This window comes from Flavobacterium sp. C3NV (assembly GCF_046825355.2).
In the GTDB taxonomy this organism is placed as follows: domain Bacteria; phylum Bacteroidota; class Bacteroidia; order Flavobacteriales; family Flavobacteriaceae; genus Flavobacterium.
Genome location: NZ_JBKQBJ020000019.1, coordinates 57,672 through 113,899 on the forward strand (window position 1 = coordinate 57,672; position 56,228 = coordinate 113,899).

The 56,228-nt window shown below is 33.8% G+C and carries 47 protein-coding genes and 1 pseudogene (1 of these 48 only partly in view); 36 read left to right on the top strand and 12 right to left on the bottom strand.

The genetic code is table 11. The features are described from left to right. Both ACIDC4_RS21925 and ACIDC4_RS21930 read left to right on the top strand, forming a co-directional pair. Window positions 1-60: the final stretch of a zinc ribbon domain-containing protein gene (locus tag ACIDC4_RS21925; protein WP_412044967.1), read on the top strand. Its footprint begins 552 nt before the window's first position; only the last 60 of its 612 coding nucleotides appear in the window; the start codon falls outside the window, past its left edge; its stop codon occupies window positions 58-60. Between the two features lie 73 nt (window positions 61-133). Further along, window positions 134-712, top strand: a complete 579-nt coding sequence (locus ACIDC4_RS21930; protein WP_412044966.1) for a PhnA domain-containing protein — start codon at window positions 134-136, stop codon at window positions 710-712. A 122-nt stretch (window positions 713-834) separates the two neighbouring features. Here the strand turns inward: ACIDC4_RS21930 and ACIDC4_RS21935 are convergent, their stop codons facing one another. Continuing rightward, window positions 835-1,281 carry a hypothetical protein gene (locus tag ACIDC4_RS21935; RefSeq protein ID WP_230037186.1) on the bottom strand — a complete coding sequence of 149 codons (447 nt, stop codon included), beginning with the start codon at window positions 1,279-1,281 and terminating at the stop codon, window positions 835-837. Window positions 1,282-1,626: 345 nt separating this feature from the next. Then, window positions 1,627-2,976 carry a DEAD/DEAH box helicase gene (locus tag ACIDC4_RS21940; RefSeq protein WP_230037184.1) on the bottom strand — a complete coding sequence of 450 codons (1,350 nt, stop codon included), beginning with the start codon at window positions 2,974-2,976 and terminating at the stop codon, window positions 1,627-1,629. Between the two features lie 290 nt (window positions 2,977-3,266). On the opposite strand from ACIDC4_RS21940, the gene ACIDC4_RS21945 reads away from it, so the two are divergent. From ACIDC4_RS21945 to ACIDC4_RS21965, 5 genes are all read left to right on the top strand, one after another. Further along, entirely contained in the window at window positions 3,267-4,994 is a 1,728-nt protein-coding gene (locus ACIDC4_RS21945; protein WP_412044965.1) for a M14 family zinc carboxypeptidase, read from the top strand. A 241-nt stretch (window positions 4,995-5,235) separates the two neighbouring features. Then, complete coding sequence (locus tag ACIDC4_RS21950; protein WP_412044964.1) at window positions 5,236-5,577, top strand: hypothetical protein; 342 nt, start codon at window positions 5,236-5,238, stop codon at window positions 5,575-5,577. A 749-nt stretch (window positions 5,578-6,326) separates the two neighbouring features. Further along, the gene (locus tag ACIDC4_RS21955; RefSeq protein ID WP_412044963.1) at window positions 6,327-6,557 is read left to right on the top strand and encodes a DUF4287 domain-containing protein; all 231 of its coding nucleotides are present in this window, start codon (window positions 6,327-6,329) and stop codon (window positions 6,555-6,557) included. A gap of 46 nt (window positions 6,558-6,603) precedes the next feature. Beyond that, window positions 6,604-7,053: a GNAT family N-acetyltransferase gene (locus ACIDC4_RS21960; protein WP_412044962.1), complete on the top strand. Its 450-nt coding sequence runs from the start codon at window positions 6,604-6,606 to the stop codon at window positions 7,051-7,053. Between the two features lie 63 nt (window positions 7,054-7,116). Next, window positions 7,117-7,857: a DUF6882 domain-containing protein gene (locus tag ACIDC4_RS21965; protein ID WP_412044961.1), complete on the top strand. Its 741-nt coding sequence runs from the start codon at window positions 7,117-7,119 to the stop codon at window positions 7,855-7,857. Between the two features lie 295 nt (window positions 7,858-8,152). Here ACIDC4_RS21965 and ACIDC4_RS21970 read toward each other — a convergent pair whose 3' ends face one another. Together ACIDC4_RS21970 and ACIDC4_RS21975 are read right to left on the bottom strand one after the other, a co-directional pair. Further along, on the bottom strand, window positions 8,153-8,749 hold the full coding sequence (locus ACIDC4_RS21970; RefSeq protein ID WP_412044960.1) for a methyltransferase domain-containing protein: 597 nt from the start codon (window positions 8,747-8,749) through the stop codon (window positions 8,153-8,155). A gap of 239 nt (window positions 8,750-8,988) precedes the next feature. After that, complete coding sequence (locus ACIDC4_RS21975) at window positions 8,989-9,591, bottom strand: NUDIX hydrolase (RefSeq protein ID WP_230037171.1); 603 nt, start codon at window positions 9,589-9,591, stop codon at window positions 8,989-8,991. Window positions 9,592-9,598: 7 nt separating this feature from the next. Between ACIDC4_RS21975 and pyrE the strand changes: the two genes are divergently transcribed. The 3 genes from pyrE to ACIDC4_RS21990 all read left to right on the top strand — a co-directional run bounded on the left by pyrE (window position 9,599) and on the right by ACIDC4_RS21990 (window position 12,104). Beyond that, window positions 9,599-10,249: an orotate phosphoribosyltransferase gene (gene pyrE, locus ACIDC4_RS21980; RefSeq protein WP_065447470.1), complete on the top strand. Its 651-nt coding sequence runs from the start codon at window positions 9,599-9,601 to the stop codon at window positions 10,247-10,249. 281 nt (window positions 10,250-10,530) lie between these two features. After that, window positions 10,531-10,923, top strand: a complete 393-nt coding sequence (locus tag ACIDC4_RS21985) for an SRPBCC family protein (RefSeq protein WP_208681495.1) — start codon at window positions 10,531-10,533, stop codon at window positions 10,921-10,923. A 521-nt stretch (window positions 10,924-11,444) separates the two neighbouring features. After that, window positions 11,445-12,104 (top strand): hypothetical protein, encoded by a 660-nt coding sequence (locus tag ACIDC4_RS21990; RefSeq protein ID WP_412044959.1) that lies wholly within the window; start codon window positions 11,445-11,447, stop codon window positions 12,102-12,104. Window positions 12,105-12,217: 113 nt separating this feature from the next. Here the strand turns inward: ACIDC4_RS21990 and ACIDC4_RS21995 are convergent, their stop codons facing one another. Further along, the gene (locus ACIDC4_RS21995; protein ID WP_412044958.1) at window positions 12,218-12,958 is read right to left on the bottom strand and encodes a biotin--[acetyl-CoA-carboxylase] ligase; all 741 of its coding nucleotides are present in this window, start codon (window positions 12,956-12,958) and stop codon (window positions 12,218-12,220) included. 93 nt (window positions 12,959-13,051) lie between these two features. Here ACIDC4_RS21995 and rsfS point away from each other — a divergent pair, with 93 nt between their 5' ends. From rsfS to ACIDC4_RS22035, 8 genes are all read left to right on the top strand, one after another. Next, window positions 13,052-13,423, top strand: a complete 372-nt coding sequence (gene rsfS / locus ACIDC4_RS22000; RefSeq protein WP_065447466.1) for a ribosome silencing factor — start codon at window positions 13,052-13,054, stop codon at window positions 13,421-13,423. Between the two features lie 15 nt (window positions 13,424-13,438). Beyond that, the gene (gene ftsH / locus ACIDC4_RS22005; RefSeq protein WP_412044957.1) at window positions 13,439-15,364 is read left to right on the top strand and encodes an ATP-dependent zinc metalloprotease FtsH; all 1,926 of its coding nucleotides are present in this window, start codon (window positions 13,439-13,441) and stop codon (window positions 15,362-15,364) included. 113 nt (window positions 15,365-15,477) lie between these two features. After that, window positions 15,478-16,083 carry a lactate utilization protein B/C gene (locus ACIDC4_RS22010; protein WP_412044956.1) on the top strand — a complete coding sequence of 202 codons (606 nt, stop codon included), beginning with the start codon at window positions 15,478-15,480 and terminating at the stop codon, window positions 16,081-16,083. A gap of 1 nt (window position 16,084) precedes the next feature. Beyond that, window positions 16,085-16,975 carry a phosphatidate cytidylyltransferase gene (locus ACIDC4_RS22015; RefSeq protein ID WP_412044955.1) on the top strand — a complete coding sequence of 297 codons (891 nt, stop codon included), beginning with the start codon at window positions 16,085-16,087 and terminating at the stop codon, window positions 16,973-16,975. Further along, window positions 16,965-17,618, top strand: coding sequence for a phosphatidylserine decarboxylase family protein (locus ACIDC4_RS22020; RefSeq protein ID WP_412044954.1), 654 nt, complete (start codon window positions 16,965-16,967; stop codon window positions 17,616-17,618). The genes ACIDC4_RS22015 and ACIDC4_RS22020 overlap by 11 nt, the downstream gene beginning before the upstream one ends. After that, window positions 17,618-17,887: an acyl-CoA-binding protein gene (locus ACIDC4_RS22025; protein WP_412044953.1), complete on the top strand. Its 270-nt coding sequence runs from the start codon at window positions 17,618-17,620 to the stop codon at window positions 17,885-17,887. Before ACIDC4_RS22020 ends, ACIDC4_RS22025 begins: the two co-directional genes overlap by 1 nt. An 8-nt stretch (window positions 17,888-17,895) precedes the next feature. Continuing rightward, a complete protein-coding gene (locus ACIDC4_RS22030; protein ID WP_412044952.1) occupies window positions 17,896-18,678 on the top strand; it encodes a superoxide dismutase in 783 nt (260 codons plus the stop codon). Between the two features lie 212 nt (window positions 18,679-18,890). After that, entirely contained in the window at window positions 18,891-19,949 is a 1,059-nt protein-coding gene (locus ACIDC4_RS22035) for a glycoside hydrolase family 130 protein (protein WP_412044951.1), read from the top strand. Between the two features lie 81 nt (window positions 19,950-20,030). Here ACIDC4_RS22035 and ACIDC4_RS22040 read toward each other — a convergent pair whose 3' ends face one another. Beyond that, a complete protein-coding gene (locus tag ACIDC4_RS22040) occupies window positions 20,031-21,902 on the bottom strand; it encodes an alpha-amylase family glycosyl hydrolase (protein WP_412044950.1) in 1,872 nt (623 codons plus the stop codon). Between the two features lie 437 nt (window positions 21,903-22,339). Here ACIDC4_RS22040 and ACIDC4_RS22045 point away from each other — a divergent pair, with 437 nt between their 5' ends. The 7 genes from ACIDC4_RS22045 to ACIDC4_RS22075 all read left to right on the top strand — a co-directional run bounded on the left by ACIDC4_RS22045 (window position 22,340) and on the right by ACIDC4_RS22075 (window position 31,752). Then, the gene (locus ACIDC4_RS22045) at window positions 22,340-24,019 is read left to right on the top strand and encodes an OstA-like protein (protein ID WP_412044949.1); all 1,680 of its coding nucleotides are present in this window, start codon (window positions 22,340-22,342) and stop codon (window positions 24,017-24,019) included. Between the two features lie 214 nt (window positions 24,020-24,233). Beyond that, window positions 24,234-25,430 (top strand): aspartate aminotransferase family protein, encoded by a 1,197-nt coding sequence (locus tag ACIDC4_RS22050; protein WP_412044948.1) that lies wholly within the window; start codon window positions 24,234-24,236, stop codon window positions 25,428-25,430. A 278-nt stretch (window positions 25,431-25,708) separates the two neighbouring features. Further along, on the top strand, window positions 25,709-27,106 hold the full coding sequence (locus ACIDC4_RS22055) for a tetratricopeptide repeat protein (protein WP_065447960.1): 1,398 nt from the start codon (window positions 25,709-25,711) through the stop codon (window positions 27,104-27,106). Then, window positions 27,106-27,855 carry a shikimate dehydrogenase family protein gene (locus ACIDC4_RS22060; RefSeq protein WP_412044947.1) on the top strand — a complete coding sequence of 250 codons (750 nt, stop codon included), beginning with the start codon at window positions 27,106-27,108 and terminating at the stop codon, window positions 27,853-27,855. The genes ACIDC4_RS22055 and ACIDC4_RS22060 overlap by 1 nt, the downstream gene beginning before the upstream one ends. Before the next feature lie 69 nt (window positions 27,856-27,924). Continuing rightward, window positions 27,925-28,674, top strand: a complete 750-nt coding sequence (locus ACIDC4_RS22065; RefSeq protein WP_412044946.1) for a lipid A phosphoethanolamine transferase — start codon at window positions 27,925-27,927, stop codon at window positions 28,672-28,674. Between the two features lie 248 nt (window positions 28,675-28,922). Beyond that, window positions 28,923-30,914, top strand: coding sequence for a DUF349 domain-containing protein (locus ACIDC4_RS22070; RefSeq protein ID WP_412044945.1), 1,992 nt, complete (start codon window positions 28,923-28,925; stop codon window positions 30,912-30,914). A 418-nt stretch (window positions 30,915-31,332) separates the two neighbouring features. Beyond that, window positions 31,333-31,752, top strand: a complete 420-nt coding sequence (locus ACIDC4_RS22075) for an OsmC family protein (RefSeq protein WP_412044944.1) — start codon at window positions 31,333-31,335, stop codon at window positions 31,750-31,752. Between the two features lie 93 nt (window positions 31,753-31,845). Here ACIDC4_RS22075 and ACIDC4_RS22080 read toward each other — a convergent pair whose 3' ends face one another. Then, complete coding sequence (locus ACIDC4_RS22080; protein ID WP_412044943.1) at window positions 31,846-33,114, bottom strand: tetratricopeptide repeat protein; 1,269 nt, start codon at window positions 33,112-33,114, stop codon at window positions 31,846-31,848. Window positions 33,115-33,154: 40 nt separating this feature from the next. Further along, window positions 33,155-35,797: a DNA gyrase subunit A gene (gene gyrA, locus ACIDC4_RS22085; RefSeq protein ID WP_230037124.1), complete on the bottom strand. Its 2,643-nt coding sequence runs from the start codon at window positions 35,795-35,797 to the stop codon at window positions 33,155-33,157. 258 nt (window positions 35,798-36,055) lie between these two features. Between gyrA and ACIDC4_RS22090 the strand changes: the two genes are divergently transcribed. The 6 genes from ACIDC4_RS22090 to ACIDC4_RS22115 all read left to right on the top strand — a co-directional run bounded on the left by ACIDC4_RS22090 (window position 36,056) and on the right by ACIDC4_RS22115 (window position 43,097). Continuing rightward, the gene (locus tag ACIDC4_RS22090) at window positions 36,056-38,602 is read left to right on the top strand and encodes an ATP-dependent Clp protease ATP-binding subunit (protein WP_230037122.1); all 2,547 of its coding nucleotides are present in this window, start codon (window positions 36,056-36,058) and stop codon (window positions 38,600-38,602) included. 144 nt (window positions 38,603-38,746) lie between these two features. Continuing rightward, complete coding sequence (gene rimK, locus ACIDC4_RS22095) at window positions 38,747-40,120, top strand: 30S ribosomal protein S6--L-glutamate ligase (protein WP_230037120.1); 1,374 nt, start codon at window positions 38,747-38,749, stop codon at window positions 40,118-40,120. A 96-nt stretch (window positions 40,121-40,216) separates the two neighbouring features. Next, window positions 40,217-40,732, top strand: coding sequence for a DUF421 domain-containing protein (locus ACIDC4_RS22100; RefSeq protein WP_412045014.1), 516 nt, complete (start codon window positions 40,217-40,219; stop codon window positions 40,730-40,732). A gap of 105 nt (window positions 40,733-40,837) precedes the next feature. Continuing rightward, window positions 40,838-41,173 (top strand): PadR family transcriptional regulator, encoded by a 336-nt coding sequence (locus tag ACIDC4_RS22105; RefSeq protein WP_065447952.1) that lies wholly within the window; start codon window positions 40,838-40,840, stop codon window positions 41,171-41,173. Beyond that, complete coding sequence (locus ACIDC4_RS22110) at window positions 41,170-41,787, top strand: DUF1700 domain-containing protein (protein ID WP_412044942.1); 618 nt, start codon at window positions 41,170-41,172, stop codon at window positions 41,785-41,787. The genes ACIDC4_RS22105 and ACIDC4_RS22110 overlap by 4 nt, the downstream gene beginning before the upstream one ends. Further along, window positions 41,784-43,097: a serine hydrolase domain-containing protein gene (locus tag ACIDC4_RS22115; protein ID WP_412044941.1), complete on the top strand. Its 1,314-nt coding sequence runs from the start codon at window positions 41,784-41,786 to the stop codon at window positions 43,095-43,097. Before ACIDC4_RS22110 ends, ACIDC4_RS22115 begins: the two co-directional genes overlap by 4 nt. A 103-nt stretch (window positions 43,098-43,200) precedes the next feature. Here ACIDC4_RS22115 and ACIDC4_RS22120 read toward each other — a convergent pair whose 3' ends face one another. The 4 genes from ACIDC4_RS22120 to hutH form a co-directional block, all read right to left on the bottom strand. After that, on the bottom strand, window positions 43,201-44,571 hold the full coding sequence (locus ACIDC4_RS22120; RefSeq protein ID WP_412044940.1) for an SMI1/KNR4 family protein: 1,371 nt from the start codon (window positions 44,569-44,571) through the stop codon (window positions 43,201-43,203). Window positions 44,572-44,724: 153 nt separating this feature from the next. Then, window positions 44,725-46,068 carry an inorganic phosphate transporter gene (locus tag ACIDC4_RS22125; RefSeq protein ID WP_230037112.1) on the bottom strand — a complete coding sequence of 448 codons (1,344 nt, stop codon included), beginning with the start codon at window positions 46,066-46,068 and terminating at the stop codon, window positions 44,725-44,727. Window positions 46,069-46,100: 32 nt separating this feature from the next. Next, window positions 46,101-46,745: a DUF47 domain-containing protein gene (locus tag ACIDC4_RS22130; protein ID WP_056250900.1), complete on the bottom strand. Its 645-nt coding sequence runs from the start codon at window positions 46,743-46,745 to the stop codon at window positions 46,101-46,103. A 48-nt stretch (window positions 46,746-46,793) separates the two neighbouring features. Beyond that, on the bottom strand, window positions 46,794-48,308 hold the full coding sequence (gene hutH / locus ACIDC4_RS22135) for a histidine ammonia-lyase (RefSeq protein WP_412044939.1): 1,515 nt from the start codon (window positions 48,306-48,308) through the stop codon (window positions 46,794-46,796). 722 nt (window positions 48,309-49,030) lie between these two features. Here hutH and thrA point away from each other — a divergent pair. The 5 genes and pseudogenes from thrA to ACIDC4_RS22160 all read left to right on the top strand — a co-directional run. After that, window positions 49,031-51,478 (top strand): bifunctional aspartate kinase/homoserine dehydrogenase I, encoded by a 2,448-nt coding sequence (thrA, locus tag ACIDC4_RS22140; RefSeq protein ID WP_412044938.1) that lies wholly within the window; start codon window positions 49,031-49,033, stop codon window positions 51,476-51,478. Window positions 51,479-51,633: 155 nt separating this feature from the next. Then, window positions 51,634-52,566 (top strand): homoserine kinase, encoded by a 933-nt coding sequence (locus ACIDC4_RS22145; protein ID WP_412044937.1) that lies wholly within the window; start codon window positions 51,634-51,636, stop codon window positions 52,564-52,566. A 441-nt stretch (window positions 52,567-53,007) separates the two neighbouring features. Then, the gene (thrC, locus tag ACIDC4_RS22150; RefSeq protein ID WP_412044936.1) at window positions 53,008-54,297 is read left to right on the top strand and encodes a threonine synthase; all 1,290 of its coding nucleotides are present in this window, start codon (window positions 53,008-53,010) and stop codon (window positions 54,295-54,297) included. Window positions 54,298-54,591: 294 nt separating this feature from the next. Next, the gene (locus tag ACIDC4_RS22155; protein ID WP_412044935.1) at window positions 54,592-55,851 is read left to right on the top strand and encodes a DUF6161 domain-containing protein; all 1,260 of its coding nucleotides are present in this window, start codon (window positions 54,592-54,594) and stop codon (window positions 55,849-55,851) included. Window positions 55,852-56,123: 272 nt separating this feature from the next. Then, window positions 56,124-56,228, top strand: a pseudogene (locus ACIDC4_RS22160) (type IX secretion system ring subunit PorN/GldN); the annotation flags it as partial.

A 56,228-nucleotide genomic window follows, 5' to 3' on the forward strand; every position in this document is an offset into this window, starting at 1 on the left:
AAAAAAGATATGTTGAAACTTTATAATGAAAAGAAAATTTATGAAATTAAACGCGATTAGTATTTAATCTTCAAGCTAACTTGCGAAATGTAGTATTTAACTGTACTTTCGCCAAAAAAAATAAACAGAAATAATGAGTATCGAAAGAGAATTAAACAAACGTAGCGGATCTAAATGTGAACTTTGTGGCGCCGAAGAAAACCTAAAAGTATACGAAGTATTACCAACTAAAAAAGGCGGTCTTGACGAAAGTATTTTAGCGTGCAGTACGTGTATTGACCAAATTGAAAACCCGGATAATGTAGATTTAAATCACTGGAGATGTCTTAATGACAGCATGTGGAATGAAAACGTTGCGGTACAAGTGGTAGCCTGGAGAATGTTAAGTCGTTTGCGTGCTGCAGGATGGCCACAGGAATTACTTGACATGATGTATTTAGACGAAGATACGCTGGAATGGGCAAAAGCAACAGGAGAAGGCGAAGACGACGAGAATAAAATCATTCACCGTGACAGCAATGGTGTAATTTTAGAACACGGAGATTCTGTTGTTTTAATCAAAGATCTAAAAGTAAAAGGATCGAGCATGGTGGCCAAACAAGGAACAGCTGTTCGTAACATCCGTTTAGACCACGAAAACGCCGAGTATATCGAAGGAAAAGTAGATGGTCAGCAGATTGTGATTATTACACAATACGTGAAGAAAATATAAGTATTCAGTCACAGTTGCAGTTTTCAGTCATTTGCTAACTTAATACTGCGACCGAAAATTGTAAACTAAAAAGGGCGATTCATATATTGAATCGCCCTTTTTTATGCTGTATTTAAAGTAAATTATTTTTGAAATAATTTATTGATCTGATCTTTCAATAATGGCTCAGAAACACTGCTTGTTGCAGAAGAAGCATCTTTAGAAGAAACCATAAACTGAACTGTCGCTTTTTCAGGAATAACACTTCCTGTGTAGTGTAACCAGATATAGTTGTTAGGTAACTCTAATTTGATATCATATAAAGGTGTTGCAGTAAAACCGTTTACAATGATACTGTAAAGACTGTTGTAATCATTATTTACATTTTTGAATGTAAATTTTCTCAAACTTGATGATTCATCATCGTTCTGGATACTTGTATAATAAACAGTATACTCATCTCCAATTTTTTGAATATAATTGTTATTTACTTTTCCTAATCTTTCAACTGGTACAGTTTCAAGAACCTTAATTTGTGCAAAAGAGACAAAACTAAACATCAAAATGGCAATCGTAATAATTCTTTTCATAATTAATTTGGGGTTTATTATTTACGGGCACAAGAAACGCAGAAAATATGATAAATTAAAGCCTTATCCGTTAATTTATTAACAATAAATTAAGATTGTTGTTTAAAATCAATCAAAACTCGTAATTTAACAAAGTAAAATATTGAAATTCAATATTTTAACACATACCTAATACCCCAAAATATATTAAAAACCCACCAAATGCAGTGATCGCCAAGGATCAAAACATGTCGCAATTATAAAAATTATACTACAATAAGCACTTCTTGATTTTAATAAAGTTCTTTCATTAAAACAAGATCTGATCCAAAACAAACCTGAAGCTTAAAACCTGCAACAAAAAAATTACTTCTCCTCCTCTTTCTTTACGACTTTACGGGCAACTTCGATTTTAAATTTCTTGCCTTTCATTTTCTCGTCTTTAATATTATGCAGTAAGTCTTTTACCTTATTGAATTTTACAGCCGCAAACGAAATAAAATCTTTTACCTCTATTAAGCCTAAATCACCTTTCTCCAATTTCCCTTTTTGGGAAAAGAAACCAACGATATCAATTTTATTTAGTTTTGTTTTCTTTCCGCCACTAATATAAATGGTTTGATATTCTGGTGGTTTAGGTAAAGTTGTGGAGTTTTCGACCTTTAAAACTTCCATTCCATAGTCAATATAATCCAGTTGTTTTTCACTTTCGTGAATGATAATATAAGCCGTTCCCGAAGCCTGCATACGGGCAGTACGACCATTACGATGTGTAAACTCGTCTTCTTTAAGCGGTAAATGATAATGAATTACGTGTTTCATCTCCGGAATATCCAATCCACGAGCCGCTAAATCGGTTGTGATGAGGTAACTCATACTTCCGTTTCTAAACTGAATCAAAGCACGTTCGCGCTCATCCTGATCCATTCCGCCATGATAATAGGTAGCGTAAATTCCTTTTTCGTTTAACGTATCACTAATACGTTCCGCCGCATCACGATGATTACAGAAAATAATAGCCGATTGTGATTTCAGTGAGCAAATCAAATTGAACAAACTTCCTAATTTGTCTTTGGAAGGAGAAACAACCATTTTCATCGAAAGATTCGTTTTCTCTTCCTGCTCCGGAATAAAATCCAGAATTGTAGGATTTACCACTCTCGTATATCTTGGAATTTCAATATCTGAAGTTGCCGAAACCAAAACACGTTTGTTCAGTTTTGTCAACTTCCCAATAATATATGACATTTGCTCATGGAAACCCAATTGCAATGATTTATCAAATTCATCCAGAATTAAAGTCTGAATTTTATCTGTGCGGAAAGTATCTCTGTCAATATGATCTGCGATTCTTCCAGGAGTTCCTATCAAAACTGCCGGAGGATTGCTTAAATTTTTGATTTCAGTGTCAATTGAGTGACCTCCGTAACAAATATTTACTTTGTATTGTGTACCCATTTTTTTCCAAACCTGCTCAATCTGCAAACCTAATTCGCGCGAAGGCACCAAAATCAAACATTGAACCGAAAGAATTTCCGGCTGCAATAATTCTAGAACCGGAAGTAAAAATGCTAATGTTTTTCCTGATCCTGTTGGCGAAAGTAATAATACGTTGTTATCGTTTAAAATTGCGTCTTGAGCAACTTCCTGCATTTCGTTTAGGGTTTCAATTCCTAAGTTCGAAAGTATGTTGTTGGAATGGTGATTTTTATTCATTTTGCAAAAGTAGGCAAAAAAAGTTGTTTCAGGTTTGAGGTTTGAAATACTAATAAAAATTTAACCGCAAAGAGCGCAAAGGTTTTTATATAGACTATGTTTAGATTATGTTGACAAACGCAAAGTTCGCAAAGCTTTGCGAACTTTGCGTTTTTATAAAACCTTCCTGATTAAAAAAACTTTGCGCCTTTGCGGTAAAAATCTCAAAGTGGTTTTACTCTCATTTCAACTTGAAACTTTAAACCTGAAACAAATTAATTATATTTGATTCTCGCTTTAAAACCAAAACCATGAAACTTTTTACCATTCCTTTTTTGCTTTTCACAATTGCAATTTTCGCTCAAAACAATAAAAAATACGATACTTTTTTTGAAAAAGGAAACGGAAATCAATCGGCTTCTTATGAAGAAACTATTGCTTATTTCAAACTTTTGGCAAAAGATTTCCCGACGATTCAGATGACAACAATGGGATTGACAGATTCCGGAGAACCTTTGCATATGGTGGTTTATAATCCTGATAAAGAATTTGATTTTGATAAAATACAGAAAAACAAAGCAGTTCTCTTTATCAATAACGGAATCCACGCCGGAGAACCTGACGGAATCGATGCGACGATGCAATTCTACCGAGATTTAGCCATTGGTAAACTAAAAGCGCCAAAAAACACTGTTTTGGTCACTATTCCGGTTTATAATATTGGCGGAGCTTTAAATAGAAATTCAACTACAAGAGCCAATCAGGATGGTCCGGAAATTTATGGTTTTAGAGGAAATGCCAGAAACTATGATCTGAATCGGGATTTAATGAAATCTGATACCCGAAACACCAAGAGTTTTGTAGAAATTTTCCAGAAAATAAATGCTGATGTTTTTATTGATAATCACGTGAGTAACGGATCTGATTATCAATACAAACTGACTTACATTATGACACAACACAACAAGCTAGGAACTGTATTGGGTGATTTTTTGAATGATGAAATGATGCCAGCTTTAGTAAAAGATTTACAACAAAAGAAAATTGAAACTACGCCGTATGTAGATTCTTTTAAAGATACACCAGATAAAGGTTTTGGTCAGTTTGTAGATAGTCCGCGTTATACAACGGGTTATACTTCGTTATTCAATACAATTGGTTTTGTGGTCGAAACTCATATGCTAAAAAAATATGCCGAACGTGTAAAAATGACATACGAATACACCAAATCGACTTTGGATTTTACGGATGCCAATTACCAAAAAATAAAAGCGCTTCGAGTGAAGAATCTGGAACAATATCAGTCCAAAAAACGGTATACTTTAAAATGGGAATTAGACAGTACAAAAGCGACCACATTTTCGTTTTTAGGATATGAAGCGAGTTACAAAAAAAGCGATGCTACAACCGGCAATCGTTTGTATTATGACCGAAGCAAACCTTATAAAAAAGACGTTCCGTACATCAAAGAATTTAAATCGGTTCAAGAAGTGGTGATTCCGACAGCTTATGTTATTCCGCGTGGTTATTGGAATATTATTGATTTGTTGAAGAATAACAATATCAACTATTCTCAACTTAAAAACGATACGATTATTGAGGTTGAAAGTTATAAAATTGCCGATTTTAAAACGGTTCCTAATGCGTACGAAGGACATTATTTGTATTACAATACCTCCCTAACTTCTAAAGTTGTAAAAATGGCTTTCGCCAAAGGGGACTACCTGGTTCCAACCAACCAAAAAGGTGTAAAATATTTAGTAGAAGCTTTTGAACCGGAAGGCGTTGATTCGTTCTTCAACTGGAATTTCTTCGATCCTATTTTACAACAAAAAGAACATTATTCAGAATATATTTTTGAAGATACGGCTTCGAAACTGCTAAAAGAGAATCCGCAACTAAAAGCCGAATTAGAGACTAAAAAACAAAACGATCGCGAATTTGCCAAGAATTCTGACGCACAATTAAACTGGATTTATAAAAATTCTGTGCATTACGAAAAGGCGCATATGCAATATCCTGTTTATCGTGTTTTGTAGATTTTTTTTGGTGCGCTTTTTTTTACCGCAAAGTTCGCTAAGGCTTTTTTATTTTACTTTGAATGCTTTGTGTACAAGTTAAGTTCGCAAAGCTGTTCGTGGAAATCTTTGTCAAAGTTTTGAACTTTGACAAAGATAAAATTACTTCAATTGATATTACGGATTGCCATAATACTATAGCGTTTTAAGCTTCTATATTTGAAAGTATAATAACAATAATAGAACTTAGACGAATTTAATTATGAGAAAATTTTTATGGATAATATTAATAGTAATTGGTTTCTTTTGGATTGTTGGAAAATGCAGCGAAGAAAACAATACTATAATTTCCGACAAGAGAACTTATGAATCAAGTTGGAGACAAGCAACAAATGAAGAGCTCTTTAAAATTAGTAAACTAATGGTAAAAAACAGTATTACAGGTTGTGGTGAGTATCACATAAAAGAGATAGAAAATGGAGAATATATAATTGCTTGCACAAGGGATGGAAAGAATTGGAAATATTATGTCGCTTGGCCAAATATTGATAAAATATACTTAGCAAGTGTAGATATGGAAAAAAAATTAAAAACGCCATATTAACCGTGAAATGCAGATTTTCAAATATTCCGTAGGAATATCTCATCGGTAGAAAAAAAATAATATTGTTTTGCGTTGTGCCCTGTAAGGACACCTGTTTTTACGGAAATAACACATCTAATCCAGTAATCAAACGTTCGTCAGGAACGTAAAACCGTAATTTAAATTTAATTCTACCTAGCAGACATTCCTACGGGATGAGTTATTCTTTTCATATTTTATAATAAATATAGAATCCGATAACACCCGATAACAATATTAATATACCCGATAGGGCGGATTTGTAATTATTAAGTGTTCAAAACCTGTTGCTCTGAAAGAGCCATAGCAATAGCATGGTGCGAAGCACTATGAATAAAAAACGATTATATTTTTAAGCCCTGTAAGGGCGGAAGCCTACTTTCAAAAAGTACGTTTACCCTATTTTACATGATGTTCTCTTAGAAAACTCCTTTTTCTTTGAATCTTTATCCTCAATTTTCTTTTGCCCTTTCAGGGCAATTTCCTCTTTTGATTAATTCATAGTGCGTTGCACTACGCTATTGCTTTTTAGGGCTTTCAGCCTATTTTAAAAGTTTCGAATACTTATGATTGCAAAACCCAATAGCGCGGATTTGCAATCTGTTGCATTAAACTTTGTCAAAGTTTAAAACTTTGACAAAGTTGGACCAAAAGAAATAAAAACCTGAAAACCAATTATATTTTAATTTGTATTTTAGTACTTCATAAACTAACCCACTAACCACTATTTTATGTCATTTCAAGGATATTTAAAAACAATTAAAGAAAAAACAGGAAATGGTCCGGCTGAGTTTAGAACGCTGGCGGAACAAAAGGGATTTACAATAGAAGGAAAACTCAAACCTGAGGTAAAAGCAGGAGATATTGTAAACTGGCTTAAAAATGATTTTGACTTGGGTCAGGGACATTCAATGGCAATTTATGCGCTGCTTAAGGGCATAAAAAATGAAGATAGCGAATAAAAAGTGTGACTATTAAAACTTTTACACGATAATTTTAAAACAAAAAATGAGAATAATTTCAGTTAGGGAAAACCCTGAATATAAAGAGAGAGCCATTCAATATTTTCAAAATAGCTGGTCTGAAATAGCACCAATTATTTATGAGGATTGTATTAGCCATAGTGTAAATGCCAAAAATTCGTTGCCACAATGGTACGTGTTAGAAAATAACAATGAAATTATTGGCTGTGCCGGACTTATTACAAATGATTTCATTAGTCGAATGGATTTATATCCGTGGGTTTGCGCCATTTTTATAGATGAAAAGCACAGAGGCAACAATTACAGTAATTTACTTATTGAAAAAGCCAAAGAAGACTCTAAAAAGGCAGGATTTCAAAACTTATATCTCTGCACGGATCATATTGGATTTTATGAGAAACTAGGTTTTAACTACATCGGACAAGGATATCATCCCTGGGAGGAAGAATCCAGAATTTATCAAATCGATTTGTAAGCTTATTTCAGGAAGACAAAACATAAAACAACAATTTTATATTAACTTAAAAACCATAACGGAATGGGAATTTTCAATAACATTTTTAAAAAGAAAGAAGAGAATACAGAAGCAATTATCAATCAACTGAGCGATAATAAACACTTTGTATCTGAAAATGATTTTTTGGAAAAATTTGGAGCGATTGCTTTAGAAAAACAGAGAAATCTTTTTAGTGTGACCGGCGGACTTTCCTGGAATGTTGATATAGGTAAAGAAGAAATTACTTTTGGAGACGATCTTACTTTTCCAATGCAGGTTTTGGGATCTTTTTCTCATTCTTCAGAAACATGGCTTTGGATTTGGGAGAATAAAGCTGGTGGATATGCGGAATCTGTTATGAAACAGGCTCTTTTACTTAAGCAATATGGAGAGGAAAATAATATTGATTTATTGACTGTTGGAAAATTTGACGCTTTAGACAACGATTTGCATCTAATAGGAATGATTGCTGTTGAGATGTTTAATTTAAGCGGTTATTATCTGGGAAATTATGGTCAGGGTACAATGGTGGTTACCATTAAATCTGATGTAATAGACAACTCTGAAAGTGAGGAATTGTCCCGAATTTTAACTGTTTTTCCAGAACTAATTTCAACATTTGAAATTCAAAACCACAAAAATGCTTTTACAAATTATTTATCTCAAAAAGGTTATAAACTGACTGTAAATGGAAATGAAATTAAAGCAGAAAAAAATGAAAATATAATTAATGCTGTTTTTAATGAAAATAATCTTTTGGTACAATTAAATGGTAATTCGTAAGCTTTCCTGTCTACCTTAAAAACAACGAAAGAACCAAAAACGTGTTTTAACCGATTGCCCGCGTGAGGGATAGAAGTTCCGCTACCGAAGTAGCACGGATAGCCCGACAGTATTTATAAAAAGACCCAATGAACGCAAAGTTGATTGGGTCTTTTTATAAATACTGGCACGCCCAACTTAAGATGCTAAGTTACTAAGCTGCTGAGATACTAGTTTTTTGATTTTAAATACGTTGAAAAACTTTATATTTTTTTTAAACTGCCTTAAACCTTTGACAAAGGTGGCGATTAAAAATTCATGACTTCTTTTTCCAAAAATTTAATACTCCGTCACAGGCAGAATATTCTAAATCAAAGCTTTCGGGTATTTCTTCCCACGTGCTCCAATAGGTTACAAGTCTTGTATTTTTGGGCGTTTTATGGAGTTGATCTCTTACGTAATTTGAATACGAGAGAAACAGTTCGTTTTTGGGAACTATATTTTTATCTATGGGACAGGATGTATCTATGTTTTCGAAAAAAGAATTGTAGAAATAAAATGCATCGTAATCTGAAAAAGAAATGTCGGTGATGTTGGAATGAATAAATTCGACGTTTTCTACCTGATGTTTTTCGGCTATTTTTTTTGACAGCTTTATAAGTGACGCTCTTTGCTCGACTCCATAAAAAATACCTTTTGTAGAAGCTGCACCAACCAAACAAAATTTACCGGCACCGGCACCAATATCTAATACTTTTTTATTGGGTTTATCGACAAGATAATCTGCTGCTGCCTGAGCAATGGCAACGGGTGTCCAATGTCGCTCAGAAAGTCTTCGAATGCGTGTAGAGTATAGCATATTGAAAGTGCTGTCTTCTATTTCTTTATTTTTTTTTAAGGCCTTAAAAATCATTTTGCGCGTTGTTTGTATTCTTAACTGTACGTTTAAATTAAGTTAATCAAGAATTAAAAACCAAAAATACAGTATATTCTCTCAAAAAAAAGTATTGATTGCGATAATTTCACAATCAAAATTAATTCAGGTAGTACAATTAAAAAACCAGCCCAATGAGCATTGCGTTCATTGGGCTGGTTTTTAATATCAAAATCAATTGGAATTTGGAATTTTAAAAAATTTGGAATTTAATAGTGTCATTGCAGTTTATTCTCTTCTTCAAACAATAATTTTATGTTTTCGTAAGAGTTTTTTAGCGCATCTTTGATTTGCTCCGGATTTAGCCATGCTACTTTTTCGATACCTTCTTCGGCCTGGCCTTGTGGGATTCCGTCGAAATCTGATTGCATTTCGAACCAATGGGTCACTTTGAGCTTGTATTTTCCGTTGCGTTTAAAAACGTGATAGGTTTTTTCGAGTTTATTGGTAATGCGTAGTTTGCCTACTCCGGTTTCTTCTTCGACTTCGCGCATGGCAGTGTCTTCAATTTCTTCCCCTTTTTCGATTCCGCCTTTTGGTAAGTCCCATTTTCCATTTCTGAAAATAAATAAAACTTCGCCTTTTTTATTGTACACAAGCCCTCCTCCTGCTTTATTTACGGGAATTTTAGCTTTTAGCGTCTTCATAATTTCCTTTTCGTCAGGATGATACAAATAAGCTTTTTGAATTTTATTTTGAAACATTTTGACTATAAGATGCTCGATATCAATACTCTCTAACAAGAACAATTGAAAATCAGTCTCTTTCGAGATCTCATTTGTCAAAAAAAGTGGTTTGTCGTTCACAAAAACTTTATACATTTGTATTATGATTTTTAATAAAGATACTGCCGAAAAAACAGCCGAATTGCTTTTGCAAATAAATGCAATTAAATTGAATCCCGAAAATCCTTTTACATGGGCTTCTGGTTGGAAATCTCCTATTTATTGCGATAATAGGTTAATTCTTTCATTTCCGAGCATCCGAAACTACGTTCGTGATGAGTTTGCGAAAAATATTGAGAAACAATTTGGGAAACCAGATGTTATTGCCGGTGTTGCCACTGGAGCCATTGGAGTGGGGATTCTTGTTGCTGAAAGCCTTGGATTGCCATTTGTATATGTGCGCCCGGAAGCAAAAAAACACGGTCGACAAAATCAGGTGGAAGGTTTTTTACAAAAAGGCCAAAATGTGGTTGTTGTTGAAGATTTAATTAGTACAGGAAACAGCAGTTTGATGGCTGTTGAAGCTTTACGTAACGAAGGAGCCAACATAAAAGGTATGGCAGCGATTTTTACGTATGGTTTTAATGTTGCCGAAGAGAACTTTAAAAATGCTAATATCGATCTGTATACGTTAAGTAATTACGAAAACTTATTAGACTTAGCGGTTCAGAAACAATATATTACCGAAGACCAACAATCGACTTTACTGGAATGGAACGAAAGTCCATCGACGTGGGGGAAAGAGGAAATTTAGATTTAGATTTTAGATTTTAGATTTTAGATTTTAGATTTTAGATTTTAGATTTTAGATTTTAGATTTTAGATTTTAGATTTTAGATTTTAGATTTTACCAAAAAATCGCTTCGCTCTTTTTTGGAATTTGGGATTTAAAAAAATTGGAATTTTATTAGAATCCTGCTTTGCGAACTTTTATTCATAAAGATTTACAATCAAAATAAAAAAAAGACTTGCGCTCTTTGCGGTAAAAATAATTGCGGTTAAAAATAAATTTAGATATTATAAAAAAATATAAATATGAACTTAGAAAGTCCAAAAGTTACTGTTCAGAAATCAGCTCAAGATTTATTTGATTTATTGACTGATGTTAAGAATTTTGAAAAATTAATGCCGGATAATATCGCTAAATTTGAAGTGATTGGCGAAGATGCTTTTATTTTTGGATTGAAAGGTATGCCGGAAATAAAACTAAAAATGAAAGAGAAAACAGCACCAAACAAAATCGTTTTGGGAGCTGCAAGTGATAAACTTCCGTTTACTCTGGTTTCGAATATTGATAGTGTTTCAGCTACCGAAAGTGCTGTACAATTGCAATTTGAAGGTGAATTTAACCCAATGATGGCGATGATGATCAAAGGGCCAATTAGCAAATTCATTGAAACTTTAGCTACTAATATGACGAAGCTTTAATTTTTTAATTATCAATAGTGAATTGTTAATTATTAATTCCTGAAGTACATAAATTATAAGGTCCGACTAAGTCGGACCTTTTTTTTGTTGCTACAAAGGCGCTAAGACCAATGTCATTAAGCTAAGGAGAAATCTACAAAATTACTTAACAGTTTAATCAGGAAAGTAATTAGAAAATCCGTTTTTATCAGCGTTTTCGCTTTAGCGAATCAGTAAAATCAGCGTCTAATTTTGACGCGGATAAAACAGATTTACTTCGTAAAAACGCAGATAAAAACAGATTTTATTTTCTAAAAGCTTAACTTAATGACATTGCGATAAGACACAAAGAAAATCAAAACTTTGCGCCTCTGCATCTTTGCGAGATTATTCAAAAAAAAAAAAAAAAAAAACTTTGTGCCTTAGTGCCTTCGTGGCAAAACCAACAATTCATCCTTAAAAAATAACAGTTCGGAATTATAAATTATTACACCCAAAATTATTCATCGAAGTTTGATCCATCAAAACTAAACAAAACCAAAATGGAACAAACTATTAAGATTTTAATTTACATTCACGCATTTTTTGGCGGAATCGGGTTACTTACGGGAATTGGAAGTATTCTTGTCAAAAAAGGAGGTTTACTACACAAAAGAATGGGGAAATTATTCTCTATCGGAATGATCATGAGCTCTCTTATTTCCATCCCTATTTGCTGGATGCCCCAACACCAGAATATCTTTTTGTTTTTAATTGGCTTATTTACTATTTATCTGGTGATTGCAGGAAACAGGGTTTTGACTTTTAAAACCAAAACAAAAGCTGACATGACCGATTTTATGATTTCAGGAAGTATGTTATTCTTTTCAATTATAATGGTTTCACTGGGTATTTATTGTCAGTTGATAAATATTGAAAACGGAATACTTTTTACTTTCTTCGGCGGTTTTGGACTTTATATGACAATTAAAGATTTCCTATTCTATAAAAATGTTTCGGATATGAAAAAACAATGGCTCTCCAAGCACATTGGCAAAATGATTGGAGCCTTAATCGCATCAATAACCGCTTTTATTGTCGCCGGAATTGGCATAGGAAATATAATCGCCTGGATGACTCCTTCTATTCTTGGAACGATTTACATCATGTATTGGAACAGAAAAATAGCACCAAAAAAACAATCTTTACAAAGTGTAAACTAATGTGGCGCACGGATTTTACGGATGTAACGGATTTGCACGGATTTTTTTATGTCACCTAAAGCAAAATCAAAAAAAAACTTAGAATCTTAGTAGCTTAGAATCTTAGCAATTTTTCAATACAACATCTGAATTTCCTTGATTTCGAATTCTGAAACCGAATCGTCTTCTAATAAAATCTGTATTTTACCAACAGGAGAAACTCCCTTTATGATTCCCATAAAGTTTTGTCCGGAATCTTTGGTACTGAGTTTTTTAAATGGCATTGGTATTCCCTGACGGAATAAGGAATTAAAATATTCTTTCCATAAATCAGCCGAACTATTTTCCCAGGAATCAATCTTTTGCTGTATTTTTTCCAATATGAGTAGCACTAAAGAATTTTTATCAAATTCCCTTTTACAAATCACACCTAATGAAGAAGCATTAGGCAAATGATCAAAATTGGTTTGATTAACATTTAACCCTATCCCGACGACTGACACGATCCTGCCATCGCTTTTGATGGTATTTTCGATAAGTATGCCACCAACCTTTTTGTTGTATGACATAATGTCGTTAGGCCATTTTATACATAAATCAGGAATATTTAATGATTTTAAGGCATCGATTACGGCTAATGAAACTATAACGCTGAGGTTAAAAACTTGTTCATTACCATAAAGAAAATCCTTTACCAAGACACTCATAATTAAGTTTTTACCTGATTCTGATTGCCACTTAGAGCCCATCTGCCCTTTTCCTTTTGTCTGATTTTCAGCGGTTACTACGGTAAAATTATCGAGTTCATCCTGACTTGCCAATGATTTAAGGAAGTCATTTGTTGAATCTATGGCATCGAGTTTGATTAGTTTCATTAAACGAATTTAATTAACTTAATTTAATATTTTGTTAAGGTTCAAAAATAATCACAAATTTTGGTAACTTTACAAAATCATATAAAATAATTCATGGCGAAAAAGACTATTAATAATGATGTTCTATTGGCGAACATAATCAAAGGGATTGAAGAAGTAAAAGGAAATGATATCGATATTCTTGACTTAAGAGATATAGACACTGCTGTTTGTGACTATTTTGTCATTTGCAACGGAAATTCAAACACCCAAGTTAACGCCATTGTTAGCTCAATTCAAAAAACAGTATCTAAAGACTTAAAAGATAAACCGTGGCACGTAGAAGGAACCGATAACGCAGAATGGGTTCTTATGGATTATGTGCACATTGTTGTACACGTTTTCCAGAAACATATTCGCGAATACTATAATATCGAGAGCCTTTGGGGTGACGCCAAAATAACTACAATCGAAAACAAATACTAAAAGAAACTTTCTCTAATGGCTAAAGATAATAATCCAAATCCGAGTAAATTTAAAATAAGTCCTTGGTTAATATATACCGCAATACTTCTAGTTTTTTTATTTATTAGTTTTGCAACCGGAGGATCAAACTTAAGCGAACCTGCTCAATTAACCTCTTCTAAATTCAATGTTTTATTAGAAAAAGGTCAGATTGAAAAAGTTATTGTATTCAATAAAGCAGAAGCTGAAGTTTACTTAAATACTGCTGCTCTTAAAGATCCGGCAAATAAAAAAGTAGCTAATGATATTTTTGAAAGACCTAACAAAGGCCCTCACTATACATTAGAAATTGGTAACGACCAGATTTTTCAAACTAAATTAGAAAAAGCAGTAGCCGAAGGCAAACTGAAAGATTTTAATTTCTTGCAGAAAAACAACTGGAGCGATATTTTAATCAGCTTACTTCCTATCATCATTATTATTGGTGTTTGGATTTTCATTATGCGTAAAATGTCAGGTGGCGCAGGTGGCGGTGGCGGACAAATCTTTAACATTGGAAAATCGAAAGCTAAATTGTTTGATGAAAAAACAGACATTAAAACTACTTTTAAAGATGTTGCTGGTTTAGAAGGTGCTAAAGAAGAAATACAAGAAATTGTAGAATTCCTTAAAAACCCTGAAAAATACACGAATCTTGGAGGTAAAATTCCTAAGGGAGCTTTACTTGTAGGACCTCCGGGAACTGGTAAAACCTTATTGGCAAAAGCAGTTGCGGGAGAAGCTCAGGTACCTTTCTTCTCGTTATCAGGATCTGATTTCGTAGAGATGTTTGTAGGTGTTGGTGCTTCACGTGTTCGTGACTTATTCAAACAAGCTAAAGAAAAATCTCCTGCTATTATCTTCATCGACGAGATCGATGCTGTGGGTAGAGCAAGAGGAAAAAGCAATATGTCAGGCGGAAACGACGAAAGAGAAAATACTTTGAATCAATTACTGACAGAAATGGATGGTTTTGGTACAAACTCTAACGTAATCGTTCTGGCAGCGACAAACAGAGCAGATGTTCTTGATAAAGCTTTAATGCGTGCCGGACGTTTCGACAGACAAATTTTTGTTGACTTACCAGACATTCGCGAAAGAGCTGAAATCTTCAAAGTTCACTTAGCTCCTATTAAAAAAGTAGAAGGTCTTGATCTTGATTTCTTAGCAAAACAAACTCCGGGGTTCTCTGGTGCTGATATTGCAAATGTTTGTAACGAAGCTGCATTAATTGCTGCACGTAACAACAAAACTGCAGTAGACAGACAAGATTTCCTTGATGCTGTTGACAGAATCATTGGCGGTCTTGAAAAGAAAAATAAAATTATTACTCCAGAAGAGAAAAGAGCAATTGCTATTCACGAAGCTGGTCACGCGACTGTAAGCTGGATGTTAGAGCACGCTGCACCGCTTATTAAAGTAACTATTGTTCCCCGCGGACAAAGTTTAGGAGCGGCTTGGTACCTTCCGGAAGAAAGACAAATCGTGAGAACAGACCAAATGCTGGACGAAATGTGTGCTACTATGGGCGGAAGAGCTGCTGAAAAGGTAACTTTTGACAGAATTTCGACTGGTGCATTAAGCGATTTAGAAAAAGTTACACGTCAGGCTCGTGCTATGGTAACGATTTACGGTTTGAATGATAAAATCGGAAATGTTACTTATTACGATTCAAGTGGTCAAAGCGAATACAACTTCTCTAAACCATATTCTGACGAAACTGCCAAAGTAATTGACAAAGAAATTTCAGAATTAATTGAAGGTCAATACCAAAGAGCGATTCAAATTCTTGAAGAAAACAAAGACAAGCTAAATCAGTTAGCTGATATATTAATTGAAAAAGAAGTTATTTTTAAAGATGACTTAGAAACTATTTTCGGAAAACGTACTTTTGATAAAAATTTAGAAGAAGTGGTTTCGTAAATATTCAGTAAATATGTAATATTTTTTAAAATCTTAATTCAAAATAGCCTTTTGAATTAAGATTTTTTTATCTTTGAACGTTTTCAATTAACATGTAAAGTATTTCATATAAAATGAATTTTTTCAAAAAAATATTTGGGTCTAGCGATGCCGCTTCTGATGAAGAAAATGAAAGCGAGTATGGAGTAAATCATACTCCTGATAGTCATTTATCTATCGACGAAAGATTCATTTTTAATTTCAAAAAAAATGGAGGTAAATTCTTGTATTGCGAAAACAAGCAGGAAGTTGCTGAACAATTTGAAAACATACTAGAAGAAAACGATTGGTTCGAAAGCGAAGTTTTATGTTATGAACCAGGGCTTTTTCATTTATTAGAAGAAAATAAATTACTTTATATTTCTCCTAAAAACCCTAAATTCTTATTGGCTACCTGCGAAAATTTAATTGCTGATGAAGGTTCTATCTTATTTTCATCAAAACAAATAAGGCAGGACAAACCAAACGAATTACCTGCAAATATTGTAATTATTGCTACTACAAGTCAGCTACAGCTTATTAAAAGTGATGGATTAAGTGCTATCAAAAGAAAATACGAAAGAGACTATCCTACTAATATTACCACAATAAAATATTTCGAAAAAGCTAAGGAAGAAGATTTTACACAATACGGAAGTGTTGCAAAAAATCTATATTTATTGCTCCTAGAAGATCTTTAAGATGAACGAAACACTCAAGAGAACCATTTCTGGTGCTGTTTATATCGCTTTACTCCTAACTTCTATTCTGTTTTCTACCGAAAGCTTTATTATCCTTTTTGGCATTTTTCTAATTATTACTATATATGAGTTTTGCAATTTAGCAAACCTTAATAAAGTGTTTTCAATTCTGTTTGGAGTTATATTATACTCTGCCACTTTATTGATTAGTCATTACAATAAGCAAACTACGGCATTTTTAAATAAAACATTTAATACAGAGTTAAATTTAAATGTCAATATTCAGGAATTAGACTTAATACTGCTTGCTGTAACTATTGTTGTATCGATAAAATGTATCTTATTTTTGTTTTATGATTCTGTTCAAAAAATAAGTACTTCTTCAAAATACCTGTATCTGTTAGGATATATTACGCTTCCATTTATATTTATCGTTAAAATTTCTTTTGGAACAAATAATTACAATCCAAAGATCATTTTGGGGTTGTTTATTCTAATCTGGACCAATGATACTTTTGCCTATTTGGTTGGAAAATCAATTGGAAAACATAAATTATTTGAACGCGTTTCTCCTAAAAAAACTATTGAAGGATTTTTGGGTGGTGCTGTTTTTGCGGCTTTTGCAGGCTTTTTGATTTCTAAATTTTACATACAGCCTAATCCTGAATTTAGCAGCAAATCAATCTTGATCTGGACAATAATTGCTTTAATTGTAAGCGTTTTTGGTACAATTGGAGATTTGATTGAATCAAAATTTAAAAGAATTGCCGGCGTAAAAGACAGTGGTTCAATAATGCCCGGCCACGGAGGTATCCTAGATCGATTAGATAGTGTTATATTTGTAGCACCAATTATATTTTTATTTTATCAAATTTTATACTATGTTTCATAAAGAAGGAGGACCATCCATTTTATTAGGTACTGCATTTGCAGTAGCTGTACTTTTAATTGCTGACAAATTCATTGATATTACCTGGCTAAGAATGCTTGTGCAAATTGCTGGTGTAATAGTTTTGATTATTATTTTACAATTCTTTAGAAATCCTAAAAGAGTTGCAATTAGAAACAGCGATCAGATTCTTGCTCCGGTTGATGGAAAAGTTGTGGTTATAGAAGAAGTTTATGAAGGCGAATATTTTAAAGATAAGCGTTTACAGGTTTCTATCTTTATGTCACCAATAAACGTACACGTTACTCGCTACGCAATGGATGGAATCATCAAATTCAGCAAATACCACCCTGGAAAATTTTTAGTTGCATGGCATCCAAAAGCAAGCGAAGAAAACGAAAGAACTACGGTTGTAATCGAAAATGAAACTTTTGGACAGATATTATACAGACAAATTGCAGGCGCTCTTGCAAGAAGAATTGTAAATTATGCTCAGGAAGGTATGCAAGTAGTACAAGGTACTGATGCTGGATTTATAAAATTTGGTTCAAGAGTAGATTTATTTTTACCTTTAGATACTCCTATTAATGTTGTATTAAACCAAAAAGCAATTGGTGGTAAAACTATTATTGCTACAAAAGCTTAATGAGCAAAAAAGATTTAGATACTCGTTTTACTGAGGCGGTCGAAACTGCTTTAAAAATGACTCAGGCCTCACTGCCGCAAGATGTGCAGCTACGCCTTTATGCCTATTACAAACAGGCAACTTTTGGAACTGCGGTCTACAATCAATCTGAGAATTTTGATTTAAGAGATGCTTTCAAAACAAATGCCTGGATGCAAATTAGCCATATATCTATTGATGAGGCAAAAGAATGCTACATTGAAATCATTAATTCACTAACATCAAAATAACTAACATTATGAAGAAATACATTGTTCATTTCAGCATTTTAGCTTCATTTTTTCTCTTATTTTCATGTAATGATAAAAATAAGCTAACCGAAGTTGTAGAAGTTCCTTTACCAACAAAAGAGGAAAAAATAACAATAGGATCGCCTAATGACGTAAAAGCAGATCCGGGTTCTTTTGAGATGACAAAATTATCTTATTCGTATGATGGACTCGCTCCTGCAATACGAACGCTTACTTTAGAAACACATTATTCTAAACATTATTTAACGTACACGAATAATTTTAATAAAGAAATTGCCAATACCGAATTTGAAAATATGCCACTTGAAGATATCCTGAAAAAAATGGATCTCAACAATGCAAAACTTCGTCAAAATGCAGGTGGTTATTACAATCATACTCTTTATTTCAATATTTTAACTCCTAAAGAGCAGACTCCTAAAGATACTCTTGCGGGTTCGATTAATAAAGAATTTGGTTCTTTTGCCAATCTTACCAATCAGTTTAAAGGTCAGGCTACAAAGCAATTTGGTTCTGGCTGGGTTTGGCTGTTAGTGGACAGATACGGAAAACTGCAAGTCACTACAACTGACAATCAGGATAATCCTTTAATGAAAAATGCTTTAATTCCCGGAACGCCTATTTTAGGAATCGATTTATGGGAACACGCTTATTATCTGGATTACCAAAACAGAAAAGGAAGTTATATCGATGCTTTTTACGAGCACATTAACTGGGAAAAAGTAAACGAATATTATATCGAAGCCCTCAAAAAGGTCAAGAAAGTATAAAACAAAAAAGCTGATACAATTGAGTATCAGCTTTTTTTTGCTCACAACTTTTATAATTTCTGCTTTTTTTAGCCTAACCTTTAAAGTTTTTTAACACCAAAACTCAGACACAGAAACTTTAACACAAAATCACATATACTAAACATTCATTTAAAAATATCCTTACTAACTTTAAGTTACTCTTTAATTACAATAAAACAGCATCTAAAACTATGAAAGATATAGCAAAACGCTTTACAGACAACCCGTTATTATCACCTACAGATATTTCTGCAAGCAGAGAAGGATTAGAAATTACATGCTTATTAAATCCAGGCGTATTTCAGTTCGAAAACAAAACCTGGTTAGTGGTTCGTGTAGCCGAAAGACCAAAACAAAAAGATGGTATCATTTCTTTTCCTATACTTACAGAAACGGGCGCTATTAAAATAATTGAAATCCCAAAACATGATCCAGAATTAATAGCAACAGATGCAAGAGTTATTAATTATAAAGGCGTAGATTATCTAACAACACTTTCTCACCTGCGTCTATTGTGCAGCGAAGACGGACATAACTTTTATGAACCTGAAAATTATCCTTCTCTGGTTGGAGAAGGCATGCTGGAAACATTTGGAATTGAAGATTGTCGTGTTGCTTTAATCGAAGGAATATTTTATTTAACCTTTACGTCTGTATCAGATAATGGTGTTGGTGTTGGTTTGCGAACTACTACTAATTGGAAAGAATTTACCACACATGGTATGATATTACCTGCTCATAATAAAGATTGCGCCATTTTCGAAGAAAAAATAAATGGATTATTTTATGCTTTACATCGCCCAAGTAGTGTAGATATTGGCGGAAATTACATTTGGCTGGCTTCGTCTCCCGACGGTATTCATTGGGGAAATCACCATTGTATTATTAAAACCAGAAAAGGATTTTGGGACAGCAAAAGAGTCGGTGCCGGAGCTGCACCTATAAAAACAGATAAAGGCTGGCTGGAAATTTATCATGGAGCCAATGAAAATCATCAATATTGTTTAGGTGCTTTTTTAATGGATTTAAAAGATCCTTCGAAAGTAATTGCACGAACCGAAGAGCCGATAATGGTTCCTACTACGGAATACGAACTAAGCGGATTTTTTGGAAACGTGGTATTTACCAACGGCCATATTATAGAACCTGACGGAGATACAGTTATCATTTATTATGGAGCTTCAGATGAATTTGTTTGTGGTGCTCGATTTTCGATTAAAGAGATTCTTTTGCTTTTAAAAAGTAACTAATCTCAAAAAAAACAGGTTTAGAAATTAGATTTCCGAACCTGTTTTTTTTTACAATTCTTTATTATTCTATTACAAAAGAATCTATTTCACTTCATAAATAAACGATTCCGAAGGCGCAATTTTTATTCTTGCAATTCCTTCTCCATTCTTTACCGTAAAATACGTTTTACTTTGCAAATACAATTGATCTAAAAGTATATACGAACCATCTTTCAAATTCCATTTAGAAATAACATCAGCAGGAATTTTCAATTCAAACTCACTTGTTTTTTCTGAAGAGAAATTCGCTACAACAATCAATTTTTGATTTTCAGACCAACGAACATAAGAGTAAATTAATTCGTCATAACCAGAATTATTCTGACGGTTTACAGACTGAATTTCCTGAAAATTGCCCATTAAAGCAGGACTCTTAATAGAGAAATTCAGCAATCGTTTATAAAAATCACGAAGGTTTTTTTCTGATTCAGAAAGTTGTCCGCCATCAAATTTTCCGTCATTCATCCAGCGCTGATGATTAGGAACGCCAATATAATCAAAAATAGAAGTTCTTGTAGGTTTTCCGAAACCGGCATCCTCATTTCCGGCCTCTCCTACTTCCTGCCCAAAATAAACCATTGTTGGCGAAGTGCTAATCGTTGTAGAAACCACCATTAAGGGTTTTCCGCGTTCCGGAGTTCCTGCGAATTCAGAACTTGCCAGACGTTGTTCGTCATGATTGTCTAAGAAATGAAGCATATTGTGTTCGATATCTGCCATTCCTTTCTGAATATCCGATAATCCGTCGGGAGAAGATTTTCCGCGAATAACATCTTTCAGTTTATCATAAGTTTCTACTTTATCATATAAATAATCCATTTTTCCTAAACGAATATAATTGCGATATTCATTTGGGTTATACACTTCTGCCAATAAAAAAGCATTTGGATTTTTCATTTTGATAGCCGAGTTCATATAACTCCAAAACTCATACGGAACCATTTCGGCCATATCATAACGAAAACCGTCAACACCTTTTGCTGTCCAGTACAAAGCGATAGATTTAAACTTTTTCCAGGAATCCGGCACATCTTTATCCTGCCAGAAAGCAAAATGCTCCTGATACGATTTTTGATCGAATCCGGCTGGAAGTTCAGGAAAATCTTTAGAACCATCAGGACGAATTCCGTAATTTACTTTTACCGTCTCGTACCAGTCATTTTGATCCGGTTTTACTTTACGAGAACCATTTCCGGTCCATTTTGCAGGATTTTCATCAAATACACCATCAACAAGCGGATTCTTTTCTCCGTTTAACGGAACATCATTGTCCGGAATTTCAAAATGTTGATTGGGGATGTAATAAAAATTGTTGTTTCTGCTGTATTCAACACTTACATCATCATCAACACCAAAATCCTTAACGCCTTCAGGATTATTTTTTCCTTCATATTTTCTGGCGATATGATTGGGTACAATATCAATAATAACTTTCAAACCTGCTTTGTGCGTACGGCCAATCAAATCTTCGAATTCCTGCAATCTGTTCGCAGGATTTGTCGCCAAATCAGGATTTACGTTGTAATAATCTTTTACAGCATAAGGAGATCCGGCACGGCCTTTTACTACTTCTGGATCATCATCAGAAATTCCGTAAGCCTTATAATCCCTCACCAAAGCATGATGCGGAACTCCGGTATACCAAACATAAGTAACCCCTAAATCTTTTATTTCATGAAGTGCTTTATCTGTAAAATCATTAAATTTTCCAACACCATTTTCTTCAATCGTTCCCCAAGGCTTATTGGTTGTGTTTTTATTTCCAAACAAACGCGTAAAAACCTGATAAACTACAACTTTCCTATCAGCAGGAACTTCTTCTTTTATTATATTCATTTTTAAATCTTTGGTTTTACATGCAGAAAACAGCATGGTTGCAGCCAATCCTGCAACAAAAACTTTTTTATTTATCATATTCGTTTTTTATAAACTAATGGTTTCCTGACTAAACATCCGAAAACTATTTTCTAAATTTAAACTAATTTTTAAAATTCAAATGAAACAAAAATCATATTACATTAATACAGTATATAAAAAGCCAACTATAACGAAATAGTACTATGTTTTGTTGATAATTTAAAAAAGGTTCAAAGGAGCAGATTCAAAGCAACAAAGTTTTTTCTAGATGAATTAAGAAACATTCGAATTTCATCTCTTCTTTAGGTTAGATGCACTGCTGCGCATCTTACCAGAAATATCACAGTACTTTTGAAAACTTAAAACTTTGTCCCTTTGAACCTATGCAACTTTGAACCTAATAACAAAACCTTTGTACCTAAAAAACTATAATTTAATCCTAATATCAGTAAAGGTTATATCCTTTTTCATAAATTTGACAAAAATTTAATCAATTGAAGAAATCACTATTTTTCATATCCTATTGTTTGCTATTATTAAGCGTTCAATCCATTTTTGCTCAGGCACCAAAGCCAAAAACAATTAATATTGAAAATGCAGATTTGGTAGAAGTCAATGAAGACTTAGTTCCTGACGGAGTTCTATTGACTGGAAATGTAAAAGTAAATCATGACGGGATCGTATTAACCTGCAATAAAGCCTACGTTTTTAAGAAAGAAAACTACCTTAAAGCATTTGGAAATGTACAATTAGTACAAGGTGATACTTTATTCCTGAACAGTAAATATGCAGAATATAGCGGAAACTCAAAGAAAGCTTTCGCCACCGGAGATGCTGTTATGAGTTCACCGGATGCTACCTTGCAAACAGATACTATTAATTTTGATCGAAATATTCAGCAGGTTTTTTACAATACTAAAGGTACTATCGTAAATAAAGACAATACTCTGGTAAGTAAATCAGGAAGATATTTTGTGGCTGAGAAAAAATTTCAATTCCTTACAGAAGTTACGATTACAAATCCTAAATATGTTATAAAGTCGAATCATTTAGATTATTACAGTAATTCAGGACACACGTATTTATTTGGCCCTTCGACTATTACAAGCAAAACAAACTACATTTATACCGAAAAAGGTTTTTATGACACCAAGAAAAACCTCGCGCATTTTTTAAGGAAGTCGTACATAAAATACGATGACCGACTTATAGAAGGCGATAGTTTGTACTATAATCGAAATATTGAATTTGCCTCAGCAACCCGAAACGTAAAAATTACTGACTCTATCAATCGCGGAATCGTAAAAGGACATTATGCAGAGATTTACAAACTAAAAGATTCGATGTTTGTCACGAAAAGAGCTGTAGCCATAAATCTTGTCGAAAAAGATTCAGTTTACATTCACGGGCAAAAATTAATGGTGACCGGAAAAGAAGGCGAACGAATTTTAAGAGCCTACAAAAACGTCCGTTTCTACAAAATAGACATGAGCGGAAAATGTGATTCTATCCATTCAGACTCTAAGTCTGCATTGACAAAATTAATTGGAAATCCAATTCTCTGGAACGGAGAAAGTCAGATTACGGGAGATATAATGCATTTAATTGGCGATAATACCACCAAAAAATTAGATTCCTTAAAAGTCCTCAACAATACCTTTATCGTCTCGCGGGATACTCTCGGCACGGGTTATAATCAGGTCAAGGGCCTCAATTTATTCGGAAAATTCAAAGAAGGAAAATTACATGACGTCGATGTGATTAAAAATACCGAGGTCGTCTATTACATGCGAAATGACGCTAATGAACTCATTGGTATCAATAAAAATGTGAGTAGTAAAATCAATCTTATTTTAGAAAATAATGATATCGAAACCATTACATTCTTTAATAAAGTCGACGGCGATGTTTACCCCGAAGCCGATTTACCAGAAAATGCACGTAAACTAAAAGGCTTAAAATGGCGCGGCGACGAACGAATAAAATCGAAAGATGATATTTTTACCGCCGAGGACAACGAACTCAATGACAAACTCGTCCAGGAAGGAAAAGACCAGGAAGCCAAGGACAAAACCACCCCGATGAAAGTCAGGAAAGAAACTCTTGATTACGACAAGAAGAAACCTGTTGCTAAAACAAGCACGACAAAAGCTGCTGCCAAGACTAAGAAATAGTTTTCAGTCGCAGTCGCGGTTTTCAGTTTCATATTTTTACGGTAAAATTAGTCGCAGTCCCAGTTTTCAGTATACAAAACTTTGCGAACTTTGCATTTTAATAATATAATCTTGAGCTAAATCTTAGTAAACTTTGCGATCTTTGCGGTTAAATTCATTCACAGTTTTCAGTCAACTTGAAACCTGAAACCTGAAACTTTTTAAACAAATAACAGTGAATCCAGATTTTATAAAATACCAGGCACAAACCTCTCCTTACCCACTTGGGATGGAAGTTTCTCACGCCATTGGTTCCTATATTTACGACACAAACGATAAAAAATATTTAGATTTTGTTGCCGGAGTTTCGGCTTGCACACTTGGGCATCAACATCCAAGAGTCAATCAGGCGATCAAAGATCAGCTGGACAAATATTCTCACGTCATGGTTTATGGCGAATACTCGCAAAGTCCTGCCGTTCAATATTGCAAATTACTGGCTTCACTCCTGCCCGAATCTCTTAATAAAACCTATTTAGTCAATTCAGGTACAGAAGCTATCGAAGGCGCACTTAAATTAGCCAAACGAACCACAGGACGCAGTCAGCTTATTTCTTGTCATAACGCCTATCACGGTAACACCATGGGATCTATGAGCGTTATGGGATTCGAGGAACGCAAACAAGCCTTTCGCCCATTGCTTCCGGATGTTGATTTTATCACCTTCAATAACGAAGAAGATTTACAAAAAATAACCACCAGAACAGCCGCTATACTTTTAGAAACCATTCAGGGAGGAGCCGGATTTATTCAGCCCGAAAATAATTATCTGCAAAAAGTGCGTAAACGCTGTGATGAAGTTGGCGCCATGATGATTGTCGATGAAATCCAGCCCGGATTCGGAAGAACTGGTAAACTATTTGGTTTTCAGAACTATGATGTCGTTCCCGATATTGTCGTTATGGGAAAAGGAATGGGTGGCGGAATGCCCGTTGGAGCTTTTACAGCCTCGGCAGAAAAAATGGACCTCTTAACCGAAAACCCTAAACTGGGCCATATCACCACTTTTGGAGGTCATCCTGTCATTGCGTCAGCCTGTTTAGCTACTTTGCAGGAATTAACTGAAACAAATTTAATGCAAGACACCTTAATTAAAGAAAAACTCTTTAGATCGCTTTTGGTACATCCTTTGATAAAGGAAGTTAGAGGAAAAGGATTAATGCTTGCCGCAATGACCGAAACTGCCGAAATAACAAACGAAGTTATTTTAAACTGTCAGGACAAAGGGCTCATTTTATTCTGGTTGCTGTTTGAAGGATGCGCAATACGAATAACACCACCGTTAACCATTTCTGATGAAGAAATAAAAGAAGGTTGTGCCATAATCTTAAGCGTTATGGATGAAATCATGAAAAAAGAACAAGCACTTTAATTAGGAGCTATTTCCTGCTATCCGCTATATCTTTTATTTTTTCTAAAGAAAAAAAATAAAAGGATACCGCTGCTATCAGGGCTAGGATTCACGGTTAAAACAAAAATAGAATACAAATCAAATTTAATCTTTTACAGATCAAAATATTATAACTTAAAACAGAATAGAAATTCTGTCCATATTGTTAATTAAATTGTTCACAACAATTAATTCCCATTCCTCACAACAATAATATGGTTGCCTAAATTTATAACAGGCTAATTTCAAATAAAGACAGTATGCAATTAAGCAACGAAGAAGAAGATTATAACCTATCCCTATCCAAATTTGAGTCGATGTTAAAAACTAACAAAGTACTCTTTTTTGATTCTGAAGAATTCGAAGAAATTATTCTTCATTATTTAGATATAGGCAAGGCTAATTTAGCAAAGAAGGCCTTGAAACTTGCATTAGACCAACACCCAAAATCTACGGGCTTAAAATTAGTACAAGTAGAAATGTTGGTTTACGACGACAAACTAGAGATCGCCGAGAAGCTCTTAAATGAGCTATATGCAATCGAACCTAATAACGAGGAAATTTATATCCAGAAAGCCAATATCTGTTCTAAAAGAGATCAACACGAAAAAGCAGTAGAACTACTTAAAATTGCCCTGCAATATACAGACGACTACGCCGACGTGTACAACTTGATTGGAATGGAATATCTTTTTATGGATAACCTCGAGATGGCAAAAGACAGTTTTATCAAATGTCTTGAAGAAGATTTAGAAGACCAGTCTGCCTTGTATAACGTGGTGTATTGTTTTGAATTTTTAGATCAAAACCAGGAAGCCATTGTTTACTTAAACGAGTATATCAATAAAAACCCATATAGCGAAATCGCCTGGCACCAGCTTGGCCGTTTGCATTATGGTGTAAAAGAATATGAAAACGCCATTCGCGCTTTTGACTATGCAACCCTAATCGACGATGAGTTTTTAGGCGCTTTCATGGAAAAAGCAAAAGCCTATGAGCGTCTTAAAAAATACGCTGAAGCTATTGAAAGCTATAACAGAACCATCGAGTTAGACGATGCTACTTCTTATGCGCTATTGCGTATCGGGAAATGCTACGAAAAACTGGGTAATGCGGTAAAAGCACTTCAATATTACAATCAAACCGTACATGAAGATCCACTTTTAGACAAAGGATGGATTGCCATTACTGATTTTTATGTTCGTCAGAAAAACTTTCAGAAAGCCTTATTTTTTGTCAATAAAGCATTAGCCATCGACAATCAAAATCGTTTGTACTGGAAACGTTATGCAACGATCAACAAACAAATGAACTTTTTTGAAGAAGCAGAGTTTGGTTATAGAAAAGCAGTAGAATTTGGAGATTATGCTCTAGACACTTGGTTATTTTGGGTTGACATTCTTCAGTTTTTAGGTGAATTCGAAAGTGCTATTCAGACTTTATTACAAGCTACAGAATATTTTCCTGAAGAAAACGAAATCGAATATCGTTTGGCAGGATTGTATTTTATGATTCAGGATAATACCAAAGCAAAATTCCATTTAAGTAATGGTTTGCGTTTAAACTTTGATAATTACATCCTAATCGAAGATTTATTTCCGGTAGTATGGTCAAAAAAGACAGTTAAAAATTATATAGAAAAACATAGAAAACAATAATGATTGATATTTTAAGAAGACGTTTTGGCTTGTTAGGCCGTAATATTAGTTACTCATTTTCAAAAGGATATTTTACAGAAAAATTTAGCGACGAAGTTTTTGCAGGCAACAGCTACGAAAACTTTGACATCTCTGAAATTAATTATTTCACTGAGTTAGTAAAAAACAATCCCGATTTAAAAGGTTTAAATGTTACGATTCCGTACAAGGAACAAGTAATTCCCTTCTTAGATAAACTATCAAAAAAAGCAGCCCTGATTGGTGCAGTAAACACGATTAAATTTACCAAAAACGGAAAATTAAAAGGTTACAATACCGATTATTATGGTTTCAAAAAATCATTAGAACCATTATTAGAGCCACACCACAAAAAAGCGCTTATCCTGGGTACAGGCGGCGCCTCAAAAGGAGTTGCATTTGCATTGGATGAGCTTGGTATTCCTTATACTTTTGTATCGAGAGAAGCTAAGGAAAACATTATCGATTACAATTTAATCAATGCCACTACATTTGATAATTTCAAAATCATAATCAATTGTACACCTGTTGGTACAAGTCCAAATATAGAAGCTTGCCCGGATCTTCCGTACGAGTTTTTTACTGATAAACATATTGCCTACGATTTAATTTATAATCCGGCAGAAACTCAGTTCCTTAAAAATGCTAAAGAAAAAGGTGCTGTAATAAAAAATGGTTACGACATGCTTATTTTTCAGGCAGAGAAAGCCTGGAAAATCTGGAATATGTAAAAAGAAAAAAATACACTAAACTCTAGTGTATTTTTTTTTGTAATTTAGACTACTCATTAATAAGTAGTTATGAATAAATTACAACTATTTTATTTGTCATTCCTTTTCATCACTTTTTCTACAAAAGCTCAGGAAACTATAGAGCTTCAAAAAAATCCTTACACAGAGGCACGCTATCATTATTATCTAAAAACGATTTTACTTTTCAATGAATATTTAGATACAGAGACAGGTTCTTACAATACCACCGAACTCCGTTTTTTACACCCAATAGCCAATAAAGCATGGAACTTAAGAGTTGATCTTCCATTAATATCCACCAATACTTCCTCAATCAATAAAACTGGAATTGGTGATATTGGTGTTGGCATAAGTTATATACCTTATTTAAATCATAGTAAAGGGATTGCTTTTAGAGCCAGAGTCATTTCGAACTCGGCAGCAGATCCAGCTTTGGGATCAGGAAAATGGGTCTTTGCTCCTGCCGTATTTTATGGTTCTTATATAAAAGAGAAAAAACTACTGTGGATTTCTTCTTTAGAGAATCAACTGAGTTTTGCCGGATCAGACAAACGAGATGATATTAATACCACAGCATTCGAAAATTACTTTATGTACATCCTCGGAAAAAACTGGATTGCGGCCGATGTTGCGTTCAGATACAACGCAACAAACAAAGGATTCCCTAATAATGCTTTCGTAGAATTTGGGCGAAAAATAACTTCAAATGATATGGCCTATATTCATCCCAGTATTGCTTTTGGAAACCATAAATCTTACAATTATGGTATCGAAGTTGGAATGCTTATTTTGTTTTAGTTTGAAAGAAAACTAAAAAATTAAGCTTACAATATTAATTTAATTTGATTTTTCTAAAAATTCTATTAATCCGAAATTTAAATTTACTTCAAAAAAATCAGGTAAAAAACCCATATCATATTCCTAAAATACCTGAATAAATAGGAATTTCGTCTTAAAAAAGCGTATAAACAAACGATTTATTTTGTATTTAGAAACACCTTTAGTATCTTTCGCTCTGTTTAAAATAAAAACCTTATACATTTAAAATGTTAGAAGAAAAGAATGATAACCTGCAGGAAGCAGACGGAAAATTAGAAATCGGGATTAGCGATTCTACACAAGATAATGCAATTGAAACATCGGAGCCTGAAACAGCTGCTGAAATCTCTACTTCAGAAAGTGAAACTGAAGCAGAAAACACAGTCGAAGAAACAGAAACTGCTCATCAGACTGCATTAGACGCCATAACAAATTCAAACGCTGAAGAAAGTGAAGATGAAACGCTGAAAGAGCGTCATGATATTCCTATGCAGGATTATGATACTTTTGCTATGGACGCGCTTGTAGATGAGCTTAAAAAACTGATCTCTACAGATAAAGTAATGTCTGTAAAAGATCATATCGAAGAAATCAAAAAATCATTTTTATTACAATACAACCACCTTATAGAGGAGAAAAAAGAAGAATTCAACGCTTCTAAACAAGACCCAAATGAGGAATTTGAATATCATTCTCCGTTAAAATCGAAATTTGACGAATATTATAATGTTTTTAGAGAAAAAAGAAATGCGCATTTCAAGCATTTACAAACCAATCTAAAATCGAATTTAGAAGAGAGACTTGCAATAGTTGAAGAGCTAAAAGAGCTTATCAACCCGCAGGAAAACATCAAAGACACACTTAAACATTTTAATGATTTAAGAGAAAGATGGAAAAATGCCGGAGCAATCCCAAAAGACAAATACAATCACGTTTGGAATAATTACCACTTTCATGTAGAGAATTTTTATGATTACCTACACTTAGATCGTGAAGCAAGAGATTTAGATTTTAAATACAATCTGGAACAAAAACAAAAAATTATTGCACGTGTTGAAGAGTTAGCAAACGAAACCGACATTAGTAAAGCGTTCCGTGAATTACAGGATTTACACAGAATCTGGAAAGAAGATATTGGTCCTGTTTCTAAAGAACACCGTGATACCATCTGGAATAAATTTAGTGAACTAACTAAAAAAATCCATGACAAAAGAGAAGTTTTGTTTGAAAGCCAAAGAGCAAACGAACAAAAAAATCTTGAAGTTAAAAAAGAAATCATTGGCAAAATTGAAGTTTTAGGAACTGAAAAGGTAAACTCTCATTCACAATGGTTAGTACAAATTCAGAAAGTAGAAGCACTTAGAAATGAGTTTTTTGCTGCCGGAAAAGTACCTTCAGATGTAAACGAAGAAACCTGGGCTGCTTTTAAAACTGCCGTAAGAAACTTTAATTCTTTTAAAAATTCGTTTTACAAAGACATTAAAAAGGATCAAAACGACAATTTGAACAAAAAAATGGCTCTTGTTGCAAAAGCAAAAGAACTACAAGAAAGTACCGATTTTGGCGCTACTACTCCTGTTATGAAACAAATTCAGGAAGAGTGGAAACAAATTGGTCACGTTCCTAAAAAATATTCAGATAAAATCTGGAAAGAATTTAAAGACGCTTGTAATCATTATTTCGATAAATTAAAAGAGCATAAATCAGAAGAAAATGTTGATGAGGTAGCCGCTTTTGACAATAAAAAAGCATACTTAGATATTTTAAGAGCTTACCAGCTTACCGGTGATCACAAAACCGATCTTGATGCTATAAAAGCACATATCGAAATCTGGAAAGGTTACGGAAAAGTGCCTTTTTCAAGACGTCACATCGAAGGAAAATTCAATAAAATCCTGGATGCTCTTTTTGAAAAATTAAGTTTGAGTAAAAAAGAAACTGAAATGATGCGTTTTTCAAACAGAATCGATTCTTTATCTGACAGTAACGATACTCGTAAATTAGATAACGAAAAGATTTTCTTAATGCGTAAAATTGAAGAAGTTCAAAATGAAATTTTCCAGTTAGAAAACAATATTCAGTTTTTTGCTAATACTAAAAATGCTAAGAAAGAGAATTCAATTGTTCTTGAAGTTCGTAAAAACATCGCTATTCATAAAGAAAGCCTTGAACTTTGGAAAGACAAACTGAAACAATTGCGTAATTTAGGTCAGGAATAAGTTTTTTTTGATTTATAAATATAAAATCAGGTGTAATGAGATTCTCATTGCACCTTTTTTTATGCAGTAGCTTTTTTTTACCGCAATCCCGATAGCTATCGGGAGCTAAGGTTTTTTTTCATATTTCAATACAATATAAAGTTCGCCAAGCTTTATTTAGATAAACTATACACCGTATAGTTTGTCAGGGATGACAATATTGTCGATTATAATTACAATGAAAAACAAAACTTTGCTCCCGATAGCTATCAGGATTGCGGTAAAATTCACTCCAATATTTGTTTCATTTCAACCTGAAACTTAACAATGTATTATAATTTCATGAAAAAATTTCTGTAAAATATTGATTATATTTGATAAACCACATTATCTATTGATAATCAACAAATTCAATTATTAATCCTAATAACAACGAAAAATGAAATTTACAAGAAAAGCAAATGCCAACTGGAAAGGAACAGGCATGGAAGGAACTGGAAAAATCAGCACACAAAGTACGACATTAGATAATGCGCAATTATCATTTAAAACAAGATTTGCAGACGGAGTTGGAACAAATCCCGAAGAATTGGTTGCTGCGGCACATTCAGGCTGTTTTACGATGCAATTAAGCTTTTTGCTTAACGAAGGAGGTTTTACTGCAGATGATTTGAATACAGAAGCGACAGTTACTTTCGAGGACGGAACTATAACATTAATCCATTTGGATTTAAAAGGTAAAGTTCCTAACATTACTGCTGAAGAATTTGAAAAAACAGCAGCGAAAGCAAAGGAAATCTGTCCTATATCAAAATTATTAAATACAACAATTACACTTTCTGCAACTTTAGTCAGTTAAGACTAAAAAATTTAAATAAAAAATTCCAAATTCCAAAAGATGCTGAGCATTATTGGAATTTGGAATTTTAAAATATTGGAATTTTACTCAAAACTACATTGTAGCTTTCAATGCTTTTGCTTCAGCAGTCATTTCTAAAGCTTTGTAAACTCCTAATAACGTTTTAGAAACATCTTCGTTTTTAGGATCTAATTCATTTGCTTTTTTAAGGTAAGGAATCACTTCTTTAAAAACATTTTCTCTTTGTCCTTTCAACACATCGTAACGCTTCATATCTTTTGCAGAAGTACCCAATTTATTCATCTCATCGATAATTGGTTTTTCAGCTTCTAATTTTAAAGCTGCAAGGTTAAGATAAGCATTTGTATATTTTGGGTTGATTTCGATAGCTTTCAAATAATATTTCTCAGCATCAGCACTGTTTTTTGCATTCGCACTAAGAACTCCTAAATTGAATACTAAATCAGCATTGTTTGGGTCTTTTTGTAAAGCTTCACCAACTAATTTTTTGTAGGTATCAAAATCTTTAGACTCTAAATACAAGTTAGCTTCAGTAAGAATCAAAGAACTATCATCCGGATTTGCTTTTCTTGCATCTGCGATTGCTTTTTTAGCATCTTCGCTACGTCCTTTTTGAACTAAAATTAAAGCAAGATTTTTGTAAATCTCTCCTCTTTTTGAAGGAATAGCTTCTGTTTGAGGTTTTTCGTGAGTTCCTAATTTCACAGCTAAATCTCTGTCTTTAGCACTATTGAAAGCATCTTCGTTACCTGAAATTTTATTTACAGCTGTATAGCTTGTTCCTTTTCCAGAATAGTTTAATTGTTTCAACTCTTCGTACATTGGCAATGCAAGATCAAAATCCTGAGCATTTACTGCTGTAGAAGCTGCATAATACAAATTGATTGTATCTTTTTTCTCTAACAAATAAGCATCATACAATTTTTTCGCTCCTTCAGAATGTTTACCAGCCTGAGAATCTGCAATAGCTGAATTAATCAACTTTCCTTTGATCTCCGTAATTGAAGCTGCAGCCTGAGTAGAATATTTTAATTTTCCTGAAGCTTTTTCAACATCAATTAACTTTTTATAGTTTTCTGCAGAAAGAGAAAGGTTTTTACTTTCATCTATTTTTTTATTAGCTAAATCTAAATAAGCATTAGCTTTTACAGAATAAAATTGAGCCTGCTCAACATCTTTGGCATTTGCTACCATATTTTCTGCATCGTTCAGGATTGTAATTGCTCCCTGAGCATCCCCTCCTTTTAACGCTTTTTCAGCACTTTTTATCTGATCCTTTTGAGCAAAAGTAGCTACTGAAATCAATAATGCTGACGCAAGTATTACATATTTACTTTTCATAATATTCAATTTGTATATTTAATTATAAGTGGTTTACTTTTTATTCCTCAGACTCTTCTTCTTCAGCGTCATCTTCGTCTTCTACTTCTTCATCAGAATCATCGTCGTCGTCATCTTCTACAGGACCTTCGTCCTCAAGAACTTCTAAATCCGGTTTTACTCTTTCGATAGCAGATTCAATAACATTTCCGTCTTCATCAACAACAACTTCTGCAACATCATCTTTCATCACTTTTGTTACAGCAGCAATAGAATCTTTACCTTTTAAGTTAATCAATCGAACACCTTGTGTTGCACGACCCATTACACGTAAATCTTCAATCGCCATTCTGATAGTTAATCCAGACTTGTTGATAATCATTAAATCATCAGCATCCGTTACATTACTAATAGAAATTAATTTCCCGGTTTTCTCTGTGATATTAAGCGTTTTAACACCTTTACCTCCACGGTTTGTAATTCTGTAAACATCTTCTCCATCGTCATCAACTAATTTAGTACGTTTACCGTATCCGTTTTCAGTTACAACCAAAATCTGTGTATCGTTTACATTTTCTTTGTCAACAGTAACCATACCAATTACTTCATCAGTATCGTCTTTTAAGGTAATTCCGCGAACTCCTGAAGCTGTTCTTCCCATCGGACGCGTTTTAGTTTCCTCAAAACGAACCAATTTACCAGACTTAACAGCAAGGATAATTTGACTTTCTCCGTTTGTTAATTTAGCTTCAAGTAACTCATCACCTTCTTTAATTGTAATTGCAGCAACTCCATTTACCCTTGGTTTAGAATATTTCTCTAAAGAAGTTTTCTTCACTTGACCTTGTTTCGTTACCATTACAAGATTATGACTGTTGATATAATCTTTGTCTTTTAAGTCTTGTGTACAAATAAAAGCTTTTACTTTATCGTCACTTTCAATATTTACTAAATTCTGAATCGCTCTACCTTTTGCCGTTTTGCTTCCTTCAGGAATTTCGTAAACACGCATCCAGAAACATTTTCCTTTTTGCGTAAAGAACATCATATATTGGTGATTGGTTGCAACGAACATATGCTCAAGGAAATCCTGATCTCTTGTTCCTGCGCTTTTTTGTCCAACTCCACCTCTATTTTGAGTTTTGTATTCTGTTAAGTTGGTACGTTTGATGTAACCTGCGTGCGAAATTGTAATAACTACATTCTCATCTGCGATCAAATCTTCGATACTTACATCTCCACCAGAATATTCAATAGTAGAACGACGTTCATCTCCGTATTTCTCACGGATTTCTTCCAGTTCTTCTTTAATTAAATTCGTTCTTAAATCAACATCTGCTAATAAAGCTTTCAAATGTTCGATTAATTTCATCAATTCATCGTATTCAGCTCTTAACTTATCTTGTTCCAGACCTGTTAACTGACGTAAACGCATCTCAACAATGGCACGCGCCTGAATATCAGATAAATTAAATCTTTCAATCAATTTCTCACGAGCTTCTTCTGTATTTTTAGAACCTCTGATGATCGCAATAACTTCATCAATATTATCAGAAGCAATAATTAATCCTTCTAAAATATGCGCTCTTTCTTCTGCTTTACGCAATTCAAAACGAGTTCTTCTAACTACTACATCATGACGGTGCTCAATAAAATAATGAATCATATCTTTTAGATTCAACATTTGTGGGCGACCTTTTACTAATGCAATATTGTTTACACTAAAAGAAGATTGTAATGAGGTAAATTTATATAAGGTATTCAATACTACGTTTGGCGTAGCGTCACGTTTCAGGATATAAACGATACGCATACCGTTTCTGTCAGACTCGTCACGAATATTCGCAATACCTTCGATTTTTTTATCGTTAACTAAATCAGCCGTACGTTTGATCATTTCGGCTTTATTCACCTGATATGGAATCTCTGTTACGATGATACATTCTCTTCCGTCAACTTCTTCAAAACCAACTTTTGCACGCATTACAATACGTCCTCTACCGGTTTTAAAAGCTTCACGAACTCCTTCATAACCATATATTACACCACCGGTTGGAAAATCCGGCGCTTTAATATGTGTCATTAATTCGTCAACTTCAATATCGTTATTATCAAGATACGCTAATGTACCATTGATAACTTCAGTTAAATTGTGTGGAGGCATATTGGTTGCCATACCTACCGCAATACCTGTTGCTCCGTTTACTAATAAAGTAGGAACTCTTGTAGGCATTACTTTTGGCTCATATAAAGTATCGTCAAAGTTCAATTGAAAATCAACTGTTTCTTTTTCGATATCTGCCATAATATCTTCAGATATTTTACGCATTCTGGCCTCAGTATAACGCATTGCTGCAGGGCTATCACCATCTACAGATCCAAAGTTACCCTGACCATCCACTAATAAATAACGCATACTCCATTCCTGAGCCATACGAACCATTGCATCATAAACAGAAGTATCCCCGTGTGGGTGATACTTACCCAGAACCTCTCCTACGATTCTTGCAGACTTTTTGTGGGCAGATCTTGAAGTTACACCTAAATCATACATTCCGTAAAGAACTCTTCGATGCACTGGTTTCAAGCCATCTCTAACATCAGGAAGCGCTCTCGATACAATTACTGACATCGAATAATCGATGTAAGCAGATTTCATTTCATCTTCAATGTTAATAGGAATTAACTTTTCTCCTTCAGACATAAGTTGTTATGTTTAAATAATTATATTAGTTTCAAAGCGTGCCAAGATACGTTTTTTTGGAATTTTTTCAGCTATTTACTTACACTTATTTCAATGATTTATTAACAACTTTATTTTCGCTTTTGGTTAATAAATTAAGCGTATTTTAACGCTTTTATTGTTATTTTTTTCGTCCCTTAGCTGTCAGGAGTTCCTTAAGGGTATGGTTTTTGTTTTTCAAACACTAATTCACTAAATTTACAATACCAATTATATATTATGGATGATAATTTTTCACCAAGAGTAAAAGATGTTATTACCTACAGTAAAGAAGAAGCCTTACGTTTGGGCCACGACTTTATTGGTACTGAACATCTAATGCTAGGCATTTTAAGGGATGGAAACGGAAAAGCTATTCATATACTTAATAACCTTGCAGTCGATCTAGATCATTTACGCAGGAAGGTAGAAATACTGAGCCCGGCCAATCAAAGCGTTGAAGTAAATGCAGAAAAGAAAAATCTTCATCTTACCCGCCAAGCGGAAAGAGCACTGAAGACAACGTTTCTCGAAGCTAAAGTATTTCAGAGCTCGTCGATTAGCACAGCGCATCTGCTATTGTGTATCTTACGAAACGAAAACGATCCAACAACCAAGCTATTGAATAAGCTAAAAATAGATTATGACATAGCTAAAGAACAATATTTAAATATGACTCCAAACGAAGAAGAATTCTTAGAAAACTTGCCAAGAAACGAATCGTATAATGACGATTCAGGACAAGATGACAGTCTTAAAGAAAGTAGTTTTAATAATCCCGCCAATAAGTCAAACAAAAAATCTAAGACTCCGGTTTTAGATAATTTTGGGAGAGATTTAACAGAAATGGCCGAGGAAGGAAAACTAGATCCGGTTGTAGGACGCGAGAAAGAAATTGAACGTGTTTCTCAAATCTTAAGCCGTAGAAAAAAGAACAACCCGCTTCTTATTGGAGAACCAGGAGTTGGTAAATCTGCTATTGCAGAAGGACTGGCACTTCGAATTATCCAAAAGAAAGTTTCCCGTATTCTTTTCAACAAACGTGTGGTAACTCTTGATTTGGCTAGTTTAGTAGCTGGAACAAAATACCGTGGTCAGTTTGAAGAAAGAATGAAAGCCGTGATGAACGAATTAGAGAAAAATGATGATATCATTCTTTTTATTGATGAAATTCACACTATTGTAGGCGCTGGCGGAGCAACAGGTTCTCTTGATGCTTCGAACATGTTTAAACCTGCTTTGGCAAGAGGAGAAATTCAATGTATTGGTGCTACTACTCTTGATGAGTACAGACAATATATTGAGAAAGACGGAGCTCTTGAAAGACGTTTCCAGAAAGTAATTGTTGAACCAACTTCTGTTGAAGAAACAATCGCAATCTTAAACAACATAAAAGACAAATACGAAGATCATCACAATGTAACTTATACTCAGGAAGCTATTGAAGCTTGTGTTAAATTAACAAACAGATATATGTCTGAGCGTTTTTTACCGGACAAAGCTATTGATGCTCTTGACGAAGCCGGATCTCGTGTACACATTACTAATATTGATGTTCCTAAACAAATTCTTGATTTAGAACGTCAGTTAGAAGAAGTTCGCGAAATGAAGAACATGGTAGTCAAAAAACAAAAATACGAAGAGGCTGCCAAACTTCGCGATGATGAAAAACGCATCGAAAAAGATCTTGCTGTTGCACAAGAACAATGGGAAGAGGATTCTAAAAACAACAGAATTGAAGTTACAGAAGATAATGTAGCCGATGTTGTTTCGATGATGACAGGAATTCCTGTAAATAGAATTGCACAAACAGAAAGCAATAAACTGGCTAAATTACCTGAATTGATTCAGAATAAAGTAATTGGTCAAAACGAGGCTGTTCTTAAAATTGCACGTTCTATACAACGTAACAGAGCCGGACTTAAAGATCCGAACAAACCAATTGGTTCGTTTATTTTCTTAGGTCAGACTGGAGTTGGTAAAACACAATTAGCAAAAGTTTTAGCAAAAGAATTATTCGATTCTGAAGATGCGTTAGTTCGTATCGACATGAGTGAATACATGGAGAAATTTGCAATCTCTCGTTTAGTTGGAGCGCCTCCGGGATATGTTGGTTACGAAGAAGGTGGTCAATTGACTGAAAAAGTTCGTAGAAAACCTTACTGTGTGGTACTTTTAGACGAGATCGAAAAAGCGCATCCGGACGTATTCAATATGATGCTTCAGGTTTTAGATGATGGTTATTTGACAGATAGTTTAGGTCGCAAAATCGACTTTAAAAACACTATCATTATCATGACATCTAACGTTGGAGCACGTCAGTTGAAAGATTTTGGACAAGGTGTAGGATTTGGAACTGCTGCGAAAGTAGCTCAGGCCGATGAAAACTCAAAAAGCATTATCGAAAATGCATTGAAAAAAACCTTCGCTCCTGAATTCTTAAACAGAATTGATGACGTAATCGTATTTAACGCATTAGAAAAAGGTGATATTGATTTGATTATCGAAATCGAACTTGCAAAACTATATTCTCGTATTGCTGAATTAGGATACAAGCTAAATCTTACTGATAAAGCCAAAGCATTTATTGCTGAAAAAGGTTTCGACAGACAATTTGGAGCAAGACCTCTAAAAAGAGCGATTCAGAAATACGTTGAAGATTTATTGGCAGAAGAAATCATAACTTCAAAAATACATTCAGGTGATGAAATCTTAATGGATTTAAAAGATGATTCTCAAGAACTTTCAGTAGAAATACACAAAGCAGAAGAGCCAACTAATCAATAAATTAGTTTACATCTATAACAAATTTAATTTACCCGTTACGTTTTCATAACATAACGGGTATTTTTTTTAGATAATTTACTATCTTTAGTAAAAGCAAATAGCTATTTTTGGCTATTAATCTCTATAAAAAACAAATAATAACGTATGCTTCAAAATAAAGTCATTTTAGGTAGCGAAGAATGGTGCTCATTTCCAGAACTAGGAATCCCGACAATCAAGGCTCGTGTCGATTCCGGTGCTAAAACTTCGGCAATGCACGCTATAAACATAGCTCCTTTTATAAAAAATGATGCCAATTGGGTGAAATTTGATATTAATCCAATTCAGAATAATATTAAAACCATCATCCATTGCGAAGCTCCGTTGGTTGATAAAAGAATTGTAAAAAGTTCAAGCGGTTTTAGAGAACACCGTTACGTTATCCAGACCAGCATTAAACTTGGCGATATCAAATGGCCAATAGAAATGACCCTGACCAACAGGGATTCAATGGGTTTTCGTATGCTTTTAGGACGTGAAGCCATGAGCGGACGTGTACTGGTTGATCCTGAAGAAAAATACATGTTAGGTCAGCCTACAACCGAAGCTTTAAAAGAATTATACCAAAACTCCGAAAAAGCAACTTCAGGTTTACGAATTGGACTTTTAGCCAGTAATCCTGAATTGTACAGCAATAAAAGAATCATGGAAGCAGGTGAAATGCGCGGTCATGAAATGCATTTTTTGAATATCAAAGAGTGCTACATGAAACTGGACGCTAAAACTCCTGAAATTCATTACCGCGGTGGAAAAATACTAAATCAGTTTGACGCTATTATTCCAAGAATTCGACCAAGTATTACTTTTTACGGATGTGCACTAACACGTCAGTTTGAAGCTTTGAAAGTTTTTGTTTTAAATTCGGCTACAGCCATAACACAATCGCGAGATAAGCTATACTCATTGCAATTGCTTTTGAATAACGGAATCGACATACCAACAACTGGTTTTGCCAACTCTCCTCTGGATACTGACAATTTAATTAAAATGGTTGGAGGATCACCTTTAATTGTAAAATTATTAGAAGGAACACAAGGTAAAGGTGTTGTTTTGGCAGAAACCAAAAAAGCCGCAGAAAGTGTTATCAATGCTTTTAAAAGTTTAAATGCCAATATATTGGTTCAGGAATTCATTAAAGAAGCAAACGGAAAAGATATTCGTTGTTTTGTAATCGACGGAAAAGTGGTTGCAGCTATTCAGCGTGAAGCTATGCCCGGAGAATTTAGAGCAAACATTCACCTTGGCGGAACTGCATCTATTATCAAAGTAACTGCCGAAGAGAAAAAAATTGCTATAAAAGCTGCAAAAGCAATGGATTTGAAGGTAGCAGGTGTTGATATTATTCGTTCTTCAAAAGGGCCATTATTACTTGAGGTAAACTCTTCTCCGGGACTTGAAGGAATCGAAGGGGCAACCAATAAAGATATTGCCGGCGAAATGATCAGAGCAATCGAGAAGAATTTTAAAATAGTTAGTTAGTTCACCCTAACTTAATATTATATATTTATTTTAGCAGCTTTGTCAAAGTTCAAAACTTTGACAAAGCTTTTTTTTATTATTTAAATCAAAAAAATGATGCTATACCCTTATCTGGATATTATTGCAAGAAGTATTGCTGTTTATTTTTTCATGACCATTGCATTGAGAATCTTTGGAAAAAAAGAACTTTCTCAACTGAATACGGCCGATATCATTCTGATTTTATTGATTAGTAACTCCGTTCAAAATGCAATGGTTGGGCCTGACACCAGTCTTTCAGGAGGTTTAATTGCTGCTCTGGCATTGTTTATCATTAATTACATTATCAAAAAGCTTACACATAAATACAAAGGTTTGAACAATTTATTATTAGACAAACCCGAAATCCTGATTCATAACGGAATAATAGATTTTAAAACTTTGAGTAAATTAGACATTTCGCACGAAGAATTAAAAGAAGCGGCACGTGAGCATGGTTTAGAACATTTGACGGATATAAAACTTGCTATGTTAGAAGTAGACGGTACTATTAGTATTATTTCTGAAGACAAAAAGAATATCAAACAAACACACTACAAACGTAAACACAATCATAAAAATCTACAGAAGTGAAATCATAAAGTTTTAATTAATTGATTTACAAACAATTAAAACTCTTTAATTAAAAACTTAGCTATATACTTTGTTATACTATGTATTTTGTTATACATTAGCAGAATGAACGAAACATTTGTAACAAACTGGAAATCGCAGGTAAAGAAAGGCACATTGACTTTCATTATCCTGAACGTGCTCAAAAATCATGAGTACTACGGTTATGAACTTATCGAACAAATAAGAAAACATACTGAAATAGAAATTGCCGAGGGAACGCTTTACCCTTTAATGAATCGCCTAAAAACCGAAGAATTGGTAGATTCAAAATGGGTAGAACAAGAAACCGGAATTCCCAGAAAGTATTATTCATTAACCGAAGCCGGAATAGAAACTCTAAGTCAGATGAATATTTACTGGGAGAATCTTGAAAAATCAATCAAAAAAATCATTCAATGAGAATAGAAGACATTAAATTCGAACAAAAAGCTTCGCAAAGGATTTATAGCGATTATATGAAGCGCATTAAAAAAGCAACAGCTTCGTTATCAAAAATTAGTCAGGATGATATTTATATGGAATTTAACAGCCATATTTTTGAAGCTATTCAACATAAAAATCAAGTAAACGAAATAGATTCACTTTTAGATATTATCGAAAAATTAGGAGCGCCAGAAGAGGTTTTAAAACCCCTTGTTGCCGATAAAAAATTAGAACAAGCCACAAGAACATTTAATCCTGTTCATGTTTTCAAAGCTTTGATCTTAAACTTTACCAATGGTATTTCGTATGTTTTTTTCTTTGTTTTGTACCTTTTCCTTTTTGGTTTTGTATTCCTGATTTTTGCAAAAATCTTCAATCCAAATCTTGTAGGCCTCCATATGAAAGATGATTCCTTTTCTATTTTTGTATTAGGAATAATGAGCCAGGAAGACAAAATTAAAAACCATACTCACGAAGTATTGGGCAACTGGTTTATTCCTGCAATGTTATTAGCAATCGTAATTTTCTATTTTCTTATCACCCTTTTATTAAAGTTCAAAAAATCAATTAATCAAAAATCATCATCATGAAAAAAATCATCAGCTGCTTGTTTGCTCTCGTTTTTACGAGCGCATTTTCTCAAACCTTCAATGCAAAAAAACTGGATAGTTTGTTTCTTCTTTTAGAGAAAAACAACAAATACATGGGAAGCATTGCCCTATCTGAAAACGGAAAAACAATTTATACAAAATCGATTGGTTTTGACGATGTTGCGACTTCAAAAAAATCAAGTATCAATACAAAGTACAGGATTGGTTCTATCTCTAAAACATTTACTGCAACGCTTATTTTTAAAGCGATCGAAGAAAATAAAATCACTTTAAATCAAACTATTGACAAATATTTTCCAACGGTAAAAAATGCAAAAACAATTACAATTAGTAATTTATTGAACCACAGAAGCGGTATACACGATTTTACAAACGACGATGATTACCTAACCTGGAACACTGAATATCAATCGAGATCTAAAATGATCGAACGAATTGCAGCCGGCGAAATTGCTTTTGAACCAAACACAAAAGGACAATACAGCAATTCTAACTATGTTTTATTATCTTTTGTATTAGAAGATATTTACAAGAAATCTTTCGGTGAAATTTTAAACCTAAAAATTGTTAATCCATTAAAATTAAAAAACACTTATTTAGGAAAAAAAACAAATATCGCGAACAACGAATGTTATTCGTATACAGCTGAGAATGGAAAATGGAAAAAAGAAAGCGAAACAGATATGTCTATTCCGCTTGGTGCCGGAGCAATTGCTTCTAACCCAACTGACTTAAACATCTTTTTTGAAAGTCTTTTTGCCGGAAAAATTATTTCAACAAATCATTTAAATCAAATGAAAACTGCACAAGATAAATTTGGAATGGGATTATTTGAATTTCCTTATTACGAAAAGAAAAACTACGGTCATACCGGCGGAATCGATGGTTTTAAATCTGTTGCAGGCTATTTCCCAAATGAAAAACTAGCTTTAGCCTTAACTTCAAACGGTTTGGATTACAACATTAATAACATCTTATTATGCACTTTAAACTCTTATTTTAATAAACCATTTACAATGCCGGTTTTTGGAAGCGTTGCTGTTAGTCCGGAAATTCTGGATTTGTATTCCGGAACCTATGGTAGCACACAAATTCCAATAAAAATAACGATCTCAAAAAAAGACAATACATTAATCGCACAAGCTACCGGACAACCTTCTTTTCCCTTAGAAGCCACAAGCACCAAAGTATTCAAATTTGATACTGCGGGTATTGTTCTTGAATTCAATTCTGAGAAAAAAGAAATGATTTTAAAACAAGGCGGACAAGAATTCTTGTTTACTAAATAGTAAATACACAATTACATGTTTAACAAAAAAAGCTAGTTTCAATAAGAAACTAGCTTTTTTTGTGATTTTTAAAAATGATATTTTACTTTCTATTACTCGCAATTTAAGAATCTGTAGTAATCTTTTTAATTGTCTTATTAGTCAACCCGAACGGTTTTAATCTATGATTTAGATTCACTAAAATATAATCTTTTTCTACAGGAAATTTTTCAGCTATCAATTTATAATGTTTCAAAAGCCTTTGATCTTCTACCCCATCTAACGCCTGCAAAGTAATATGAATAACTCTATTTGAATGATCCTTTAAACCAGCTATAAAAACATCAATATAATTACTTTTATTCTGTAATTGTCCCAGCGCATAATAAGCACTAATCCTTATATTTTCATTTTCATTAAAAGTAAACGGCACAATAATATCGCCATAATTAATATTCATTTCCTTTAATAAATAAGTACAAAAACTAAAGGTTTCGTCGTCGCTAATATTATCGGCATTTGATTTTATAACATCGAGCCAATCTGAACTTTTACCTTTTGCATACCAAAATACAAACTGAAAAACATCTAATAAACTTTCTTTTGAAAAATCAACCAAATAAGGAAAAGCTCTTTGGTAATCAAACTTTGTAAGGATTTGAAGTATTTTTTTCTGAATTGCTCCTGAACTTAATTTATATTCCGCTTCTAAAATATCAAGAGGTTCTAAAGCTATTTTTTCTTTCTTTAAAATCCCATTTAAACCTTCAATCTTGGTTTCATTATCATGCGCAGAAAAATATACTTCCAAAATATAAGTTACACTTCCTCCTAATGTATATTGAAATAAATCAGGTTCATTGATCATTATATTTTCAGGTATAATTTCGTCGAGCCAACGTTCGTACCAATCTAAAAAATTAGATTCAAAAGTAAAGAATGGCTTTTGTCGATCTAGATCAACATTCACAACCCGACCTTTAAATTCACCGTTTAAAACAAGCCCATAATAATATGTACAGCCTTGAGTACCAATAGGCAAAATCCCCGAATATATTTTTCCTGATTCCTCCTCAAAATCTTCATTAGAAATTTCATCATTTTCTTCAATATTTCTGGTCAGATCTTCCCAGAAATCGTCGCTCATATTAGGATATAGCTTACAATCTTCTTTTAAATATTTTTCAGGATTGGCATAAATGAATTCTTCCACATTTTTTCCCAAAGGAAATATTCCATAACCTGGTCCTGCTGCTGAATTTTGATATGATTTTCCGCCATTACCAATATGAAGTAAAAACGATTTATAAGAGTCCGGGAGACCAATATTGTAATCGCTTTCAAATTGCAAAACAGCATCAATTTCTGCCACTTCACCTACAACATATTTATGACTACTGGCAGCAAATACTTTTAAATCCTGATCTGTATTTTTTGCTATAACCAACTTCTTTTTTATTCTCTCTATTTGGCTTGAAGTTTTCTGATCTGTCATAATGCTTTTAAATTTGTGCCAAATATATTACTTTATAATAATTGAAAAAAGATGTTTTCAAAAACAAAAAAGCCGATTTCAAATTGAAATCGGCTTTTTATATGTGTTTTAAAATGCGATTTTCACATCTCACATTTTACAATAATCATTTTATTAAGATATAAATACACTTAAAATATAATATACCAAACCTGCTAATATAGCTGAGATTGGAATAGTCAGAATCCATGCCCAGATTAAACTTACTGTAACTCCCCAACGAACGGCAGAAACACGTTTTGTTAATCCAACCCCGATGATTGATCCTGTAATGGTATGTGTTGTACTTACCGGAATTTTTAAATGCTCTGTAAAATAAAGTGTCAAAGCACCGGCAGTTTCAGCAGCAACACCTTCAAACGAAGTTACTTTTGTGATTTTAGAACCCATTGTTTTTACAATTTTCCAACCACCACTTAAAGTTCCTGCAGCAATTGCAGAATAACATGCTAACGGAATCCATCCTGGCATCACTCCTTTTATACCTAAATCATCATTTGGCAATACAACATCTAACCATTCAGCCATATGAACACCCGGATTTGTATTGATATAAACTGCTACAGCAGCAGCAATAATACCCATTACTTTTTGAGAATCGTTTCCTCCGTGTCCTAAACTAAAAGCCGCAGAAGATAGTAATTGCATTTTCTTTAAAGCTGCATCTGCCTGATGTAGATTTAAACTACTAAAGATCAAACAAAAAGCACTTACCGTTAAAATAATAAAGGCCACTAAGAACCATTTAATATTATGCGGATCGAAAGCTACGCTCCAAAAATGAGAATCAAAACGAGGTTTTCCATGTTTAACAATCTCTTCATAAGGTACCATTAAAGTGCTCACAAACCAAACTGTAGCAATCATCAAAACCACTGTAAATATCTTAGGTCCAATAACTTTACGAGAAGCATTCAATAACCAGATCGAAATTAAATAAGAAGCTAATGCTCCTAAAAGCGGTGCCAAAACAATAAAAGCAATGATAATAAGAACCCCAGAAGGCATTCCGCCATCTTTTCCGGCCTTATACCAGCTTACGATTTGATACCAATATTGCGTAGTTCCGTCTTCACCAATATAACCTGAAAAACCATGTACAGCGATCGCATGAGCAACTGCTGCTCCGGCAAAACCACCAATTAAGGTATGAGAAGAACTGGAAGGAATACCCAACCACCAGGTCAATAAATTCCAGCAAATAGCTGCAATAACACCGGCAAGAATAACTACCAGGTTAATCTCCATAGTGTGCGCTGTTTTTGCAACAGTATCCGCAACACCAAATCCGAAAACCCAATAAGCCAGGAAGTTAAAAAATGCTGCCCAAAGAACCGCCTGAAAAGGCGTAAGAACCTTTGTAGCAACAACTGTTGCAATAGCATTTGCCGCATCATGAAAACCATTGATGTAATCAAAAATTAAGGCTAATACTATAATAATTATAAGTAGCGTCATAAATTATAACTTCAGAATGAAATAAATTGAATTTAAGAATGTTTTACTGAAATAGATTCTAGTATGTTCGCAACACTCTTACATTTATCTGTTGCTGATTCTAAAACAGATAACACTTCTTTATATTTAATAATATTTTTAGCGTCTGTTTCGTTTTCAAAAATTTCAAAAACTGCTTTATTATAAACGTTATCTGACTTGTTTTCCAGTTTATTAATTCTGGCACAAGCATCTTTTATGACTTTGAAATTCTTTAAATTTCTCAATTCTTTTACTGCACTATCAATATTTTGACAAGCTTCAAGATTGATTTCGGTCATTTTTCTGATCGATTTTGTAATCTTATCAACCTGATACAATCTCATTCTGCTTGCTGCTCCGTGCAAATAATCTGCAACGTTGTCAATAGAAGTAATCAATGTGTGAATATCCTCTCTGTCAAACGGAGTAATAAAGTTTCTACTCAATTCAAGATTGGTCTGACGTGTAATGTCTTCTCCTCTTTGCTCTAATTCGTCAATTTTCTGAAAAAGAACTTCTCTTTCTTTTAATGGAAGATTTACAGCTTCGTGTAAATTAGAAGCTAATTCAATTAAATTGCTTGAAGCCTCTTCAAAAAGTGGAAAGAATTTCTTGTCTTTCGGCACTAAAAATTGGAAAATACTGTTTATTGACATTTTTATATTTTTGATAGTGCAAAATTACTTCATTAATATTCTACAATGTTAAGCCATTGTTAACAAATCGTTTTCAATTTGGAAACTATCAAGGAATTCAACGGTTTTTTCGATGTCATAATGTAAGATTCTATCCTCCTTAACAAGTGGTACTACTTCCCTGTAACTACTCAAAAACATCTCGATAAAATCACTAGATTTCAATGGTTCTCTGTAAGCAATCGCTTGTGAAGCATTCAGTAATTCGATTGCCAAAATGCGCTCTAAATTATCTAAAACACGTAAGGCTTTTGTCGCTCCGTTTGCCCCCATACTTACGTGATCTTCTTGTCCGTTGCTTGATACAATACTGTCTACACTTGATGGAGTTGCCAATTGCTTGTTTTGACTAGCAATACTTGCGGCAGTATATTGCGGAATCATAAATCCTGAATTCAATCCCGGATTGTCTACCAAAAATGCCGGAAGATTGCGTAATCCTGAAATCAACTGATAGGTTCTTCTTTCAGAAATACTTCCTAATTCGGCCAAAGCAATTGCCATAAAATCTAAGGCTAAAGCCAAAGGTTGTCCGTGGAAATTTCCTCCAGAGATAATCTGATCTGCCTCAATAAATATATTTGGGTTATCGGTAACTGAATTAATTTCGGTTTTGAATACTTTTCGAACATAATCGATCGCATCTTTTGAAGCACCGTGAACTTGTGGCATACAACGGAAAGAATACGGATCCTGAACGTGTTTTTTCTCCTGAGCAATAATCTCGCTTCCTTCCAAAAACTCATTAATGCGTTGTGCTGTCACGATTTGCCCTTTGTGCGGACGTATATAGTGAATCAATTCATTAAAAGGTTCGCTTCTTCCATCAAAACCTTCCAAAGAAATTGTTCCGATTAAATCTGCCAAATAAGAATATTTGTAAGCTTTTATTAAAATGTGAGCTCCATAAGCACTCATAAATTGGGTTCCGTTCAACAAAGCCAAACCTTCTTTTGACTGTAAAACGATTGGTTCCCAGCCAAAATGTTTCAAAACTTCGGCAGAAGCCACTTTTTTGCCTTCAAATAAAACTTCTCCTTCTCCTAATAAAGGCAAAGACAAATGTGCCAAAGGTGCTAAATCGCCCGAAGCCCCAAGAGAACCCTGAGTATAAATAATAGGTAAAACATCATTATTATAAAAATCAACCAAACGATTTACGGTTTGCAACTGAATTCCGGAATGTCCGTAGCTTAAAGATTGAATTTTAAGCAACAACATCAACTTTACAATTGCAGCAGGAACTTCTTCTCCGGTTCCGCAAGCGTGTGACTTTACGAGATTTTCCTGAAGTTTGGATAAATTTTCATTAGAGATTTTTACATTACATAAAGATCCAAAGCCTGTATTGATACCATAAATAGGTTCAGAATGTGAAGCCATTTTTTTATCTAAATAATCACGACATTTTTGAACGTTTACTTTCGCTTCCTCTGATAATTCAAGTGTTTTCTGGTTCACTATGATTTCTTGTAAAGCTTCTAAGGTTAAGACTTCAGTACTTATATAATGGATTTCTCTCATGTTGTTTGTATTTTAAGACATCAAAATTCAGCAAATCAATATTAAAAAGCAACATTTGTTCATAATAATTAAATTTTATAGCATCTCGCCTCGTTTGCTTTATTTATTTCATAATGCTTATCGTACCAAAATCAGTTCTTTAATTATCACAAATGTCAATTTTGGGTTTTATCCAAAAAACACAAAAAAGACATTTCCTACTTAATATATAGGATAAAATCGTTGTTTTTTATCTGCTTTCTAATAAAATCAATACCCTAAAAACTTTAAAGCCTTTATAGAAAAAGCGTTAAATATATGAATAAGCCATATTTAGAGTTTTAATTTTAACAATTACTCAATATTAAAATGCTTACATTTGAATTATTGAAATATTCGCAAAAAGGATTTTCAGTTTTTTAACTTTTATAAAAAACTGTACTTTTGAAAAATCAAAATGAAAAGTAACAGCGCAAAATATCACTCTACAATGACAACTCTAACCGGGGTTGCAATTGCTGCTACAACAATTTCTACTACAACTACTACTACCCCTTAGGGGTATACATTTTACATATAATCCTTGGTTATCTATACTTTTTTCCTGAAAGAAGAAAGACGATGGGTACATAAAAAACATTTACAAAGAAAAAAAATAGTCGCAGTTTTCAGTTTCAGTTCACAGTTGATAACCTTTGAACTTTGTTACTCAAAATCTTTGCACCTTATTAAAAAACATCAAAATGAAAGTATTAAAATTTGGCGGAACTTCGGTTGCCAATGCTCAAAATATAAAACTCGTTCTCGAAATTATAAACCAGAATTCTAAACAAGATAAACTAGTAGTTGTTGTTTCAGCTTTAAGCAAAGTAACCGATTTATTGCAGTCAGCGGCAGCAAAAGCAGCAGCAAACGACGAAAGCTTTAGAGATATTGTTGCTGAAATCGAGAAAAAACACCTTGATACCTTAAAAGATCTTATTCCGGTAAGCGAACAAAGCAGTTTACTAAGTCACGTAAAAAGAATCATCAATCATCTTGAAACTTTATTAGATGGCTGTTTTTTATTGGGCGAATTATCTCCAAGAACTGCTGATACTATTTTAAGTTTCGGAGAATTACTTTCGTCTTACATTATCGCGCAGGCTTATCAGCAAATTGATAAGGATGTGGTTTACAAAGACAGTCGCGAACTGATTAAAACCAATAACAACTTTGGTAAAGCGGTTGTAAACTTTGAAGTTTCGAACCAATTGATTCAGGAATATTTTGGTGGAAATCAATCTCAAATCAATATTTTACCGGGTTTTATCTCTCAAACATCTGACGGAATTACTACAACTTTAGGTCGTGGAGGTTCTGATTATACTGCGGCCATAATTGCCGGAGCACTCAACGCATCACAACTAGAAATCTGGACTGACGTAAACGGAATGTTTACTGCCAACCCTAAAATTGTAAAACAAGCGCAGCCAATTGCAAATATCTCTTATCAGGAAGCGATGGAATTATCGCATTTTGGTGCCAAAGTGTTGTATCCGCCAACGATTCAGCCCGTTTTAAGAAAAAATATTCCCATTTTAATCAAAAATACTTTTGAGCCGGAAGCTGTAGGAACTTTAATTTCTAATCAGGTTTCATCAAAAGACACTGTTGTAAAAGGAATCAGCCATATCGATCATATTTCGTTAGTAACTCTTGAAGGTCCGGGAATGATTGGAGTTTCTGGTTCATCAAAACGTTTGTTCGAAGTATTGTCTCAGGAAAAAATCAATGTTATTTTTATCACTCAGGCTTCTTCTGAGCATTCGATTTGCATCGGAATTTTAAACTCTGATGCTGAAAATGCCGAAGCTGCGATCAACAAAGCTTTTGAAGTAGAAATTCTTCAAAACAAAATTGATCCTGCCATTGTAGAAAAAGACCTTTGTATTATTGCTCTTGTTGGAGAAAACATGAAGAATCACCAGGGTTTAAGCGGAAGAATGTTTAGTACTTTGGGTAAAAACAACGTAAATATTCGTGCCATTGCGCAAGGTGCATCTGAACGTAATATCTCGACTGTAATCAACGAAAGAGATGTTAAAAAAGCATTGAATACTTTGCACGAAAACTTCTTTGAAGAAAACACCAAACAGCTGAATTTATTTGTAATGGGAGTTGGAAATGTGGGTGAGAAATTCATCGAGCAAATTCACAATCAAAGAAAGTTTTTAAAAGAAAATTTAAAAATTAATGTTCGTGTAATTGCTTTATCAAATTCCCGAAAAATGCTTTTTGATGAGGACGGAATTTCTCTAAAAGACTGGAAATCGGCATTAGATAAAGGTGAACACGCTATTCCGACAGAATTTATCGCACGCGCCAAAGAACTGAATTTACGTAATAGTATTTTTGTGGATATTACAGCAAATGCAAGCGTTTCTGAAACTTACGAAAAATTCTTAAAGGAAAGTATTGCCGTTGTAACTTGTAATAAAATTGCCTGTTCATCTGCTTACGACAATTATAAAAAACTAAAAAGTTTATCACGCCAGTATAATGCGCCGTTTTTGTTTGAAACCAATGTTGGTGCGGGATTACCTATTATCGATACCGTAAAAAACTTAATTGCATCTGGTGATAAAGTGCACAAAATTCAGGCGGTTTTATCCGGAAGTTTGAACTTTATTTTCAACAATTTTGATAAGAACAATTCTTTTCACGATGTTGTAAAAGAAGCCGGAGTACAAGGTTTTACAGAGCCAGACCCAAAAATTGACTTAAGCGGAATTGACGTTGCACGTAAAATCCTGATTCTTATTCGCGAAAGCGGTTACGAAATGGATATTGATGCGATCGCCAACGAATCGTTTTTGCCTGCTGACTGTTTAGTAACAACAAACAACGAAGACTTTTTTGCCTCGTTAATCAAACATGCTGCTCATTTCGAAAAAATCTACGAAGAGGCTTTAGCCAAAGATTCAAGATTGAAATATGTAGCACAATTCGAAAACGGAAAAGCAAGCGTAGGATTACAATTTATCCCAAAAGATCATCCGTTTTACAATCTGGAAGGAAAAGACAATATCGTGCTTTTCTACACAGATCGTTACGTAGATCAGCCGTTATTGATCAAAGGCGCGGGAGCCGGAGCTGCGGTAACAGCATCAGGAATTTTTGCGGATGTAATTAGAATAGGAAACAATTAAAGTTGCTAAGGTTCTAAGATGCTAAGGTTCTGAGTTTTTTTTCTTAGTATCTTAGAAACTTAGAAGCTCAGAAGCTAAAAAAATAAACAGTTGCAAAGAAATCTTAGTCCCGAGGCTTCGGGATAGAACCTTAGCAACTCAGAACCTTTAAAAAAATGGAAATTAAACTATTTTGCCCGGCAACTATCGCGAATCTTTCGTGCGGATTTGACGTATTGGGACTTTGCTTAGACAATGCGGGTGATGAAATGATTGTTCGAAAAACAGAAGAAAAGGGAGTTCGCATCACCAAAATTGTGGGTGCCGATTTACCTATGGAAACCGAAAAAAATGTTTCAGGAGTTGCGGCAATTGCGATGCTTGAAGCTTATGAAATCCATTTTAATCCGATTGATTTTGGATTCGAAATTGAAATTTATAAAAACATCAAAGCCGGAAGCGGAATTGGAAGCAGCGCCGCAAGTTCTGCCGGTGCCGTTTTTGGGATTAATGAATTATTAGGCAAACCGTATTCGCGTAAAGATTTGGTGCAATTTGCCATGCAAGGCGAAAAATTAGCCAGCGGAAATGCTCATGCCGACAACGTTGCTCCTGCCCTTTTGGGAGGTTTTACTTTGGTAAGAAGTTATGCTCCGCTTGATATTATCCGAATTGACAGTCCTGAGGAATTATATGCAACGGTGGTTCATCCTCAAATTGAGTTGAAAACATCTGATGCGCGTTCGGTATTGAAACAAACCGTTTCTCTAAAAAGCGCCATCATGCAATGGGGAAATGTTGGTGGATTAATAGCAGGTTTATACACCAAAGATTACGATTTGATTGGAAGATCGCTTCATGATGAAATCGTTGAACCTTTAAGAAGTGTTTTGATTCCTGGTTTTGACCAAATCAAACAAACGGCTCTTGAAAACGGTGCTTTAGGTTCCGGGATTTCAGGTTCTGGTCCGTCGATTTTTGCTTTAAGCAGAGGAAAAAATACCGCCGACCAAATCGCCAAAGCCATGAGCGATGTTTACGAAAAAATGAATTTACCGTATGAAATTCACGTTTCGAAAATTAATCCTGATGGCGTAAGAATTATATAACACGAATTGCACGAATTTACACAAATTGGATTGTGAGATTGTTAATTTAAATAATTCCGTTTGTCAGGCTGAGCGAAGTCGAAGTCCCGTAAAGCATAGACGCAAATAAAAAACATAACGTTTGTCATTCCGAGGAACGAGGAATCTCCGCTAGTAACTCCGTAACGTGAGTCAATCTTTGTCGAGCTTCTCGCGGAGATTCCTCGTTCCTCGGAATGACAAAAAAAAAACCGAATAATAAATTATTAAAAAACAAAAAATATCACCACAAAGCGTTGCGATCTCTGCGTTTCAAAAGAAACAATTTCCTTGCGCTCTTTGCGGTTAAACAACAACAACCATTGGAATTTAAAAATTGAAAATTGATTACAGAAAAGTCTATTCTCTATACTCTATTCTCTTTTTTCTAAAATTTAAAATCTAAAAATCTAAAATTAAACCATGAAATACTATAGTTTAAACCATAATGCACCGGAAGTTTCTTTTAAAGAAGCTGTGATTCAAGGATTAGCGAGTGATAAAGGATTATATTTTCCTCAAACTATTACGCCATTAAATCCTGCATTTTTTAATGTAATCGAAAATCTAAGTCATAACGATATTGCTTTTGATGTGATTCAGCAATTTGTGGGCGATGAAATTCCTGAGGACAATTTAAGAGAAATTATAAAAGATACTTTATCTTTTGATTTTCCGGTTGTTGAGGTCGAAAACGGAATCTATTCGTTAGAGTTATTTCACGGACCTACAATGGCTTTTAAAGACGTTGGAGCGCGATTTATGTCACGTTGTCTGGCGTATTTTAATAAAGATAAAAAAGACAGTAAAAATACCGTTTTAGTAGCCACTTCGGGAGATACCGGCGGTGCTGTTGCAAGCGGATTTCTTGGCGTTGATGGTGTCGATGTTGTGATTTTATATCCGTCAGGAAAAGTGAGCGACATTCAGGAAAAACAATTGACTACTTTAGGAAAAAACATAAAAGCACTTGAAGTTGATGGCGTTTTTGACGATTGCCAGGATATGGTAAAAAAAGCGTTTTTAGATGAGACATTAGCGCATAAAAACCTGACTTCGGCGAATTCTATTAATATTGCGCGTTGGCTGCCGCAAATGTTCTATTTCTTCTTTGCTTACAAAGCGTTGAAAAGCCAAAACAAACTGTTAGTTTTCTCTTGTCCAAGCGGAAATTTTGGGAATATCTGCGCCGGAATTATGGCTAAGAAATTAGGTTTACCAATCGAACATTTCGTAGCGTCTACCAACGTAAATGACACCGTACCAAGATTCTTAGAAAGTGGGAAATACGATCCAAAACCTTCTAAAGCGACAATTTCGAACGCCATGGACGTTGGAAACCCAAGTAACTTTATCAGGATTCAGGAATTATACAATAATGATTTAAAAGCTTTCGAAAAAGATTTTTCATCTTACAGTTATACTGATGAAGAAACGCTTGAAGCTTTAAAAAACATTTATAAAACTGACGGTTACATCGCAGAACCACACGGCGCTGTTGGTTATTTAGGTTTGAAAAAAGAACTAGAAAAACACCCTAACGCAATTGGAGTTTTCTTAGAAACCGCACATCCTATTAAATTCCTTGACGTTGTTGAACCTGCTTTGGGAATTAAACTTCCTATTCCGGAGCAAATTGAGAGTGTTATTAATGAGGATAAAGTGAGTGTGAAGATTAAGACTTATGAGGAGTTGAAGGCTTTTCTGGGATAACTAATTTATACCACAATAAAAAAATCGGTTGAAATTTTATTTCAACCGATTTTTTTATCTAAATTCTCATATACGATTATTCTTGAACTATAAGAGAGATTAGATTGCCGTTTCAATCAGTCAATATAAAATTGAAAAAAAATTGGCAAGAAAAAATACATATATTTGAAAAACAAGAAAGTAAAATAATGTTTATCAATCCAAATTAAATTATAGAATTAAACTAAAAATTAATTTAGCTCAGCTACAAATTTCAACCTAATTTTAGAATATTCTATCAAAATTATATTAACAATGGAAACAAAACAATTTAAAAAACGAATAACCGAGATGACCAATTTCAATTGGTATAATTCTGTAGAAGTTAATATCACGTTTCCTGCACTTAACATAACTCAAAATTTTAAAGGTCTAGCTTCATTTCACAAATTTCTCGAAGAACAGATTCTTGGCTGGGATGAATTTGAGATTTTACCAAATGAATTTATTAATTCTAAAAACTTTTTTATATCCGCAAAACAAGAAATTGAAAATTTTGTTGAGTCGTATTCGACTGTTGAAGATGACACGTCTCTAGATAATTATTTAAGGAGTTTGGTTAGCAACATTAATCGTAGAAATACCGATATTTTTACTTACGATTCCCCTGAAATTGATTTTTTATTAAAAGTTTATAAATCTAATCAAACCACTTTTATTGGTGCTTTTACATATTTTATTGGTGATCTTAACCAAAATATAAACAACAAAAAAATTTTTGAAGGATATTTAGCTGCATATGAGTTTAAATCTAAAGAAAGTAAATTAACTGAAAGAGCAAACTCAGAAAAAACATCCCTTCAACAACTTAAAAATAGTTTTAAAAATCGATTACCTGAACTTGATAAGCAATTAGTAAATCATCTGAAAGATGGTTCAGATAAATATGATGAATATGTAAAAAGAATTGATGAGTTTCAAACAGATAAGGAAAAAACCTATTCAGATTGGTTTATTAACGCTAAAGGAGAGTTTGAAATCTTTGATAAAGATTCGAAGATAAAAGTTGAAGAATTAGAAAAAACATATAAAGAGAAATTAAAACTTGAAGGTCCAGCAACTTATTGGTCAGAAAGAGCTAAAAAATTAAGACGACAAGGATGGATTGCTCTTTCTTGTCTTATTATCTTAGTTTTAATGGTTTGTGATTCATTAAATGAACTACTATGGCGAACTCCAGAACAAATATTTACAAGCTATTTTAAAAGTGATCATAGCGCTGCAATCAGATGGTCAATTATATATGTAACATTAATTGCTTTTCTCGCTTTCTGTATAAAAGCAATTTCTAAAGTAATGTTTAGTTCTTTTCATTTAGCTAGAGATTCTGAAGAAAGACATACTTTAACTTATTTCTATCTCGCTCTGTTAAAAGAATCTGAAATTGACTCAGAGGAGAAAAAACTAATTATGCAATCATTATTTAGTAGAGCTGACACAGGTTTACTCAAGGAAGATTCCTCTCCTACTATGCCGAATGATTTGGTAGGGAAATTTTTTAGTGGAGGAAAATAGTGTTAAGTACAAAAAAGAATCATAATCAAGCTCACTCAGCGAAGTGTTACAATCACTGTGCGAAGTCTCCCGATTTCGTACCCGTCCCAATTAGTCACAAAGAAAGTTCTACGCAATTGGAATATAGGATATAGAAGCAGGTACGAAGTAGGTAGACTTCGCACAGCATTAGGTTTTCTATATAAAGCTTAAAAAGGATATAAATAATTTTTCGATTTTATGAAACGAAAGTTATGCAAAAATCTATTTTTCAAAATCATTTAATATCAAAATATGAAATGTACTTTCCGGTAGATACGGCTAATATTGGTTCTGACAGACGTTCTCTTTACGACGTTTTGACGAAAGCTGTTAAAAACGGCAAAATAACTGAAGTG

What these genes read in the sequence shown, in the direction of transcription:
- ACIDC4_RS22060 (WP_412044947.1), top strand. Translation starts at nt 27,106, where the DNA reads ATGATTGATATTTTAAGAAGACGTTTTGGCTTGTTAGGCCGTAATATT.
- ACIDC4_RS21955 (WP_412044963.1), top strand. Translation starts at nt 6,327, where the DNA reads ATGTCATTTCAAGGATATTTAAAAACAATTAAAGAAAAAACAGGAAAT.
- gyrA (WP_230037124.1), bottom strand. Translation starts at nt 35,797, where the DNA reads ATGTCTGAAGGAGAAAAGTTAATTCCTATTAACATTGAAGATGAAATG.
- ACIDC4_RS22070 (WP_412044945.1), top strand. Translation starts at nt 28,923, where the DNA reads ATGTTAGAAGAAAAGAATGATAACCTGCAGGAAGCAGACGGAAAATTA.
- rsfS (WP_065447466.1), top strand. Translation starts at nt 13,052, where the DNA reads ATGGCGAAAAAGACTATTAATAATGATGTTCTATTGGCGAACATAATC.
- ACIDC4_RS22110 (WP_412044942.1), top strand. Translation starts at nt 41,170, where the DNA reads ATGAGAATAGAAGACATTAAATTCGAACAAAAAGCTTCGCAAAGGATT.
- ACIDC4_RS22155 (WP_412044935.1), top strand. Translation starts at nt 54,592, where the DNA reads ATGGAAACAAAACAATTTAAAAAACGAATAACCGAGATGACCAATTTC.
- ACIDC4_RS21975 (WP_230037171.1), bottom strand. Translation starts at nt 9,591, where the DNA reads ATGTATAAAGTTTTTGTGAACGACAAACCACTTTTTTTGACAAATGAG.
- ACIDC4_RS21950 (WP_412044964.1), top strand. Translation starts at nt 5,236, where the DNA reads ATGAGAAAATTTTTATGGATAATATTAATAGTAATTGGTTTCTTTTGG.
- ACIDC4_RS22040 (WP_412044950.1), bottom strand. Translation starts at nt 21,902, where the DNA reads ATGATAAATAAAAAAGTTTTTGTTGCAGGATTGGCTGCAACCATGCTG.
- ACIDC4_RS21995 (WP_412044958.1), bottom strand. Translation starts at nt 12,958, where the DNA reads ATGAAACTAATCAAACTCGATGCCATAGATTCAACAAATGACTTCCTT.
- ACIDC4_RS22105 (WP_065447952.1), top strand. Translation starts at nt 40,838, where the DNA reads ATGAACGAAACATTTGTAACAAACTGGAAATCGCAGGTAAAGAAAGGC.
- ACIDC4_RS21970 (WP_412044960.1), bottom strand. Translation starts at nt 8,749, where the DNA reads ATGATTTTTAAGGCCTTAAAAAAAAATAAAGAAATAGAAGACAGCACT.
- ACIDC4_RS21960 (WP_412044962.1), top strand. Translation starts at nt 6,604, where the DNA reads ATGAGAATAATTTCAGTTAGGGAAAACCCTGAATATAAAGAGAGAGCC.
- thrA (WP_412044938.1), top strand. Translation starts at nt 49,031, where the DNA reads ATGAAAGTATTAAAATTTGGCGGAACTTCGGTTGCCAATGCTCAAAAT.
- ACIDC4_RS22075 (WP_412044944.1), top strand. Translation starts at nt 31,333, where the DNA reads ATGAAATTTACAAGAAAAGCAAATGCCAACTGGAAAGGAACAGGCATG.
- ACIDC4_RS21940 (WP_230037184.1), bottom strand. Translation starts at nt 2,976, where the DNA reads ATGAATAAAAATCACCATTCCAACAACATACTTTCGAACTTAGGAATT.
- ACIDC4_RS22115 (WP_412044941.1), top strand. Translation starts at nt 41,784, where the DNA reads ATGAAAAAAATCATCAGCTGCTTGTTTGCTCTCGTTTTTACGAGCGCA.
- pyrE (WP_065447470.1), top strand. Translation starts at nt 9,599, where the DNA reads ATGATTTTTAATAAAGATACTGCCGAAAAAACAGCCGAATTGCTTTTG.
- ACIDC4_RS21965 (WP_412044961.1), top strand. Translation starts at nt 7,117, where the DNA reads ATGGGAATTTTCAATAACATTTTTAAAAAGAAAGAAGAGAATACAGAA.
- ACIDC4_RS22015 (WP_412044955.1), top strand. Translation starts at nt 16,085, where the DNA reads ATGAACGAAACACTCAAGAGAACCATTTCTGGTGCTGTTTATATCGCT.
- ACIDC4_RS22030 (WP_412044952.1), top strand. Translation starts at nt 17,896, where the DNA reads ATGAAGAAATACATTGTTCATTTCAGCATTTTAGCTTCATTTTTTCTC.
- ACIDC4_RS22125 (WP_230037112.1), bottom strand. Translation starts at nt 46,068, where the DNA reads ATGACGCTACTTATAATTATTATAGTATTAGCCTTAATTTTTGATTAC.
- ACIDC4_RS21945 (WP_412044965.1), top strand. Translation starts at nt 3,267, where the DNA reads ATGAAACTTTTTACCATTCCTTTTTTGCTTTTCACAATTGCAATTTTC.
- ACIDC4_RS22065 (WP_412044946.1), top strand. Translation starts at nt 27,925, where the DNA reads ATGAATAAATTACAACTATTTTATTTGTCATTCCTTTTCATCACTTTT.
- ACIDC4_RS22080 (WP_412044943.1), bottom strand. Translation starts at nt 33,114, where the DNA reads ATGAAAAGTAAATATGTAATACTTGCGTCAGCATTATTGATTTCAGTA.
- ACIDC4_RS22020 (WP_412044954.1), top strand. Translation starts at nt 16,965, where the DNA reads ATGTTTCATAAAGAAGGAGGACCATCCATTTTATTAGGTACTGCATTT.
- ACIDC4_RS21985 (WP_208681495.1), top strand. Translation starts at nt 10,531, where the DNA reads ATGAACTTAGAAAGTCCAAAAGTTACTGTTCAGAAATCAGCTCAAGAT.
- ACIDC4_RS22120 (WP_412044940.1), bottom strand. Translation starts at nt 44,571, where the DNA reads ATGACAGATCAGAAAACTTCAAGCCAAATAGAGAGAATAAAAAAGAAG.
- ACIDC4_RS22130 (WP_056250900.1), bottom strand. Translation starts at nt 46,745, where the DNA reads ATGTCAATAAACAGTATTTTCCAATTTTTAGTGCCGAAAGACAAGAAA.
- ACIDC4_RS21930 (WP_412044966.1), top strand. Translation starts at nt 134, where the DNA reads ATGAGTATCGAAAGAGAATTAAACAAACGTAGCGGATCTAAATGTGAA.
- ACIDC4_RS22055 (WP_065447960.1), top strand. Translation starts at nt 25,709, where the DNA reads ATGCAATTAAGCAACGAAGAAGAAGATTATAACCTATCCCTATCCAAA.
- ACIDC4_RS21935 (WP_230037186.1), bottom strand. Translation starts at nt 1,281, where the DNA reads ATGAAAAGAATTATTACGATTGCCATTTTGATGTTTAGTTTTGTCTCT.
- thrC (WP_412044936.1), top strand. Translation starts at nt 53,008, where the DNA reads ATGAAATACTATAGTTTAAACCATAATGCACCGGAAGTTTCTTTTAAA.
- ACIDC4_RS22025 (WP_412044953.1), top strand. Translation starts at nt 17,618, where the DNA reads ATGAGCAAAAAAGATTTAGATACTCGTTTTACTGAGGCGGTCGAAACT.
- ACIDC4_RS22010 (WP_412044956.1), top strand. Translation starts at nt 15,478, where the DNA reads ATGAATTTTTTCAAAAAAATATTTGGGTCTAGCGATGCCGCTTCTGAT.
- ACIDC4_RS22035 (WP_412044951.1), top strand. Translation starts at nt 18,891, where the DNA reads ATGAAAGATATAGCAAAACGCTTTACAGACAACCCGTTATTATCACCT.
- ACIDC4_RS22090 (WP_230037122.1), top strand. Translation starts at nt 36,056, where the DNA reads ATGGATGATAATTTTTCACCAAGAGTAAAAGATGTTATTACCTACAGT.
- ACIDC4_RS21990 (WP_412044959.1), top strand. Translation starts at nt 11,445, where the DNA reads ATGGAACAAACTATTAAGATTTTAATTTACATTCACGCATTTTTTGGC.
- ACIDC4_RS22100 (WP_412045014.1), top strand. Translation starts at nt 40,217, where the DNA reads ATGCTATACCCTTATCTGGATATTATTGCAAGAAGTATTGCTGTTTAT.
- rimK (WP_230037120.1), top strand. Translation starts at nt 38,747, where the DNA reads ATGCTTCAAAATAAAGTCATTTTAGGTAGCGAAGAATGGTGCTCATTT.
- ftsH (WP_412044957.1), top strand. Translation starts at nt 13,439, where the DNA reads ATGGCTAAAGATAATAATCCAAATCCGAGTAAATTTAAAATAAGTCCT.
- hutH (WP_412044939.1), bottom strand. Translation starts at nt 48,308, where the DNA reads ATGAGAGAAATCCATTATATAAGTACTGAAGTCTTAACCTTAGAAGCT.
- ACIDC4_RS22145 (WP_412044937.1), top strand. Translation starts at nt 51,634, where the DNA reads ATGGAAATTAAACTATTTTGCCCGGCAACTATCGCGAATCTTTCGTGC.